Source organism: Pseudomonas sp. WP18 (genome assembly GCF_036689585.1).
Classification (GTDB): domain Bacteria; phylum Pseudomonadota; class Gammaproteobacteria; order Pseudomonadales; family Pseudomonadaceae; genus Aquipseudomonas; species Aquipseudomonas chlororaphis_E.
On sequence record NZ_CP144758.1, the window covers coordinates 3,303,862 to 3,360,550 of the forward strand.

General features: G+C 62.3%; 52 protein-coding genes (2 of these 52 running past the window's edge). 25 read left to right on the forward strand and 27 right to left on the reverse strand.

Annotated elements, in window-relative coordinates; translation table 11 throughout:
* Both V5F23_RS14590 and V5F23_RS14595 read left to right on the forward strand, forming a co-directional pair.
* A protein-coding gene (locus V5F23_RS14590; RefSeq protein WP_080922119.1) for an ABC-F family ATPase crosses the window boundary here: on the forward strand, window positions 1–1,318 show its 3' portion. It extends 269 nt beyond the left edge of the window; 1,318 of the gene's 1,587 nt are visible here — the last part of the coding sequence; its start codon lies beyond the left edge, outside the window; its stop codon occupies window positions 1,316–1,318.
* Between the two features lie 275 nt (window positions 1,319–1,593).
* Window positions 1,594–2,787, forward strand: a complete 1,194-nt coding sequence (locus V5F23_RS14595; protein ID WP_042731138.1) for an MFS transporter — start codon at window positions 1,594–1,596, stop codon at window positions 2,785–2,787.
* Here the strand turns inward: V5F23_RS14595 and V5F23_RS14600 are convergent.
* The gene (locus V5F23_RS14600; RefSeq protein ID WP_042731137.1) at window positions 2,781–3,818 is read right to left on the reverse strand and encodes a dienelactone hydrolase; all 1,038 of its coding nucleotides are present in this window, start codon (window positions 3,816–3,818) and stop codon (window positions 2,781–2,783) included. The two genes, V5F23_RS14595 and V5F23_RS14600, sit on opposite strands and share 7 nt — an antisense overlap.
* 178 nt (window positions 3,819–3,996) lie before the next feature.
* The gene (locus V5F23_RS14605) at window positions 3,997–4,605 is read right to left on the reverse strand and encodes an FMN-dependent NADH-azoreductase (RefSeq protein ID WP_053145097.1); all 609 of its coding nucleotides are present in this window, start codon (window positions 4,603–4,605) and stop codon (window positions 3,997–3,999) included.
* Between the two features lie 131 nt (window positions 4,606–4,736).
* On the opposite strand from V5F23_RS14605, the gene V5F23_RS14610 reads away from it, so the two are divergent.
* Both V5F23_RS14610 and V5F23_RS14615 read left to right on the forward strand, forming a co-directional pair.
* On the forward strand, window positions 4,737–5,645 hold the full coding sequence (locus tag V5F23_RS14610) for a LysR substrate-binding domain-containing protein (protein WP_042731135.1): 909 nt from the start codon (window positions 4,737–4,739) through the stop codon (window positions 5,643–5,645).
* A complete protein-coding gene (locus V5F23_RS14615; protein ID WP_053145102.1) occupies window positions 5,642–5,995 on the forward strand; it encodes an MmcQ/YjbR family DNA-binding protein in 354 nt (117 codons plus the stop codon). Before V5F23_RS14610 ends, V5F23_RS14615 begins: the two co-directional genes overlap by 4 nt.
* Before the next feature lie 3 nt (window positions 5,996–5,998).
* On the opposite strand, the gene V5F23_RS14620 is transcribed toward V5F23_RS14615, so the two are convergent.
* A complete protein-coding gene (locus V5F23_RS14620) occupies window positions 5,999–6,415 on the reverse strand; it encodes a DUF1294 domain-containing protein (protein WP_212802605.1) in 417 nt (138 codons plus the stop codon).
* Window positions 6,412–7,242 (reverse strand): undecaprenyl-diphosphate phosphatase, encoded by an 831-nt coding sequence (locus tag V5F23_RS14625; protein ID WP_042732651.1) that lies wholly within the window; start codon window positions 7,240–7,242, stop codon window positions 6,412–6,414. The genes V5F23_RS14620 and V5F23_RS14625 overlap by 4 nt, the downstream gene beginning before the upstream one ends.
* 274 nt (window positions 7,243–7,516) lie before the next feature.
* Here V5F23_RS14625 and V5F23_RS14630 point away from each other — a divergent pair, with 274 nt between their 5' ends.
* The 9 genes from V5F23_RS14630 (at window position 7,517) to V5F23_RS14670 (ending at window position 15,807) form a co-directional block, all read left to right on the forward strand.
* Window positions 7,517–9,151, forward strand: coding sequence for a methyl-accepting chemotaxis protein (locus V5F23_RS14630; RefSeq protein ID WP_047738740.1), 1,635 nt, complete (start codon window positions 7,517–7,519; stop codon window positions 9,149–9,151).
* 187 nt (window positions 9,152–9,338) lie between these two features.
* Window positions 9,339–9,902, forward strand: coding sequence for a nicotinamide riboside transporter PnuC (gene pnuC, locus V5F23_RS14635; RefSeq protein WP_042732649.1), 564 nt, complete (start codon window positions 9,339–9,341; stop codon window positions 9,900–9,902).
* A complete protein-coding gene (locus V5F23_RS14640; RefSeq protein WP_042732648.1) occupies window positions 9,899–10,438 on the forward strand; it encodes an AAA family ATPase in 540 nt (179 codons plus the stop codon). Before pnuC ends, V5F23_RS14640 begins: the two co-directional genes overlap by 4 nt.
* Before the next feature lie 295 nt (window positions 10,439–10,733).
* Window positions 10,734–11,180, forward strand: coding sequence for a hypothetical protein (locus tag V5F23_RS14645; RefSeq protein WP_047738741.1), 447 nt, complete (start codon window positions 10,734–10,736; stop codon window positions 11,178–11,180).
* Window position 11,181: 1 nt separating this feature from the next.
* On the forward strand, window positions 11,182–11,760 hold the full coding sequence (locus V5F23_RS14650) for a hypothetical protein (protein WP_047738743.1): 579 nt from the start codon (window positions 11,182–11,184) through the stop codon (window positions 11,758–11,760).
* A 62-nt stretch (window positions 11,761–11,822) separates the two neighbouring features.
* Window positions 11,823–12,821, forward strand: a complete 999-nt coding sequence (locus V5F23_RS14655) for a hypothetical protein (protein ID WP_047738745.1) — start codon at window positions 11,823–11,825, stop codon at window positions 12,819–12,821.
* A gap of 172 nt (window positions 12,822–12,993) precedes the next feature.
* Window positions 12,994–13,674, forward strand: a complete 681-nt coding sequence (locus V5F23_RS14660) for a C39 family peptidase (protein ID WP_338495445.1) — start codon at window positions 12,994–12,996, stop codon at window positions 13,672–13,674.
* A 57-nt stretch (window positions 13,675–13,731) separates the two neighbouring features.
* The gene (locus tag V5F23_RS14665) at window positions 13,732–14,478 is read left to right on the forward strand and encodes a hypothetical protein (RefSeq protein WP_212802606.1); all 747 of its coding nucleotides are present in this window, start codon (window positions 13,732–13,734) and stop codon (window positions 14,476–14,478) included.
* Between the two features lie 45 nt (window positions 14,479–14,523).
* Window positions 14,524–15,807 (forward strand): transporter, encoded by a 1,284-nt coding sequence (locus V5F23_RS14670; protein WP_042730466.1) that lies wholly within the window; start codon window positions 14,524–14,526, stop codon window positions 15,805–15,807.
* 67 nt (window positions 15,808–15,874) lie between these two features.
* Here the strand turns inward: V5F23_RS14670 and V5F23_RS14675 are convergent, their stop codons facing one another.
* Window positions 15,875–17,200, reverse strand: coding sequence for a sigma-54 dependent transcriptional regulator (locus V5F23_RS14675; protein ID WP_042730465.1), 1,326 nt, complete (start codon window positions 17,198–17,200; stop codon window positions 15,875–15,877).
* Window positions 17,201–17,542: 342 nt separating this feature from the next.
* Here V5F23_RS14675 and V5F23_RS14680 point away from each other — a divergent pair, with 342 nt between their 5' ends.
* The 3 genes from V5F23_RS14680 to nhaB all read left to right on the forward strand — a co-directional run bounded on the left by V5F23_RS14680 (window position 17,543) and on the right by nhaB (window position 20,877).
* The gene (locus V5F23_RS14680) at window positions 17,543–17,809 is read left to right on the forward strand and encodes a hypothetical protein (protein WP_003181216.1); all 267 of its coding nucleotides are present in this window, start codon (window positions 17,543–17,545) and stop codon (window positions 17,807–17,809) included.
* Window positions 17,810–17,992: 183 nt separating this feature from the next.
* On the forward strand, window positions 17,993–19,282 hold the full coding sequence (locus V5F23_RS14685; RefSeq protein ID WP_338495447.1) for a delta-60 repeat domain-containing protein: 1,290 nt from the start codon (window positions 17,993–17,995) through the stop codon (window positions 19,280–19,282).
* Between the two features lie 92 nt (window positions 19,283–19,374).
* On the forward strand, window positions 19,375–20,877 hold the full coding sequence (nhaB, locus tag V5F23_RS14690; protein ID WP_212802608.1) for a sodium/proton antiporter NhaB: 1,503 nt from the start codon (window positions 19,375–19,377) through the stop codon (window positions 20,875–20,877).
* A gap of 111 nt (window positions 20,878–20,988) precedes the next feature.
* Here the strand turns inward: nhaB and V5F23_RS14695 are convergent, their stop codons facing one another.
* From V5F23_RS14695 to gnd, 3 genes are read right to left on the reverse strand one after another with little or no spacing between them, the layout of a single operon-like run.
* Window positions 20,989–21,810 (reverse strand): Cof-type HAD-IIB family hydrolase, encoded by an 822-nt coding sequence (locus V5F23_RS14695; protein ID WP_123579098.1) that lies wholly within the window; start codon window positions 21,808–21,810, stop codon window positions 20,989–20,991.
* Window positions 21,807–23,327, reverse strand: coding sequence for a glucose-6-phosphate dehydrogenase (gene zwf, locus V5F23_RS14700; protein WP_042730461.1), 1,521 nt, complete (start codon window positions 23,325–23,327; stop codon window positions 21,807–21,809). Before zwf ends, V5F23_RS14695 begins: the two co-directional genes overlap by 4 nt.
* Window positions 23,324–24,304 (reverse strand): phosphogluconate dehydrogenase (NAD(+)-dependent, decarboxylating), encoded by a 981-nt coding sequence (gene gnd, locus V5F23_RS14705; RefSeq protein WP_042730460.1) that lies wholly within the window; start codon window positions 24,302–24,304, stop codon window positions 23,324–23,326. The genes zwf and gnd overlap by 4 nt, the downstream gene beginning before the upstream one ends.
* A 275-nt stretch (window positions 24,305–24,579) precedes the next feature.
* Between gnd and V5F23_RS14710 the strand changes: the two genes are divergently transcribed.
* Window positions 24,580–24,753 carry a DUF6026 family protein gene (locus tag V5F23_RS14710; RefSeq protein WP_172679699.1) on the forward strand — a complete coding sequence of 58 codons (174 nt, stop codon included), beginning with the start codon at window positions 24,580–24,582 and terminating at the stop codon, window positions 24,751–24,753.
* 413 nt (window positions 24,754–25,166) lie between these two features.
* Window positions 25,167–26,906, forward strand: a complete 1,740-nt coding sequence (locus V5F23_RS14715; RefSeq protein ID WP_042730459.1) for a phosphoethanolamine transferase CptA — start codon at window positions 25,167–25,169, stop codon at window positions 26,904–26,906.
* A gap of 93 nt (window positions 26,907–26,999) precedes the next feature.
* On the opposite strand, the gene zapE is transcribed toward V5F23_RS14715, so the two are convergent.
* The 3 genes from zapE to V5F23_RS14730 all read right to left on the reverse strand — a co-directional run bounded on the left by zapE (window position 27,000) and on the right by V5F23_RS14730 (window position 29,411).
* Window positions 27,000–28,118, reverse strand: coding sequence for a cell division protein ZapE (gene zapE, locus V5F23_RS14720; RefSeq protein WP_338495450.1), 1,119 nt, complete (start codon window positions 28,116–28,118; stop codon window positions 27,000–27,002).
* 183 nt (window positions 28,119–28,301) lie between these two features.
* Window positions 28,302–28,643 carry a nuclear transport factor 2 family protein gene (locus tag V5F23_RS14725; RefSeq protein WP_042732615.1) on the reverse strand — a complete coding sequence of 114 codons (342 nt, stop codon included), beginning with the start codon at window positions 28,641–28,643 and terminating at the stop codon, window positions 28,302–28,304.
* A 51-nt stretch (window positions 28,644–28,694) separates the two neighbouring features.
* Complete coding sequence (locus V5F23_RS14730) at window positions 28,695–29,411, reverse strand: YafY family protein (RefSeq protein ID WP_042732614.1); 717 nt, start codon at window positions 29,409–29,411, stop codon at window positions 28,695–28,697.
* Window positions 29,412–29,569: 158 nt separating this feature from the next.
* On the opposite strand from V5F23_RS14730, the gene V5F23_RS14735 reads away from it, so the two are divergent.
* Window positions 29,570–30,040, forward strand: a complete 471-nt coding sequence (locus V5F23_RS14735) for an LEA type 2 family protein (protein ID WP_042732613.1) — start codon at window positions 29,570–29,572, stop codon at window positions 30,038–30,040.
* Between the two features lies 1 nt (window position 30,041).
* Here V5F23_RS14735 and V5F23_RS14740 read toward each other — a convergent pair whose 3' ends face one another.
* A complete protein-coding gene (locus V5F23_RS14740) occupies window positions 30,042–30,965 on the reverse strand; it encodes a carbon-nitrogen hydrolase family protein (protein WP_042732616.1) in 924 nt (307 codons plus the stop codon).
* A gap of 85 nt (window positions 30,966–31,050) precedes the next feature.
* Here V5F23_RS14740 and V5F23_RS14745 point away from each other — a divergent pair, with 85 nt between their 5' ends.
* Window positions 31,051–31,959 (forward strand): LysR substrate-binding domain-containing protein, encoded by a 909-nt coding sequence (locus V5F23_RS14745; protein WP_338495452.1) that lies wholly within the window; start codon window positions 31,051–31,053, stop codon window positions 31,957–31,959.
* A gap of 3 nt (window positions 31,960–31,962) precedes the next feature.
* On the opposite strand, the gene V5F23_RS14750 is transcribed toward V5F23_RS14745, so the two are convergent.
* A complete protein-coding gene (locus V5F23_RS14750; RefSeq protein ID WP_003181187.1) occupies window positions 31,963–32,217 on the reverse strand; it encodes a hypothetical protein in 255 nt (84 codons plus the stop codon).
* A 158-nt stretch (window positions 32,218–32,375) separates the two neighbouring features.
* Here V5F23_RS14750 and V5F23_RS14755 point away from each other — a divergent pair, with 158 nt between their 5' ends.
* On the forward strand, window positions 32,376–32,693 hold the full coding sequence (locus tag V5F23_RS14755) for a DUF883 family protein (RefSeq protein WP_042732611.1): 318 nt from the start codon (window positions 32,376–32,378) through the stop codon (window positions 32,691–32,693).
* Between the two features lie 178 nt (window positions 32,694–32,871).
* Here the strand turns inward: V5F23_RS14755 and V5F23_RS14760 are convergent, their stop codons facing one another.
* The 3 genes from V5F23_RS14760 to V5F23_RS14770 all read right to left on the reverse strand — a co-directional run bounded on the left by V5F23_RS14760 (window position 32,872) and on the right by V5F23_RS14770 (window position 37,258).
* Window positions 32,872–34,740, reverse strand: a complete 1,869-nt coding sequence (locus V5F23_RS14760) for a feruloyl-CoA synthase (RefSeq protein WP_338495453.1) — start codon at window positions 34,738–34,740, stop codon at window positions 32,872–32,874.
* Window positions 34,741–34,871: 131 nt separating this feature from the next.
* Window positions 34,872–36,320: an aldehyde dehydrogenase gene (locus tag V5F23_RS14765; RefSeq protein WP_042732034.1), complete on the reverse strand. Its 1,449-nt coding sequence runs from the start codon at window positions 36,318–36,320 to the stop codon at window positions 34,872–34,874.
* A gap of 107 nt (window positions 36,321–36,427) precedes the next feature.
* Complete coding sequence (locus V5F23_RS14770) at window positions 36,428–37,258, reverse strand: p-hydroxycinnamoyl CoA hydratase/lyase (RefSeq protein ID WP_042732035.1); 831 nt, start codon at window positions 37,256–37,258, stop codon at window positions 36,428–36,430.
* A 214-nt stretch (window positions 37,259–37,472) separates the two neighbouring features.
* On the opposite strand from V5F23_RS14770, the gene V5F23_RS14775 reads away from it, so the two are divergent.
* A complete protein-coding gene (locus V5F23_RS14775; RefSeq protein ID WP_338495454.1) occupies window positions 37,473–37,955 on the forward strand; it encodes a MarR family transcriptional regulator in 483 nt (160 codons plus the stop codon).
* A gap of 57 nt (window positions 37,956–38,012) precedes the next feature.
* Here the strand turns inward: V5F23_RS14775 and V5F23_RS14780 are convergent, their stop codons facing one another.
* Entirely contained in the window at window positions 38,013–39,320 is a 1,308-nt protein-coding gene (locus V5F23_RS14780; protein WP_338495455.1) for an OprD family porin, read from the reverse strand.
* A 309-nt stretch (window positions 39,321–39,629) separates the two neighbouring features.
* Here V5F23_RS14780 and mhpT point away from each other — a divergent pair, with 309 nt between their 5' ends.
* On the forward strand, window positions 39,630–40,841 hold the full coding sequence (gene mhpT / locus V5F23_RS14785) for a 3-(3-hydroxy-phenyl)propionate transporter MhpT (RefSeq protein WP_338495456.1): 1,212 nt from the start codon (window positions 39,630–39,632) through the stop codon (window positions 40,839–40,841).
* On the opposite strand, the gene V5F23_RS14790 is transcribed toward mhpT, so the two are convergent.
* Window positions 40,820–41,731, reverse strand: a complete 912-nt coding sequence (locus V5F23_RS14790) for an AraC family transcriptional regulator (RefSeq protein WP_042732980.1) — start codon at window positions 41,729–41,731, stop codon at window positions 40,820–40,822. The two genes, mhpT and V5F23_RS14790, sit on opposite strands and share 22 nt — an antisense overlap.
* A gap of 230 nt (window positions 41,732–41,961) precedes the next feature.
* Between V5F23_RS14790 and V5F23_RS14795 the strand changes: the two genes are divergently transcribed.
* Together V5F23_RS14795 and V5F23_RS14800 are read left to right on the forward strand one after the other, a co-directional pair.
* Window positions 41,962–42,735 (forward strand): L-iditol 2-dehydrogenase, encoded by a 774-nt coding sequence (locus tag V5F23_RS14795; protein ID WP_123579106.1) that lies wholly within the window; start codon window positions 41,962–41,964, stop codon window positions 42,733–42,735.
* Window positions 42,736–42,927: 192 nt separating this feature from the next.
* On the forward strand, window positions 42,928–43,779 hold the full coding sequence (locus V5F23_RS14800; protein WP_047738768.1) for a CAP domain-containing protein: 852 nt from the start codon (window positions 42,928–42,930) through the stop codon (window positions 43,777–43,779).
* A gap of 701 nt (window positions 43,780–44,480) precedes the next feature.
* Here V5F23_RS14800 and mqo read toward each other — a convergent pair.
* The 9 genes from mqo to V5F23_RS14845 all read right to left on the reverse strand — a co-directional run.
* Entirely contained in the window at window positions 44,481–46,121 is a 1,641-nt protein-coding gene (mqo, locus tag V5F23_RS14805) for a malate dehydrogenase (quinone) (RefSeq protein WP_042729343.1), read from the reverse strand.
* Window positions 46,122–46,472: 351 nt separating this feature from the next.
* The gene (locus V5F23_RS14810; protein WP_338495458.1) at window positions 46,473–47,678 is read right to left on the reverse strand and encodes a heparan-alpha-glucosaminide N-acetyltransferase domain-containing protein; all 1,206 of its coding nucleotides are present in this window, start codon (window positions 47,676–47,678) and stop codon (window positions 46,473–46,475) included.
* Window positions 47,679–48,161: 483 nt separating this feature from the next.
* Window positions 48,162–49,532, reverse strand: a complete 1,371-nt coding sequence (locus tag V5F23_RS14815; RefSeq protein WP_042729341.1) for a hybrid sensor histidine kinase/response regulator — start codon at window positions 49,530–49,532, stop codon at window positions 48,162–48,164.
* On the reverse strand, window positions 49,516–50,673 hold the full coding sequence (gene ercA / locus V5F23_RS14820) for an alcohol dehydrogenase-like regulatory protein ErcA (protein ID WP_123579109.1): 1,158 nt from the start codon (window positions 50,671–50,673) through the stop codon (window positions 49,516–49,518). Before ercA ends, V5F23_RS14815 begins: the two co-directional genes overlap by 17 nt.
* Before the next feature lie 132 nt (window positions 50,674–50,805).
* On the reverse strand, window positions 50,806–50,877 hold the full coding sequence (pqqA, locus tag V5F23_RS14825) for a pyrroloquinoline quinone precursor peptide PqqA (protein ID WP_003243383.1): 72 nt from the start codon (window positions 50,875–50,877) through the stop codon (window positions 50,806–50,808).
* 231 nt (window positions 50,878–51,108) lie between these two features.
* Window positions 51,109–52,629 (reverse strand): aldehyde dehydrogenase family protein, encoded by a 1,521-nt coding sequence (locus tag V5F23_RS14830; protein ID WP_042729339.1) that lies wholly within the window; start codon window positions 52,627–52,629, stop codon window positions 51,109–51,111.
* Between the two features lie 284 nt (window positions 52,630–52,913).
* Window positions 52,914–54,689 carry a PQQ-dependent methanol/ethanol family dehydrogenase gene (locus tag V5F23_RS14835; RefSeq protein ID WP_212802617.1) on the reverse strand — a complete coding sequence of 592 codons (1,776 nt, stop codon included), beginning with the start codon at window positions 54,687–54,689 and terminating at the stop codon, window positions 52,914–52,916.
* Window positions 54,690–54,914: 225 nt separating this feature from the next.
* Entirely contained in the window at window positions 54,915–56,144 is a 1,230-nt protein-coding gene (locus tag V5F23_RS14840) for an RHS repeat-associated core domain-containing protein (protein ID WP_237614142.1), read from the reverse strand.
* Between the two features lie 15 nt (window positions 56,145–56,159).
* Window positions 56,160–56,689, reverse strand: the 3' portion of a protein-coding gene (locus tag V5F23_RS14845) for a quinoprotein relay system zinc metallohydrolase 1 (protein ID WP_338495460.1). It continues 406 nt past the right edge of the window; only the last 530 of its 936 coding nucleotides appear in the window; the start codon falls outside the window, past its right edge; the stop codon is at window positions 56,160–56,162.

Consider the following 56,689-nt stretch of genomic DNA (forward strand, 5'->3'; position numbering starts at 1 on the left):
AGAGCTGTGGAAGGTCAAGGCCGAGCGCGATCGCATCTATTCCCTGCCGGAAATGACCGAAGAAGACGGCATGGCCGTGGCCGAGCTGGAAACCGAGTTCGCCGAAATGGACGGCTACACCGCCGAATCCCGTGCCGGCGAACTGCTGCTGGGCCTGGGCATTCCATTGGAGCAACACTTCGGCCCGATGACCGAAGTCGCGCCGGGCTGGAAGCTGCGCGTGCTGCTCGCCCAGGCGCTGTTCTCCGATCCGGAAGTGCTGTTGCTCGACGAACCGACCAACCACCTGGACATCAACACCATTCGCTGGCTGGAAAACATTCTCACGGCGCGTAACAGCACCATGATCATCATTTCCCACGACCGGCACTTCCTCAACAGCGTCTGCACCCACATGGCCGACCTGGACTACGGCGAGCTGCGCCTGTTCCCGGGCAACTACGACGAGTACATGATCGCGGCCACCCAGTCCCGCGAGCAGCTGCTGTCGGACAACGCCAAGAAGAAAGCCCAGATCGCCGAGCTGCAGACCTTCGTCAGCCGCTTCTCGGCCAACGCCTCGAAAGCCAAGCAGGCCACCTCCCGCGCCAAGCAGATCGACAAGATCCAGCTCGCCGAGGTCAAGCCATCGAGCCGCGTGAGCCCGTTCATCCGCTTCGAACAGACCAAGAAACTGCACCGCCAGGCGGTGACCATCGAGCGCATGTCCAAGGGTTTCGACGGCAAGACCCTGTTCAAGAACTTCAGCTTCACCGTCGAAGCCGGCGAGCGCGTGGCGATCATCGGCCCCAACGGCATCGGCAAGACCACCCTGCTGCGCACCCTGATGGGCGAGCTGGCGCCGGATGCCGGCTCGGTGAAGTGGACTGAAAGCGCGGAACTGGGCTACTACGCCCAGGACCATGCCCATGACTTCGCCGACGATGTCAGCCTGTTCGACTGGATGGGCCAATGGACCCAGGGCGAGCAGATGATCCGTGGCACCCTGGGTCGCATGCTGTTTTCCAACGACGAGATCCTCAAGTCGGTCAAGGTCATCTCCGGTGGTGAACAGGGTCGCATGCTGTTCGGCAAGCTGATCCTGCAAAAGCCCAACGTGCTGGTGATGGACGAACCGACCAACCACCTGGACATGGAATCCATCGAGGCGTTGAACCTGGCGCTGGAGAACTACCCGGGCACGCTGATCTTCGTCAGCCACGACCGTGAGTTCGTCTCGTCCCTGGCCACCCGCATCATCGAGCTGAGCGCGGACGGCGTGGTCGACTTCAGCGGCACCTACGACGACTACCTGCGCAGCCAGGGTGTGATGTTCTAAGTCTGCCTCGAACTGCAAGCTACACGTGAAAAGCCCTGTCCGATGTGACAGGGCTTTTTCATTTCAGCCGCACATCCCCTGTGGGAGCGGGCTTGCTCGCGAAAGCGGCCTGCCTGCCAACACTCTTATCAATGACACACCGTCTTCGCGAGCAAGCCCGCTCCCACAAGGGATCTGTGGTGACCTTCAATGTGCACATTTAGTTAGCCTGCTTTCTTTTATCCGTTCCCCGACCCATGATGAAGCACTCTTACCGCCGCCCGCGAACGAGCCCCATGTCCACACCCTCTTCTTCGCCCAGTTCCCTGTCGATCACCCTGCAGATCGTCTCGATCGTTTTCTATACCTTCATTGCCTTCCTCTGCATCGGCCTGCCGATTGCCGTGTTGCCGGGGTATGTGCACGAACAGCTGGGCTTCAGCGCGGTGGTGGCGGGGTTGACCATCGGCTCCCAGTACCTGGCCACCCTGCTCAGCCGGCCCATGGCCGGGCGGGTGTCGGACAGCGTCGGCACCAAGCGTGCGATCGTCTACGGCTTGTCGGGGATTGTGCTCAGTGGCGTGCTGACCTTGCTCTCGACGCTGCTGCAAAGCCTGCCGCTGGTGAGCCTGGTGATCCTGATTGTTGCCCGCTTGCTGCTCGGCATCGCCCAGGGCCTGATTGGCGTGGGCACTATCAGTTGGTGCATGGGCCAGGTGGGCGTGGAGCATACCGCCCGCTCGATTTCCTGGAACGGCATCGCCTCGTACGGGGCCATCGCCATCGGTGCTCCGCTGGGGGTGGTGATGGTCGATGCGCTGGGGTTCACCAGCCTGGGGCTCGCGTTGTCGTTGCTGGCCGGCTTGGCGCTGCTGATGATTCGCCACAAACCTTCTGTGCCGGTCATCCGCGGCGAACGCCTGCCCTTCTGGGCGGTGTTCGGGCGCATTGCGCCATACGGCGCGAGCCTGAGCCTGGCCTCGATCGGCTATGGCACCCTCACCACGTTCATCACGCTGTTCTATGTCAGCCGCGGCTGGACCGGCGCTGCCTGGTGCCTGACGGTCTTCGGCATCTGCTTCATCCTGGCGCGGTTGCTGTTCATTTCCAGCATTGCCCGCTTCGGCGGCTTCAGCTCGGCCATCGCCTGCATGAGCATCGAAACCGTGGGGCTGGCGCTGCTTTGGCTGGCGCCGTCCACCGCATTCGCCTTGGTAGGTGCCGGGCTGGCGGGGTTCGGGCTGTCGTTGGTGTACCCGGCGCTGGGCGTGGAAGCGATCAAACAAGTGCCCAACACCAGTCGCGGCGCAGGGTTGAGCGCTTACGCGGTGTTCTTTGACCTGGCGCTGGCGATTGCCGGCCCGCTGATGGGGGCGGTGGCGCTGAACCTGGGCTATTCGTCGATCTTTTTCTGCGCGGCGCTGCTGTCCATCACCGGCCTCGGCCTGACTCTGCTCCTACGTCGGCGGGCCGAACAGAAAGGCTATTGATCGGCAGTATTCAAGCCCGCTCGGCTCGGCTTGCCCAAGGCGTCGCTGAAAAAGCGCCCGGCCTCGGAAATCATCGTCCGGTGGATGTCTTTACGGTCAACGCCATCGGCATCGGTGCACAGGGCCGGCATTGCGGCAATCTGCTCTTCGGTGCACGGCGCCAAAAAGACGAAATGCCCAGCGCCCGCCAGTGTCTTGAAGTCCGGTGCGATAGGCAGCTTGCGCGCCAGCGCGGCGGCATTCTTGTCGAAGGCCACGAGCTTGTCGCCGTCACCGCTGTAGAGCAGCACCGGCACATGGACGTCCGCCAGGGTGTGCCGGCCAAACTTCAGGCTCAACGGCGCCATGAGCAACAGCGCCCGAACCCTGGGGTCGGCCTCGGGTTGCAGGTCATCCCGGTCGGCGATCAACTCGCCCTGGGTGTTGCAGGCGTCACGGTCGTCAGGCCGCTCCTGGCAATAGCGGCGCAGGCGATTAAGGTCGGGCGTGGCACCGGACAGGATCAACGCGGTCTCGCCCCCGGCCGAATAACCGATGACCCCCACTTGCCCGGCATTGACGAACGGCGAGAGCATCGAATCGTTCAGCGTCGCGGTAATGGCGGCGGAAATCTGGATCGGCCGCCCGTACAGGTTGCTCAAGGTGCCGAGCCGGCTATGGTCCTGGGCGTTATCCCCGGGATGAATCACCGCCACCACCACGAAGCCCTTGCGCGCCAATGAGGTGGCCAGGTCGTGCAGGGCCAACGGCGTACCGGTATTGCCGTGGGACAGCATCAGCAGAGGGAAACGGCCAATGGCGATCTGGGCTTCCGGGGCGGCATCGATCTGGTAGCCACCCAGTTGGCTGGACTGGTCCCTGGCGGTAGACGGGTAGAAGGCAATGGCGTGCATCGGCTGGCGGTCCAGCGGATCGAGAAAGCTCAGCTCATGGAATCCGGCGCTCCAATGCGGATGCGGCGCCGGGGCGGCCTGCACTGAACCCAGGCTGCCGAGCAGGCAAAACAGTAATTGCGCACCAAGACGTATCATCGCATCTTCCACTTTCACCACCCGGCCAGATACCCGGTGGCTCGCAGCTTGGCGTGCATAACCTGCGCCAAAAGCCTTCGCCAGATGCAGGAAAACTCTGCACCCTGGCCGTCCATGACGATCAGAGTACAGAGTTTTACCGAAGTTGCCCGAAACGCTTGGCTTTTTTACCCAAGCTTTACGCAGCGGCGAACTGCTCGCCGATCTGGGCCTTGGCGGCAGTCATGGCCTTGGCGTGCATCTCCTCACCGTAGGCCAGGCCTTCGGCACGGATCACTTCGATGTCGGTGATGCCCAGGAAGCCGAACATGTGCTTGAGGTAGTCCTCATGGGCCAGGCCGCTGGGTTGACCGGCGTGCAAGCCGCCTGCGGTGGACACGATCACCAGCTTCTTGCCACCGCACAGGCCCACAGGACCGGCTTCGCTGTAGCTGAAGGTCTGGCCGGCCACGGCAATGCGGTCGATCCAGGCCTTGAGCTGGGTCGGAATGGTGAAGTTGTACATCGGTGCCGCGATGACGACCGCGTCAGCGGCCTGGAATTCGGCCAGCGTGGTGGCACTGAGCTCGGCTTCGTGCTGCAAGGCGGCGTCGCGCAGTTCAGCGCTGGTGCCGGCGGCAACCAAAGTCTGGGCCGAGAAATGGCTGATGGCGTCGGCGGCCAGGTCACGATAGGTCACCACAATGCCGGGCTCGGCGGCCTGCCAGGCCTGCACCACTTCGCGGCTCAATTGGCGGGAAGCGGAGTTGTCGCCCAGGATGCTCGAATCGATGTGCAGCAGTTTCATGTGAATGCTCTCCAAGTGAGGATCGCAACCAGGCGATCAATTGAGGACAATCCTATCGACGAAACCAATAGTCGATAAGACTGCATTGATGCGATAGTTCGTCCTACTGGCAGGACAATAGAGCGCCGAACATGCAAGACCTCAATGATTTGTACTATTTCGCCAAAGTTGTCGAAGCTGGCGGCTTTGCTGCCGCCGGCCGCACCCTGGGTATCCCCAAGTCACGCCTGTCGCGGCGCATTGCCGAGCTGGAAGAACGCCTCGACGCCCGCCTGCTGCAGCGCACCACCCGACAGCTAAAGCTGACGGCGGTCGGCGAACGCTACCTGCGCCATTGCCAGGCCATGTTGCTGGAAGCTGAAATGGCCGACGAGGCGGTGGCGAGCATGTCGAGCGAACCCCGTGGACGCTTGCGGGTGTCGAGCCCGGTCGGCCTGGCCCACCAGATCCTGCCGGGGGTGATCAGCGCCTTCCTGGCGAAATTCCCCCAGGTCCAGTTGGAAATGATCCTGGTCAACCGCCGGGTCGACCTGGTCAGCGAGGGCATCGATGTGGCGCTGCGGGTGCGCGACATCGGCGACGAAGACCCGCTGCTGATGACCCGCCGACTGCGCCAGGCGCGGCTGCTGATGGTCGCCAGCCCTGCGCTGATCGAAGGACGCCAGGTCAACACCCCGGAGGACCTCAAGCAGCTGCCGGTGCTTGGGGCACTGGAAGCCGATCGCCTGGTGCACATGCGCCTGCTCAAGGCCGATGGCCAAAGCGCCGAGCTGACCCTGGAGGCGCGCCTGGGCATCGACGATTTCATCGTGCGGCGCGCCTGCACCCTCGCCGGCCTGGGCTTCACTTTATTGCCCAGCATGTATTGCGAGCAGGAGTTGCTGGACGGCAGACTGGTCGAACTGTTGCCTGGCTGGTCGTCGCCGGACGGCTGGCTCCAGGCGGTCTACCCTCATCGGCGCGGCATGCTACCGGCAGTGCGCGCGTGGATCGATCATCTGGTGGAAGCCTTCGAGCTTTGTGGGGAACGAATGATATGAGTTTGAGCGAAGAGGATGTCGCGGCGTTCTGCCTGGGCTTGCCCGGTGCGCGAGAAGATTACAAATGGGGCGGCGTGCGGGTGTTTTCCATCGCCGGCAACAAGATGTTCGCCCTGCAAGGCCTGCGCAGCGATTCACTGGCGTTCAAGGTCGACAAGGATTTGTTCCTCGGCCATTGCGATCGGCCGGGCATCCACCCCGCTCCGTACCTGGCGCGGGCCCAGTGGATCATCATGGAGGTGCCTTACCCTCTGGGCGACGACGAACTGCGCAGTCTGATCCGGCGTTCCCATCAACTGGTGGTGAGTAAATTGCCCAAGCGCGTCCAGGTCGGCCTGCTGATGGACTGACACTCAGAACCGCCGCAACAGGCCGCCCAGGAACAACTGGTCGACCCAGAACACCTGGTGCAACAGCACGATGCACCAGAACACCAACTGGAACGAGACCTTACGGGTCTTGTGGCGGAACACCTGCTGGGCCAACAGGGCACCGGGCCAACCGCCCGCCAGTTCCACGGCGTGCAGCACGTTTTCCGGGGTACGCCAGGCATCGGCGCGAGCCTTGCGCTTGTCGCGCCAATACAGCACGAACGCCACCGCGCTGACGACGCCATAGGCCACCAGGGGCACCCACGACTCCGCCCGCAGCGCCAGCGTTAGCGAGCCGAACAGCGGCAAGGCACACAACAACGCGAACACCACCAGTTTGAGCCGCCAGTGCTGGACCGCGCCATTGGTGGTGCGCTTGCGGGTGCCTGAATCGTTCATGGCTGGGCGGCAGACCAGTCCACCCAACCGAACTGCCAGGTGGCCAGGATCAACAGGCCGAAGGCAATCCGGTACCAGGCGAACACCGCGTAGCTGTGGCTGGCGATGAAACGCAGCAAGGCCTTGACGGCGATCATGGCGAAGATGAACGCGGTGACGAAGCCGATGGCAAACACCGGGAAATCCGCCGGGACGAACAATTCACGGTACTTGTAGCCCGAATAGACGGCGGCGCCGACCATGGTGGGCATTGCCAGGAAGAACGAGAACTCGGTCGCGGTCTTGCGCGAGAGGCCGAACAGCAACCCGCCAATGATGGTGGCGCCGGAACGGGAGGTGCCGGGAATCATCGCGATGCACTGGGCCAGGCCAACCTTCAAGGCGTCCTTCCAGGTGATGTCGTCTACCGTTTCGGCGTGCACCCGATGCTGACGCTTCTCGGCCCAGAGCATCACCAGGCCGCCCACCACCAACGCCGCGGCGACCGTGATCGGGTTGAACAGGTAATGGTGAATCCAGTCGGCCAGCAACACGCCCAGCACCACCGCCGGCAAGAAGGCGATCAGCAGGTTGGCGGTAAACCGACGCGCACTCGGCTGGGTCGGCAAGCCCAGCACGACGTCAAAGATTTTTTGCCGGAATTCCCAGACCACCGCCAGGATCGCGCCGAGCTGGATGATGATGTTGAACGCCATGGAGCGCTCGCCACCAAAGTCCAGCAAGTCGGCGACCACGATCTGGTGCCCGGTGCTGGAAATCGGCAGGAACTCCGTCAAGCCTTCTACCACGCCAAGAATCAGTGCCGAAAAGGCGGTCCACAAATCCATTCATCCCCCAAAAAAGCCCTGTCTGCCAGGGTCTCATCAAAATTAAAGTGTCAGGCAGGTGCCCGCAGCGGGTGCACGATAACTGCGACCGCTCAAAAAAAACCAATGAAACATCAACTCAGGCTCAGGTTTTGCGCCGCGGGGCCGAAATCCTATCAGACAAGCCCGAATAACGCTGCCGCGTTATGGGGTTAGAAAAGTCAGGCGATACCGACGGATGCTCGAGCCCCGCCGGTCGTTGCTGACAAGAATAAGAAAACTGGAGTGACAGCGTATGAATAGCTTGCGCAATGTGTCGATCAGCCGACGCTTATGGCTCATCCTGGTCGTGGCCATCGTGATGCTGTTCACGTTGGGCGCCTTGATGCTCAAACAGATCCATTACGATCTGTACCAGGCCAAGGTACAGAAGACCCAGCACGTGGTGCAGACCGCCAGTGGCGTGCTGAGCTATTACCATGGCCTGGAAACCGCCGGCACGCTGACCCGCGAAGCGGCACAGAAACAGGCGCTCAGCGCCGTGCGCGGCCTGCGCTACAACGACACCGATTATTTCTGGATCAATGACCTGACGCCGGTCATGGTCATGCACCCGACCAACCCGAAACTCGAAGGCCAGAACCTCTCGGCGATCCGCGACCCGAACGGTTTTGCCCTGTTCAACGAAATGGTCGCCATCGCCAAGTCCAAGGGCGCGGGCATGGTGGATTACCTCTGGCCGAAGCCGGGCGCCGATGCCCCGGTGGGCAAGACTTCCTACGTCAAACTGTTCGAGCCTTGGGGCTGGGTGATCGGCTCGGGGGTATACGTGGACGACGTGGCCGCGGAATTCCGCGCCCAGTTGATCAAGGCGTCGCTGGTCGGCCTGGGGATCACCCTGATCATGGCCGTGCTGTTGACGCTGATCGTGCGCAGCATCGTGCGGCCCTTGCAGGAGACGGTGAACGCCATGGCGAACATCGCCAGCGGCGAAAGCGACCTGACCCGCACCCTCGACACCCACGGCCAGGACGAAGTCACGCAACTGGCCCGGCACTTCAACGCCTTTACCGCCAAGCTGCGCCAGGTGGTGAGCCAGTTGCAGGCCTCGGCCAGTGCCCTGGGGCAATCCTCCAACGAGTTGGGCAGCGACGCCGCACAGGCCCAGGAACGCAGCCAGCAGCAGTCGCAGCAAATGGAACTGGTGGCCACGGCGATCAACCAGGTCACCTATGGCGTGCAGGACGTGGCGAAGAACGCCGAACATGCCGCCAGCGAAATGCGCGACGCCGAATCCCAGGCGCAGCAGGGCCAGGTGAACATCGACGGCAGCTTGCAGCAGATCGATCGACTGTCCCAGACCATCGACCAGGCGGTGGAGGTGATCCGCACCCTGGCCAGCGAAAGCACCCAGATTGGCAGCGTCCTGGAGGTGATCCGTTCGATTGCCGAGCAAACCAACCTGCTGGCCCTCAACGCCGCGATCGAGGCCGCCCGCGCCGGCGAACAGGGCCGCGGTTTTGCGGTGGTGGCCGATGAAGTGCGGCTGCTGGCGCAACGCACGCAGAAATCCACGGCCGAGATCCAGGCGATGATCGAGCGCTTGCAGAACCATTCCGAAGCCGCGGTCAAGGTCATCAGCGACAGCAGCCGGGCCTCGCAACTGACCATCGAACAGGCCGGCCTGGCGGGCGCCAGCCTCAACGCGATCGGCCAGGCCCTGCGCAACCTCAACAGCCTGAACGCCTCCATCGCCAGCGCGACCTTGCAACAGGCCCATGTGGTGGAAGACATCAACCAGAACGTCACCCAGGCTGCCGGCCTGTCCCACAGCACCGCCGTGGCCGCCGAACAGTCGAGCCTGGCGAGCACCCGGCTCAAGGCGTTGAGTGAGCAATTGAACGGATTGCTCACGCAGTTCCGCGTTTAACCGGTAGACCGTCTTCGCGAGCAAGCTCGCTCCCACAAGGGATCTACGGTGAGCACAAATCCTGTGTCCGCCAAGGATCAACCTGTGGGAGCGGGCTTGCTCGCGAACGCTCCAGCATTGAAGTTGGAGCTGCCCCCGCCATACCGTTTACAATCGCCGCCCTCTTCCACTTCCCCAAGGAACCACCATGTCCGGGCTCGAACTGTTTGCCGCGGCCCTCGGTGTGATCGCTGTCTGGTTGACCGTCAAGCAGAACCCCTGGTGCTGGCCGATCGGCCTGGTCATGGTGTTGCTGTACAGCTGGATTTTCTACGACGTGAAGTTGTATTCCGACATGTTGCTGCAGGTGATCTACGCCGTGCTGCAGCTCTACGGCTGGTGGCAATGGACCCGCGCCGGGCAGGCCCATGAAGGCCGTCAGGTCACGCGCCTGCAAGCGCCGTCGGTGTGGCTAGGCCTGGGCATCGGTGCGGCGGGAAGCCTGGTATTGGGCGCGGCCATGGCCCACTGGACCGACGCCGCGCAGCCCTGGCTCGACGCCGCATTGACCGGTTTCAGCCTGGTGGCCCAGTGGTGGATGGCGCAGAAACGCGTGCAATGCTGGCCGCTGTGGATCGCCCTGGACTGCATTTTCGTCGCCCTGTTCATCTACAAGGGCCTGTACCTGACCGCCGCCTTGTACGCGCTGTTCACCCTCCTGGCCGTGCAAGGCTGGCGGGAATGGCGTGCCGACCCGGCGCTGCGCGCATGAAAGTGGTCGTGCTGACGGGCCCGGAATCCAGCGGCAAGAGCTGGCTGGCCGAGCAGTTGCAGACGCACTTCGGCGGCCTGCGGGTGGACGAGTATGTCCGCCATTTCATGGAGCAGAACCCACGCGACACCTGCCTGGCCGACATCCCCGAGATCGCCACCGGGCAACTGGCCTGGGAGGACGCCGCCCGAGCCCGCCAGCCGGCGCTGCTGATCCTCGACACGCACCTGCTGAGCAACATCCTCTGGAGCCAGACCCTGTTCGGAGATTGCCCGACCTGGCTCGAACCGGCGTTGCTGAGCCGCCATTACGACCTGCACCTGCTGCTGAGCCCCGAGCAGGTCGAATGGACCGGCGACGGCTTGCGCTGCCAGCCGGAACTCGCCGAACGCATGGCCTTTTTCGAGGCGATCGAGCATTGGCTGGTTCGCCATGGGCAGCCCTACCAGTTGATCGAAGGCAACTGGGCGCAACGCCAGGAACGGGTTTTCGCCGTCGTAACCCAGTTGCTCCACCCGGATGTGTTGCATCCCTGAAACACCTCCCCCACGCCAACCCCGCCTGCAAAGCCGCTTCATCCAACGGTCATCAGGGTTGTAAAGCCGCTGAAACACCCCGCTGAAAGGCTGGATCCAGAGCCCTGGGACAGCGGGACGCAGCCTGATGGACACGGGCATTGTCTCAGCGCTGAAACAGCTGCCCTCCGCCGTGCCGCTTCGCTGACGACAACCCATTGAATCCAAAGCCGTTTCAAAACACGGCACAACACCTGCTCTGCACCACTTCGCAACGCTGGACCAGGGCCAGCCCACCGAAGAAGGAATCGCCGTCGTGGGGACTTTCGAAAGAAGTTTGACCTGTCTGCTGTTGATCGGCTGCGCCACCAGCGCAACCCTCAGCCCGCCGGTGCAGGCCGAAGGCAACGGCGTCATTGTGCTCAGCCGTGACGTGCAACCCATTCCCATCGGTCGCAATGGCGGCAAAGACCCCTACCCGACCACCGTCAATGCCAACCCATCCGAACGAATCCATCAGGTGACCACCAGCACCGAGCTGAGCGATGGCGAGTTCGCCAGCGTCGCCAGCGGCTCGTCGATCCGCGGCACCGTCACCCCGAACACCGGCATGCAGGGCCTGAACGTGGTGACCAACCCCAACGGCATGCCCGGCATGAGTGCCGGTCACGGCGGCGGCAGCGGCGGCGCGATCTCCGGCACCATCAACCGCTCGCTCAGCTCCGGCCTGGCCCCATTGGGTCGGCTGGCGGGAGGCCAATGAGATGAAGCCCGTCCTTTGCCTGCTGGCCTTGCTCGGCTCCTCCATCGCCCTTGCCGACCCAGGCGTGGCGGTGGTCAACAGCGCCAATCTGCAGGACTCCGGCAGTCGCTACACCGGCAACCTCAACATCAACCAGGCGGCCGGCGACCAGACCCAGCAGACCAATACCCGGGCCATTGCCATTGGCACCGACGCCCAGGCCACCACCACCGTACGCCAGCGTCTCGACACGCCGGCCAACCCGAACATGAACGCCACCGCCCGTATCGGCGGCAACGCATTCACCCATGGCGACGGCGTGCTGGGCGTCAACCAGTCCGCCGGGGCCAACAACCAGATGGCCAATGTCATGCGAGTGGGCATCAGTGCCCACCCGCAGAGCATTGATGACAGCGCCCTTTCCCAACAGAACGTGGCGTTGCTACCGAACTCAGGAGCAACTGGCGCCCCAACCGGCAGTCGCCAGGTCGTAACCAGCGACCAGGCCTTCACCGGCAGCCGAGGGGTGATTCAGGTGAACCAGAGTGCCGGGGTGGGGAACCACATGGCCAACACCCTGAGCATCCGGGTCGCTGACTGACCCGGCGCAGTGTGCATAAGAAAGTACCGACACTTAACCAACGACACGCAAGGAGAAACACTATGAAACCTACAATGGCACTCAAACCATTGGTTTTCGCTCTCGCCGCTGTCATGGCCATGGCCGCGCAGGCTGGCGGTAACGATAACAATCACGGCAATGGACATGGCAATGGGCACGGCCATGGCAACCATGGCCAACAAGGTCCGACGCTGGATCAAATGCTCTCCATCAGTGCCGGCGCTGGGGCTACGGTGCTGGACGAGCAGAACAGCGACGGCAACGTGGTGACCAACCAGGCCACCCGCAACACCGCTGACGCCAAGGACTCGCTCAATGGCAGCAACGGCAACATGGGCGCCAACGTCGCAGGTGGCGACGGTAACCAGCAGGACAATGCCGCCGCCCTGGCCACCGCTGACGAAAGCTTCATCTTTGGCTCGGCCGTCGCCATGTCCAGTGCTACCCAGGTCAATAACAACAACTACGTCAAGAACAACTCCACCCAAAACAATGCCTCGCTCACCAACGCGGGCAACAACGGCTCCGGCAACATCGGCATCAACGTAACCGCCGGCAACTTCAACCAACAGAAAAACAACCTGGCCATCGCCGTTTCCGGCGGTCGCGTCGCCCAAGCCTCGGCGTCGGCCGACCAGACCTCCACCGGCCTGGAAGTGGACAACAAAGGCGTGCGGACCTACAAGACCGACACCCTCACCAGCACCTACAGCGCCTCCGGTACGTTCAAGGCAAAAGGCAGCGGCACCGCCGAAGACGACAATCATGGCGGCTGGGACAACAAGGGCGGCGGTTATGGCGGCGGCCACGACGACGACAAGTTCAAGTTCAGCGCCGTGGGCACCTTCGACCTGGCCGGCAGCAACACCCAGCAGGTGTTGACCCGCGATGGCTGGAAAAACCCTGTGATCAACAACGCCACCATGAGCAACTCCATGAACGGCTTCTCCGGTAACGGTGGCGCCAACGTGTCGGCCGGCGTGGGTAACCAGCAGAGCAACTCGCTGTCCATTGCCGCCGGCTGCAAGGCTTGCATGTAGATGCGCATGAAATGAAGCCCCCGGAACCGGTCGTGCTAGCCATTCACGGGATTTGAAATGGGCCCGTGGCGAGGGAGCTTGCTCCCTGGCCACAGGGTTCACAAAGACCTTGAGCCAATAGCGTTGTCCACGAACGGGGCTTTTTTTCCACGACTCCCCAGGCGTATCGATCATGCGTGCAATGGCCCTTTCCCTGCTGCTTTGCATGGCTTGCGTGGCTGAGGCCGCGCTGATGCCGGTGGCCGCCCTGCCTGGCGGCATGTTGGTCTTCAAGCCGGTGCAAAGCGTGCGCGAGCGCAAATTCAGCGACATCGTCGAGCAGAAAACCGATTTCAGCTGCGGTGCCGCCGCGCTGGCCACGGTACTGCGCCAGGCCTATTGGCTGGATGTCGATGAAGAACACGTCATCAAGGGCATGCTGGTCAATGCCGACCAGAACCTGGTCCGCACCCAGGGGTTTTCCATGCTCGACATGAAACGCTACGTGGAAACCATCGGGATGCGCGCCCGAGGCTACCGGATACCGCCCGAAAAACTCGAAGCGGTGACCATTCCGGTGGTGGTGCTGATGGAAATACGCGGCTACAAGCACTTCGTGGTATTGCAGCGCGCCGACAAGCAATGGGTCTATATCGCCGACCCGGTGCTGGGCCATAAACGCTACGCCCAGGAAGATTTCGTCAAGGGCTGGAACGGCATCGTCTTTGCCATCGTCGGGCCAGGCTACGACAAGACCAATGCGTTGCGCAGCCCTCCGCAACCGCTGACGGCACGTAACAAGCTGGACGGGTTCAACCCGGTCAGGGATGCAGAACTGATGGATTTCGGCTTCATACAGAGCGACTTCTTTTAATCGCCGACCAACGCCAACATAACGACAATAAGGAGCAGGACGCTCCGGGAGCAGTACATGAAAACGTCACATTGGCTGACGCTGGCCTGCCTGGCCGCGTCAGTCCCGGCCCATGCCTATGCCGGATTCAAACCCATCGAAGTCAAGGATCAGGAGCTTGCCGAACTGCGCGGCCGGTATGTCATGCCCGGCCGGATCATCAGCTTTGGCATCGTCATGAGCAGCACCTGGCGCAACGCCAGTGGTGACCTGATCGGCGCCAGCAGTTCGATGCAGATCCAGGCCGCCACCATCAAGCCCGAATTCTACGTCTCCACCATCAAGCAGACCGGCAACGGCAGCGTCCCGGACCAGGGCGGCGGCAACATCACCGGTGGCGCAGGCCTTGGCACGGGCCAGGGCGTGACCCAGAGCGTACGCGCTGCCGGCGACGGCAACACCGCGTACAACAACGTCGACATCAATGTGAAGGAGAGCAGCCAGGCACCTGCCCTGGCACCCGCCCAGGGCCAGTTGCTGACGCGCGGCCAGACCATCAGCGGCAGCAACGCCGCCGGCAGCGTCGCGGTCACGGCCACCAGCAGTGGCGTGCAGATGGCGATCCAGGCCAGTCACAACCAGGGCAGCAGCCTGCAACAAGTCGCCCAGGGCGGGCTGTTGCAGAACACCCGCCTGCTGGGCAACAGCAACCTGGTCAGCAACATGACCCAGCTCAACGTGGTGCTGAACAACAACGGCCCCAGCGCCGGAGCGCTGGACTGCAACCTGACCCAATTGCGTGGCCTGCGTAACCTCGGTTATTGAACTACGCTGCCTTTCAACCACTGGGCAAATAGGGACGACATTTTCATGTATCGATCCGTATCGTTGCGCGCTGTGATGTGTTTGAGCACGTTGTTCCCGGCAACCTTGCTACACGCGGCGCCGGATGCGGACATCGAGGCCCTGAAACAGGAACTTCTCGAGCTCAAGCAACGGTACGAGGTCCAGCAAAAGGCCCTGGCGGTGCTCGAACAGCGGGTGCGCCAGGTGGAGGACCAGCCCGCCGCCCCACAACCCAAGCGCCTGGCCAAGTCGCCGGCCGACATGAAGGGCAACCAGAGCGTGGCCGGCAACGGTGCGACGACCGCCGGCGGCAGTGGCTACGGTCAATCCCTGGCCGATGACTCGCAACCGGCGCAAAGCGTGTCCAACCTCTATGACGAGGCCAGCGGCTTCTTCGGCGGCGGCAAGTTCAGTTTCGAGACCGGCGTGACTTACTCGCGCTACGACACCCGGCAATTGATCCTCAATGGTTTCCTGGCACTGGACTCGATATTCCTGGGCAACATCAACCTCGACCGGATCAAGGCCGACACCTGGACGCTGGACCTCACCGGACGCTACAACTTCGACAATCGCTGGCAGTTCGACCTCAACGTACCGGTGATCTACCGCGAGTCCACCTACCAGTCGGGTGGGGCCAATCAAGGCGCGGCCGGTGTAACCAGCGAAGAAACCGTGACCCGCGACCCCACTATCGGTGACGTCAACTTCGGCATCGCCTACAAGTTCATGGACGAGTCGGTCAACAGCCCCGACGCCGTGGTCACCCTGCGGGTCAAGGCGCCCACCGGCAAGGATCCGTTCGGCATCAAGCTGCGCCAGTCCCAGGCCAATACCAACCTGTTCGTGCCTGAAGACCTGCCCACCGGCAACGGCGTCTGGTCGATCACCCCGGGCCTCTCGCTGGTCAAGACCTACGACCCGGCGGTGCTGTTCGGCAGCCTGTCCTATACGCACAACCTTGAAGAATCGTTCGACGACATCAGCTCCACCGTCAACCAGAAGACCCCGGGCAAGGTGCGCATCGGCGACAGCTTCCAGATCGGCGCCGGCATCGCCTTTGCCCTGAACGAGAAGATGAGCATGTCGTTCTCGGTCTCGGACCTGATCCAGAAGAAAAGCAAGCTCAAGGAGGACGGCGGGGACTGGCAATCGGTGGTCTCCAGTGACGCCAACGCCGGCTACTTCAACATCGGCATGACCGTCGCCGCCACCGACAACCTGACCATCGTGCCGAACCTGTCCATCGGGCTCACCGACGACGCGCCGGACTTCACCTTCAGCCTGAAATTTCCGTATTACTTCTAGGTAGTGTCCCCAGTGGAAGCGAGCAGGCGCGCTCCCACTGCCTATCGCCTATAGGTTCCGGGAGGGTTCAGCGGATCTGATGCTTGTGCAGCAACCGATAGAACGTTGGCCGGGACACGCCCAGTACCCTGGCCGCGACGCTGAGGTTGTCGCTGTGGCGATTGAGCACGTCACTCAATGCCTGGCGCTCGGCACGGGTCTTGTAGTCTTCGAGGGTGCCCATGGGGGCGACCACCCCCTGGGGGCTGGCCAGGCCGAGGTCATGGGCCTCGATCTGTCGCCCTTCGGCCAGCACCAGCCCGCGCCGGACCCGGTTGGCCAACTCCCGCACGTTGCCGGGCCAGTCATGCATGCCCATCGCCACCAACGCATCCTCGCTGAAGCTGCGGGGCCGGCGCCCGGTTTCCTGGCTATAGAAATGGGAAAAATGACTGGCCAGCATCGCCAGGTCGCCATGGCGCTCGCGTAGCGGTGCCATGACCACCTGCAACACGTTCAAGCGATAGTACAAGTCCTCGCGAAACCGCTTGAGCCCGATGGCCGCTTCAAGGTCCACATGGGTGGCCGCCAGGATCCGCACGTCCACCGCGATGGGCTGGCTGCCACCGACCCGCTCGATGTGCCGCTCCTGCAAGAAGCGCAGCAAGTTGGCCTGCAACTCCAGCGGCAGGTCGCCAATTTCATCGAGAAACAAGGTGCCGCCATGGGCCGCCTCGATTCGCCCAATCTTGCGCTGGTGCGCACCGGTGAAAGCGCCCTTCTCATGGCCGAACAACTCGGACTGGATCAGGTGTTCCGCAATGGCCCCGCAGTTGATCGCAATGAAGGGCTTGTTGCGTCGGTGGGATTGGAAATGCAGGGTGCGCGCGACCAACTCCTTGCCGGTGCCGCTCTCGCCGCGAATCAGCACTGGAGACTCAGTGGGCGCCAGCTTGCCCAACAACTTGCGCAGTTCCCGGATCGGTTTGCTATCACCCAGCAATTCATGTTCAGGCTGGTCGATGTGTATCGAACCTTGCCCACGCAACCGCGCCATGCCGAACGCCCGCCCCAGGGTGACCTGCACGCGGGAGACGTCGAAGGGCAAGGTGTGGAAGTCAAAAAACCATTCGCAGACAAAGTCACCGACGTTCTGCAGGCGCAACACTTCCTGGTTGAGCACGGCGATCCATTCGGCGCCGCTGCGGCTGATCAATTCCTTGACCGCTTCCGGGCGCTCCAAGTGAAACGGCTGCAACCGCAACAGGCCGACATCACAGGTGCGATCGCCGGCGTGTTCGAGGGCACAGCTGTCCACGTCCCAGCCGATGGACCGAAGGCCGGGCAATAGACGATGACAATCGTCGCAGGGATCAACCACGAGCAGACGACGCGACGTACTGGCTTCGAGCATGACTGATCCTTGGCGCCAAAATAAGGAAATGTGATTAGAAACAGTCGTTTGGCAAACCTGCATGTAACAGTAGCAAGAAGTTGACACACCCTTGTATCAATTGATTATCGAGACCGCACAAAACTGGTTATAAGCGCGATTCTAATTAACGAATCCGTCATTAATTCTTTCACCACGCTTTCAAACAAAAGCCATAACGCCGGGTCTGAAAGAAAATCGAAATTTATTCAACAATTGTGTGACCCGCCCCCGGGTTCGGAACATCAGTACAAGTATCCAGCCGCACGGTACGCCCAACCGCCGGCACATCATTTGATTGGGCACCTTTTAAGAGAAGACGCCATGAACGCCCCGCTCCGTATCAACGAAGCTCTTTTGATTGCCGACCGCGCATTCCGTCCCTTCCAGTGCGTGGCCTGGGCCCCACAAGACGGTAACGGCGAACTCAGCCTGACCGTCATCGACCGCACCAATACCCACATCGGTCGCACCCAGATTCCAAGCAGTGCCTATACCGACCCGGCCCAACTGGCCAACTTGTTGAAACAAGCCCGCGCCGAATTGAGCCAGGAAGGCTATAAGTTGCAGTCCTGGTCCATGCCGGAATAACTCGCAGCCAGCGTTATTTATGGTGGCAGGCTTGGCACTGGATCAGAAAGCCATCGTTATGGCACGAAACGCCCCTGCATCTGCTGGACCTGACAGTTGTGCACTTTCACATTCAGGGTTTGAATGTTGCCTTCATGCCGTCGTCGCCCTTTCGGGGCGTTCGACGCACAAGGAGAGGCATGCATGCCCGATCAATCCGCATTGGCGTTTCCCAAGGCTGCGGCTCACGCAGGGCAACTTGACCCAGGCTTTGCCGACAACGGCAAAGCCTGGGTTCATTTCGTGGACAGTACGTCGAGCCTGCTCACCGGGCTGACCCTGGACCGTGCCGGTCGGGCCTTGGTAGCCGCCCGGGTCGAGACCGCCCAGGGCACCCGGTTCGGGCTCGCCCGCCTCAACCAGGACGGCTCCACCGATCCGGGCTTCGGGACGGGCGGCAGCGTGATCGGCTCGTTCGAGAACGGCTTCGACGCCACCGCAGGCAAAGTGATCGAGTTGCCCGACGGACAGATCCTGCTCTGCGGCCTGCACTACGAAAGTAACGACCACACCCTCCCCGCCCTGGCGTTGTTCGATCGGCAAGGCCACGCTGTGCCTGGATTCGGCAACGCCGGCCGACAGATCGTCCGGCTGTGCGGCAACCTTTCCCAAGGCCTGCGCGACCCTTGGCTTCCGCCGGGTGTGCCCGGCCTTGAAGCCTGTGACATGCAAGTGCAGGCCGATGGCCGGATACTCCTGCTGGCCAATCATCACTTCCAACTGTCCGACCATGTCGGCGTGCTGATCCGACTCCTACCGGATGGCGAACTGGACAATACCTTCAACGGACGCGGCTTTGTGATGGTCCGCCGCCTGCTGAAAAACACCTGGCTGGGCTGCCTGACGCTCCAGGCCGATGGCCACATCCTCGTCGGCGGGGCCATCGACCTGCCCCAGCATGGCCTGATCGCGCGCTACGACCCCCACGGCAACCTCGACAGCGGCTTTGGCGACGCAGGCTTCCTGTCCATCCTGGCCCAGGACCACAGCGTGATGGTCAGCCAGATCGTCGAACATGCAAACGGCGACCTGCAGGCGTTTGGCAGCAGTCGCGACCCGATGCACAGCCTGTCCCTGAAAGTGTGCCGCGATGGCGTACCGGATCACCACAGCAACCAGGGCCAATGCCGACTGTTGGAAATCGGTCGCGGCGCCAGCCAATGGACGGCCGCCCAGGTCCAGGCGGATGGAAAACTGTTGACCGCCGGCGCCACCCTCGGCGGTATCGAAGCCGACTTCGTACTGGCCCGGCATTTGCCGGACGCCAGCCTCGACCCGGATTTCGGCGAAGGCAACGGCTGGGTTCGCACGCGCTTGGGCTACAGCCTGGACACCGCGACCGGGTTGGCGGTGCAACCCGACGGAAAAATCCTGGTGGGCGGCTATTCACTCAACGGCAGCTACCGTGCGGTGGTGGCCCGGTATTGGGCCTGAGCCCCGTCGCATTTGAAGGACATTTGCTTCTGCGCTTGATATTGCGCATGTGTTACGGCAAGTTGCGCGCTTCTAATTAAAAGGAGCAGCCGATGTCCGGTCCAATGGCTCAGGCTTTCGCGCACAATTTTCTGGGGCATTCCCCACGCTGGTACAAGGCGTGCATCATCACCTTCCTGATTCTCAACGCCGTGGTGCTGTGGACGCTGGGCCCGGTCGTTGCCGGCTGGATGTTGGTGGTGGAATTCATCTTCACCCTCGCCATGGCCCTCAAGTGCTACCCGCTGATGCCCGGTGGCCTGCTGCTGGTCGAGGCCCTGCTGCTGGGCATGACCACGCCCAAGGCGCTGTACGACGAACTGCTGCACAACTTTCCGGTCATCCTGCTGCTGATGTTCATGGTGGCCGGCATCTATTTCATGAAAGACCTGCTGCTGTTCCTGTTCTCACGCCTGCTCCTGGGCGTGCGTTCCAAGGCGCTGCTGGCGCTGATGTTCTGCTTTCTCTCGGCGTTCCTGTCGGCCTTTCTCGATGCCCTGACCGTCACCGCTGTGATCATCAGCGCCGCGGTGGGCTTTTATTCGGTGTATCACCGCGTGGCCTCGGGCAACGATCCGCGCCAGGACAGCAGCGTCGATGAAGACCACGCCCTGCCTACCTTGCACCACGAAGACCTCGAGCAGTTCCGGGCCTTCTTGCGCAGCCTGCTGATGCATGGCGCCGTCGGCACCGCGCTGGGCGGCGTCTGCACCCTGGTGGGCGAGCCGCAGAACCTGTTGATCGGCCATGAGATGGGTTGGCATTTTGTCGAGTTTTTCGTGAAGGTCGCGCCGGTCTCGCTGCCGGTGCTGGTTGCCGGGCTGGTGACCTGCGTGGCGCTGGAAAAGCTGCGCCGGTTCGGCTACGGCACATTGCTGCCGGATAACGTGCGGGCGGTGCTGGCCGACTACGCCGAGCAGGACAACCGCGAGCGCACCTCACGCCAAAGGGCGGCGCTGATCGTCCAGGGCATCGCCGCGCTGATCCTGATCGTAGGACTGGCGCTGCACATCGCTGAAGTCGGCCTGATCGGCCTGATGGTGATCGTGCTGATCACTGCGTTCACCGGCATCACCGACGAGCACCGCCTTGGCAATGCATTCAAGGACGCCATGCCGTTCACTGCACTGCTGGTGGTGTTTTTTGCGGTGGTGGCGGTCATTCATGACCAGCAACTGTTCACGCCCTTGATCCAATGGGTGCTGGCCCTGCCCGCCGACCAGCAACCGGGCATGCTGTTCATCGCCAACGGCCTGCTATCGGCCATCAGCGACAACGTGTTCGTCGCAACCATCTACATCACCGAAGTGAAGCAGGCCTTCATATCTGGCCACATGAGCCGCGAACAGTTCGAAACCCTGGCGGTGGCCATCAACACCGGCACCAACCTGCCCAGCGTCGCCACCCCCAACGGCCAGGCCGCGTTCCTGTTCCTGCTGACCTCGGCGATTGCCCCGCTGATTCGCCTGTCCTATGGCCGCATGGTCTGGATGGCACTGCCCTATACCGTGGTAATGGGCGGGCTGGGTTGGTATGCAGTGACCTACTGGCTGTAACTGAAGAAAGACTGTGGGAGCGGGCTTGCCCGCGAAGGCGGTGGGCCAGTCGACACCTTCATCGACTGCCCCACCCTTTTCGCGAGCAAGCTCGCACAAGTGTGCTTGGGGTTATCGGGGCAGGATGTAGCGTTCGATTGCCAAGGCCGCACCGTCTTCGGTGTTGGCGGCGGTGACGACATCGGCCTGGCGCCGGATCGCTTCTTCCGCTTGCCCCATGGCAATCGACAAGCCTGCACGATGGAACATCGCCGGGTCGTTGCCTCCATCGCCCATGGCGGCGGTCTGCTCCAGCGGCACGCCGAGGAAATCGGCCAGTGTCGCCAACGCTTCACCCTTGTTGGCCTTGAGCGCCGTGACGTCCAGGTAGATCGGCTGCGAACGCGACACCTGGGCCTGGCCGTTGAGCAGCGGGTGCAGGCGCGCCTCCAGCTCCACCAGCAAATCAGTGTTGGCGCTGGTGGCGACGATCTTGTCGATGCGTTCCAGGTAAGGCTCGAAGCTCTCGACCTGCACCGGCGGATAGCCCAGGCCGCGGGTTTCCACCGGGACCATCGGCCCGTGGGCATCGCGCACCAGCCAATCGCCGTCGGCAAATACCCAGGCCTCAATGCCAGGCTGATCGGCGTACAACGCCAGGGTGGTCCGCGCTACCTCGGGCGGCAGGTAGTGCACCGCGAGGAAACTGCCGTCCGGATGCACCAGCGTGCCGCCATTGAACGCCGCGGTGGGCAGGTCGACACCCAGGGCCTCGATGTATTGCAGCATCGCCCGGGGCGGCCGACCGGTGGCGAGGCTGAACAACACGCCGGCCTCGCGCAAAGAACGCACGGCTTCGATGGTACGTTGGTTGAGGCTGTGGTCGGGCAGCAACAGAGTGCCGTCCATGTCACTGAGCAGGAAGCGGATGGGGCGTTTCAACGGCTCGCTCATCCGAGGCCGTGCCAGACGCGACCATCGCGTGTCAGCAGGTCATCGGCCGCGGCCGGCCCGTCTTCCCCGGCCTTGTACGGCTGGAACGTCGCGTCCTGCTGCCAGGCGTCGAGGAACGGCTGCACCGCGCGCCAACCATTTTCAATATTGTCGGCACGCTGGAACAGCGTTTGATCGCCCGTCAGGCAATCGTAGATCAGGGTTTCGTAACCCGTGGACGGCTGCATTTCGAAGAAGTCCTTGTAGGCAAAGCCCAATTCTATGTTTGCCATGTCGAGGGCCGGGCCGGGCCGCTTGGCCAACAGGTCGAACCACATGCCTTCGTTGGGCTGAATCTGGATTCTCAGGTACGTAGGTTGCAATTCGTCGACGTCGGTGTCGCGAAACTGCGCATAAGGCGCCGGCTTGAAGCAAATGACGATTTCCGTGTCACGCACGCTCATGCGCTTGCCGGTGCGCAGGTAGAACGGCACGCCCACCCAACGCCAGTTATCGATCATCACCTTGAGGGCGACGTAGGTTTCGGTGGTGCTGTCGGCCGCCACGTTGGCTTCTTCGCGATAGCCGTTGACCGCCTTACCGCCCAGTTCACCGGCGGTGTACTGGCCGCGCACCGAGTTGGCGCGGGCCTGCTCCACCGACCACGGCCGGATCGCACCCACGACCTTGGCCTTCTCGCCCCGCACCGCATCCGCGCCGAAGGCCGCCGGCGGCTCCATGGCCACCATCGCCAGCAGTTGGAACAGGTGGTTGGGCACCATGTCCCGCAGGGCGCCGGTGCGTTCATAGAAACTGCCACGGGTTTCCACGCCGACGGTTTCGGCCGCGGTGATCTGGACGTGGTCGATGTAGTGGTTGTTCCAGAACGCCTCGAACAGGCTGTTGGAGAAACGGCTGACCAGAATGTTCTGCACCGTTTCCTTGCCCAGGTAATGGTCGATCCGGTAGATCTGTTTTTCGCTCATGACCTTGAGCAGGCAGGCATTCAGCGATTCAGCGGTGCGCAGGTCGGAGCCGAACGGCTTTTCGATCACCACGCGCCGGAACGCATCCGGCTGCTCCTGAAGCAGCCCGGCCGCACCGAGGCGGCTGACCACCTCGCTGAAGAAGCGCGGCGCGGTCGCCAGGTAGAAGACCGCGTTGCCGGTGCCGCTGGCGGCGATTTTCGCCGCCAGCGCGTCATAGGTGCTGTCATCGAGAAAGTCACCCTGCACGTAGCTGATGCCTTGCGCCAGGCTGGCCCAGCGCTGCGGGTCGAGCGCGTGTTCGGCGTCGCCGCCTTTGCTCGCCGCTTCGCTGCGAATGAACGCCTCCAGCTTGCTGGCGAAGTCCGCATCGCTGATGGCGTTATGGTCAACTCCAACGATCCGCAGCCCATCTCCCAGCAGGCCGTCACGACTCAAGTGGTACAGCGCCGGCATCAGCAGGCGCTTGACCAGATCGCCATGGGCGCCGAACAGGAACAACGTGGTCGGCGGTGCAGGTTCTGCCTTGGATTTGCTGCCGATCGCGGTCATTTTTTCGGTGTCTCCACGTGGCCGCCAAAGCCGAAGCGCATGGCCGAGAGCATCTTGTCGCCATAGGTGCTCTGCTGGCGCGAGCGGAAACGGGCGAACAACGAGCTGGAGAGCACCGGCACCGGCACCGCCTGCTCGATGGCGGCCTCGATGGTCCAGCGCCCTTCGCCGCTGTCGGCGACCTCGCCGGAGAAGCCATCGAGTTTCGGATCGCTGGCCAGGGCGTCGGCGGTCAGGTCCAGCAACCAGGACGACACCACGCTGCCGCGACGCCAGACCTCGGCGATATCGGCGACGTTCAAGTCGAAACGCTGCTCTGGTGGCAGGCTTTCGCTGGATTTGGTCTTGAGGATGTCAAACCCTTCGGCGAAGGCCTGCATCATGCCGTACTCGATGCCGTTGTGGATCATCTTGACGAAATGCCCGGCGCCCGCGGGGCCCGCGTGGATGTAGCCGCGTTCGGCACGGTCGTCGTCGGACTTGCGGTCGCGAGTCCGTGGGATATTGCCCATGCCCGGCGCCAGGCTGTCGAACAGCGGGTCCAGGCGCTTCACCACTTCGGCGTCACCGCCGATCATCATGCAGTAGCCGCGCTCCAGGCCCCACACGCCGCCGGAGGTGCCGACGTCGATGTAGTTCAGGCCCTTCTCCAGCAGGGCGTGGGCCCGGCGGATGTCGTCCTTGTAGTACGTGTTACCGCCGTCGATGATCACGTCGCCCGGCTCCAGCAGGCCGCTGAGCACGGTGATGGTGTCTTCGGTCGGCGCACCGGCCGGCAGCATGACCCAGACCGCCCTTGGCGCCTCAAGGGCGGCCACCAGCGCTGGCAGGTCCGCGACGCCAGTGGCGCCTTCCTGGCTGAGATTTTCGACGAACGCAGCGTTGCGGTCGTAGACCACGGTGGTGTGCCCATTGAGCATCAGGCGCCGCGCAATATTGCCGCCCATGCGGCCCAGTCCAATAATCCCGAGTTGCATGTGCTGATGCTCCCTACTACAAATAAAGGTAAGTCAAAGGTTTAGCTCAAAAGACAGTTGGGGGTTAGTCCAGAGCATTGCTGCATAGTTTCCGGGTAATTTGAGCGATCACAAGGGATAACGCTCCAATCCCGGCCAAAGACACAGCGACCATGAAAAATAAAAAAGTTCCAATCACAAGCAAAAGAAATCAGAATCGGCGCCGATAGTAGAGGTGTCGACCAAAATGCTGGCGACGTCTCTATAGTTGATGTACGCCATTTGCGAGGTGAGCAATGGGCCCAGTCGTTACCGCACGTCCTCCCCAAACCCTTTATGTGACCATTCGTCGCGATGAATTGCGCCTTCTCAAGGAAGAGCGTGATCTGCTGCTAGATGAAGTGACGCAGTTGCGCATGCAGTTGCAGCACGCACAGCTGTCCCACCAGAACCAGGCTGTGGCGCGGTAAGCGTCCCAGAGGCACGGCATCAGGAAGGGACATTGGGCAACCCGGTGTCCTTCCCATGAAAAACAGCCCTCCCTCGTGTGGCAGGGCTTTGTGAAGCCACCTTGTGGGAGCCTGCTCCCACAAGCCTGATCCTCATCCCCTTTCCCGATACCCGCCACCGTGGGAGCGAGCCGGCCCGCGGAAACCGCGTTTGCGTGAAACTCAATGGCGGCTGAACCAACACCTTCGCGAGCAGGCCCGTCTTCACAGGAAGGCGTCCCCTTGCGCACCTAAGTCAGCATTTTGTAACCAAAAAACTCACGAAGTTTTCACAAGCGGCTCGCGATACTGCCGACCTTTAGGGTTGCTCGGCGTGTGCCTGCGGTCACCAATCCGGTACCGCCAGGCGCGTCGATAACAGGCTGGAGCGCTTGATGAGTTTGTTCAAACGCAGCACAACGACTGCGAAAGGTTTTGACTGGGCCGGGCTTGGCTGGCTGTTCCTGTTCTTCTGGTATTTTTCGGGCATAACCCAACTGCTCATTCTGCTCAGCGACACGTCCGGCTTCACCGGGTTTCGCCAGGCATTCGTGATGAGTGCCCTGTGGCTGGCGCCCATGCTGCTTTTCCCCGCCCGCACCCGCCTGCTCGCGGCCCTGATCGGGATCGTGCTGTGGGCCTGTTCCATGGCGAGCCTGGGGTATTTCTTCATTTACCAGCAGGAATTTTCCCAGAGCGTCATCTTCATCATGTTCGAGTCGAACGTGGCGGAAGCCGGCGAATACATGACGCAGTATTTTGCCTGGTGGATGGTGCCGGCGTTCCTCGCCCACACCGTCGTGGGCTATCTGCTCTGGACCCGCCTGCGCCCGGTCTACCTGCCGCGTGGGCAGGCCATTGTCGCGGCGGCGGCCATCGTGGTCGCCGTGGTCGGCTATCCATTGATCAAGCAGACCCAGCGCACCGGCAGCTTCGCCGGTGGCCTGGAAAAATTCGAAGACCGCATCGAGCCCGCCGTGCCTTGGCAGATGGTCGTGGCCTACCGACGCTACGGCGAACAACTGGAAAACATGCAAGGCATGTTGCACAGCGCCAGCAAGATCGCGCCGCTGAATCACCTCAAGGACGCCATGGCCGACCAGCCGGCGACCCTGGTGCTGGTGATCGGTGAGTCGACCAACCGTCAACGCATGAGCCTCTATGGCTACCCGCGCGAAACCACGCCGGAACTGGACAAGCTCAAGGACCAGCTCGCGGTGTTCGACAACGTGATCACCCCGCGCCCCTACACCATCGAAGCGCTGCAGCAGGTGCTGACCTTCGCCGACGAGGAAAATCCGGAGCTGTACCTGAGCACGCCTTCGCTGGTGAGCATGATGAAGCAGGCCGGCTACAAGACCTTCTGGATCACCAACCAGCAGACCATGACCAAGCGCAACACCATGCTCACGACCTTCTCACAGCAGGCCGATGAGCAGGTGTACCTCAACAACAACCGCAACCAGAACGCCGCCCAGTACGACGGCGACGTGATCGAGCCCTTCAACAAGGCCCTGGCCGACAGTGCCCCGCGCAAGTTGATCGTGGTGCATCTGCTGGGCACCCACATGAGCTACCAGTACCGCTATCCGCCGACGTTCGATAAGTTCACCGACCGCCAGGGCGTGCCGGCAGGTGTGCGTGACGACCAACTGCCCACCTACAACAGCTACGACAACGCGGTGCTGTACAACGACTTCGTGGTTTCCAGCCTGATAAAGGACTACGCCAAGAGCGATCCCAACGGCTTCCTGCTGTACCTCTCGGACCACGGTGAAGACGTCTTCGACTCCCAGGGCCATGACACCCTGGGCCGCAACGAAGCCAAGCCGACCGCGCCGATGTACACCATCCCGTTCATGGCCTGGGCTTCGCCCAAGTGGCGCGAAAGCCATGACTGGAGCTTTGCCGGCGACCTGTCGCGGCCCTACAGCAGCTCGCACCTGATCCACACCTGGGCAGACCTGGCGGGCCTGAGCTTCGACGAGCTGGATCACAGCAAGAGCCTGGTCAGCGACCAGTTCAAAGCGCGACCACTGATGATCGGCAACCCGTATGAAAGCCAGCACAAGGGCCTGATCGATTTCAGCCTGATCAAACCCAAGGCGCCTGTGGCTGAAATCGTCCAGAAATGATCGAAAACGGCAGAATGCCCCTGGCTTCTGCCATGACCATTTCCATTTCACATCGGTAGTACCGACGGCGTGGGGCCGACGGCGAGGGCCCGGTCAGGCGGGTTGACCAAAACGTTGCATCTGCATTTCCTGGAGCCGACTGAGCGTGCGGCGAAACGGGAATTGCAGATAACCTTCGGTGTACAAGTCTTCCATCGGCACCTCGGCGCACAGGTACAGCGGCACCTTGCGGTCGTAGCACTCGTCGACCAGGGCAATGAAACGCCGCACGCCATCGTCATGGACTGACAATTGCGGCAGTTCACGGTCGCCGGCCTCCACCCGCTCGACCCCATCCTCGGTACCACGGGCAATGCGCCCTTCGCGCTGTTCGGCGCTCAGGCAAGGCACATCGCCGAGCAGGATGACGCTGAAACGGTCACACAAGGCCATGAAATCCAGCGCCGAGAACGGTTGCTCACAAAGATCGGCGTAGCGGCTCCAGAGCACCGTATCGCCAGCCCGGACAGGCTCGAGCTGGCGATGGCCGACCTCAATCGGCCTGCTGGCGAGCGTTTGCCCACCCGCCAACTGGTCAAAGACCGCGGCAAACGGGTCGGGTTGCCCGCAGTCGCGTACCCAGTAGCGTTGCTGCACCGTGCCCGGGTGTTGGCGATGGTCCTGCCACCCGTTCACCGGCACCACTTGCATGTATTGCTTGATCGCGCTGATGGTCGGCAGGAAGCGTTCACGGTTGTGGCCGTTGGCATAGAGTTCTTCGGGCGGCAGGTTGGACGTACTGACGATCACCATGCCTTGTTCGAACATCACCTGGAACAGCCGTCCGAGGATGATGGCGTCGCCGATGTCGGTGACGAACAATTCGTCGAAGCACAGCACCCGCACCTCGGCACTCAGCTCCCGGGCCAAGGCCTGCAAAGGGTCCGGAGTGCCGGTCAGTTGGAAGGAGCGCTGGTGCACCCAGGCCATGAAGTGATGGAAGTGCTGGCGGCGCGCCGGCACCTTGAGGCTCTCGTAGAAGCGGTCCATCAGCCAGGTCTTGCCACGGCCCACCGGCCCCCACAGGTAAACGCCCTTGATCGACTTGCGGCCTTCGCCCAATGCCTTGTGGCATTGTTCCAGGGCCATGATCGCCAGTTCCTGGGCCTCGTCCTGGACGAAGCCGTGGTGTTCGATGGCGTGCTGCCAGGCACTCAGGGGGGAGTCAGTCATGCGGCCCAGGTCCGGGGGAAGAAGGACCGGGAGTATGCCATGTGAAGGCATCGAAAAACCTGTGGCGAGGGGATTTATCCCCGTTGGGGCGCGTAGCGGCCCTGTCTTTTTGCGGTTGCTGCGCAACCGATCGGGGATAAATCCCCTCGCCACAACAGCGTTCACTTCAGAGCGACAGAAACACTAGACCGAGATATCCAGCCGGCTGATCTTGCCCTGTTCGTCGAGCCGGAAGGTGTAGCGCAACTCCAGCGGGCTGCCGGGAAAGGTGCCGGAGATCAGGTTCTGCACCAGCACCTTGCCGGTACGTTGCTGCACATTGAGCACTTGCACCCGTGGCTGGTAGCGCTGGGCGGTGTCTTCCATCCATTGGGCGATGGCCTGGGCACCGAGGCGGTGGTGGCCTTCATCGAACACGCTGGCGTTTTCGGCGAAGAAACGCGTCACCGCCGAGCTGTCACGGGCGTTGGCGGCGGCAATATAACCGGCGATGGCCGGGGCCAGGGAAGAGACGGGGTTGGACATGGCAGGGCTCCTTGTTTTATCGATCTGGCGCCATGCTAGAACACTGCTGTGTCAGTTTTTGTCAGGAGTGAAGCGCCCGTTTTCGTCCAGTTGCATCAGTGCGAACCAGGCGCGCAACAGGTCGCTGCGCCGCCCGGGGTAGCGCTCGCCCTGCTCGGCGGCCGAGGCAATCCGGTCGGTGCGGAAGGTACGGTAGGCCCCTCGCAATTCGCACCAGGCCACCACTACCCGCGCCTCGTTGAAAAAGCCCAGGGCCAGCGGCCAGATCAACCGCTGGCTGGGGGTCTTGTTCACGTCGGCGTAATCGATGTGCAGCTTGGCCTGGGTGCGAATGGCCTGGCGATAGACATTCAACTGCACGGTGTTCTGCGGGTAGCCATAACCCGGCGGCCCGGGCAGCACCGTGGGATTGCGCAAGGCGTCACGAACGTCCGGGGCAAGCACCGCCTCCACCTTCGCCAACGCGTCGGCGGCAGCCTTGCCCAGCACGTCGTCGCCACGCTGGTCCACGTAGCGCAAGCCCAGCACGATGGCTTCGATCTCATCGGCGGTGAACATCAGTGGCGGCAGGAACAGCCCACTGCGCAAGACATAGCCAATGCCCGCCTCACCCTGGATCGGCGCACCGAGGGCCGTCAGCTCAGCGATGTCACGGTACAAGGTACGCTCGGACACGTTCAGCTCGACAGCCAATGTCGCGGCGGTAACCGGGCAACGCTTGCCCCGCAAGACTTGCAGCAAAGTGAGCAGCCGGGTAGTACGCGACACGATGGGCGATCCACAGGGAAATAATTGCCGCAGATTAGCAGAGACGGGTGTCAGAAAATGTCAGGAGCCAGCCTTTTCATGGCCAGGCGCCGGTTGCCGATAATTGCGGTAGCCTGATGACTGCCAGCCCCCCCTGATGTCCATTGCGAGAGTTGACCATGCGCAGATTGTTCGGCCTGTCCCTGCTACTGATGTTGCTCAGCCTGAGCGCCTGCGCCCTGTTCCCGCAGCGCGACCCACTGACGATCAACGTGGTCGGCATTGAGCCGCTGCCCAGCCAGGATCTGGAAATGCGTTTTGCCGTGAAGCTGCGCGTGCAGAACCCCAACGACACCACCCTGGACTACAACGGCGTGGCGCTGGACCTGGAAGTCAACGGTCGTCCCCTGGCCTCGGGGGTCAGCGACCAGACCGGCTCCCTCCCCCGGTTTTCCGAAACGATACTGAGCATCCCGGTGAGCATCTCGGCGTTTTCCGTACTGCGCCAGACCCTCGGCCTGAGCCAGACCCAAAGCCTGGATAACCTGCCTTACGTGCTCAGGGGCAAACTCGCCGGCGGAGTGTTCGGCACCCGGCGCTTCGTCGACCGTGGCACCCTCGACTTACGCGGTTCCACGGCCACCTGGTGAATCATTGGATGAAACGCACACCCGGCTTGGCCCGTTCATCCACCACCAGTTCGAAGATGTCGGGCCGGGCGTAATGGCCGACCACGTCGTAGTCGTACCGCGCGCGCACCAGCTCATCGGTATCGATTTCAGCGGTGAGCAACCCGGCGCAGTCCTTCAAAGGCCCGGCCAGCACATCGCCCATGGGCCCAACGATCATGCTACCGCCCGCGATCAACGGGCGTTCGGCAGGCCAGTTCGCAACCTCGATGCCCAACGCTTGCGGCGAGGCCTGAACCTGGCAGGCACTGACCACGAAACAGCGCCCCTCGTGGGCAATGTGGCGCAAGGTCACTTGCCACATCTCGCGCTCATCCACCGTTGGCGCACACCAGACGTCCACGCCTTTGGCATACATCGCGGTGCGCAGCAGCGGCATCATGTTTTCCCAGCACACCGCCGCGCCCACGCGACCGACCTGGCTGTCGATCACCGGCAGGGTCGAGCCGTCGCCCTTGCCCCAGATCAACCGTTCGGTTCCCGTCGGCATCAGCTTGCGATGCCGGGCCACCAGGCCCGCCTCGGGTTCGAAGTACAGCGCGGTGCAGTACAAGGTACTGGCGCAGCGCTCGATCACGCCCAGCACCAGGCTGGCGCCCGTGCGTGCCGACAATCCGGCCAGGGCTTCGGTTTCGACCCCGGGCACGTCGATGGCATTGGCGAAATAGCGGGCAAACGCTTCGCGTCCTTCCGGCAGGCGATACCCCAGTTGAGTGCCGAAACCTTCGCCCTTGGGGTAGCCACCCAGCAGGGCTTCGGGCATCACCACCAGGCGCGCCCCCGCCTCGCGGATGGCGTCTTCATAAGAAAGGATCTGGGCCAGGGTGTCGCCCTTGCCGCCAGGCAATGAACCGATTTGCAGGGCCGCCACAATGGATTTGGGCATGGTGTTCAACTCCGTCATCAACAAGTGTTGCTGATTTTCCGGCGTCGACCGATCATGAATAAAGCCCCAACCGCTGCTAAATGATATGAGCCTTATGAATATCGCCGACATCGACCTCAATCTGCTCAAGACCTTCGAAGCGCTGCATGACGAGTCCAGCGCCAGCCGTGCCGCCCTGCGCCTGGGGGTGACCCAGTCGGCCATCAGCGCCGCATTGCGCAGGCTGCGTAGCCTGTATGACGATCAACTGTTCGTGCGCACCGGTCGGGGCCTGGCACCGACGTTGCGAGCCAACCAGTTGAAGCCGGTGATCAGCGAAGCCTTGAACAAATGCCGCCAAAGCCTGGCGATGGTGGACCCGCACGCCAACCATTATCAGGGGCGCTCGGTCATCGTCGGGCTGTCCGACGACTTCGAGATCGCCTACGGACGGCGCCTGGTAGAAGAAGTGGCGCAGCGTGCACCGGGCCTGCGCCTGATTTTTCGCCAGACCCACAGCCAGATCGTTGGCCTGGCGCTGATGGAGCGTCACCTCGACCTGGCGATCACGGCCGGCGGTTTCGCCCTGCGGCTGCTCAGCCGCCAGGTGCTGGGGGAAGGCGACTACGCTTGCCTGGTCGACCCGGCCAGCCTGGCGCAAGCCTCGCCGACCCTCAGCCTGGAGGCGTTCGTGGCCCGCGAGCATTTGTTGGTGTCTTCCGGTGGTTTTATCGGCATCACCGATGAAGGGTTGGCCGGGCTCGGCTTGAGTCGACGGGTGTCTGCCTCGACCACCCATTTCGCCGCGCTGCCTTTCCTGCTCAAGGGCAGCCAGGCCGTGGCGACCATTCCGACCCATGCCGCCCAGGCCATCGCGGCCCTCGGCGGCCTTGCGTTGCTGCCCTGCCCCCTGGCGCTGCCTCGCTACCCCATCGAACTCGGCTGGCGAACCCAATTGCAGATGGACCCGGCCGTGATCAAGGTTCGCGAGGCGATTGTCGCCGCCTTCGCGTAGGACTTACTTGTTGGCCGCCATCAGCCGGTTGACTTCACTGCGCACCATGTTGGCGTATTCCGGCGGCGACATGCCGTCCAGTTCGGCGCGCACCCACTCGGCCCACTTGCCCTTGCGCTTGGAACGCTCGCCGAACAGCCGCGCCGCATCACCCTTGGCCTTGCCCAGGTTGTTTTGCCACAGTTCAAAGAGTCGGGATTTTTCGTCTTCCAGGGCGGCGCGCTCGGCCAGGGGCTTGTCAGCCAGATTGAAGCTCATGGGAATTACCTGTTGCGTAAATAGGCGACATCTTACACCTTGCGGCGAACAGCCTTAACCCGCTTTTGGGAATGACCGGTTGCGAGCAGCCCCGTCGCAACTTTTAAGCCCGCGCAGCACTCCATAGTTCACTGCCATCATTTACAAGGAGATACACCATGGCGCGTAGAAGCACCGTGCAAGCAAACGGGGAGCAAATCAAGGACCAGGCCTTCAGCGAGCTGAAGGCGTTGATCGAAGAGTCGGAGAAGTTGCTCAAGAACAGCGCCGCACTGGTCGGCGAAGACGCGGAGAACCTGCGCGGCCAGATCTCCCAGAAACTGCAACAAGCCCTGGATTCCCTCGCCAGCGCGCGGGAGCGAACCCGCCCGATGGTCGACGCCACTGAAACCTACATCGGCGGCCACCCGTGGCAGACCGTGGCGATCTCCGCCGGGTTCGGGCTGGTGGTGGGCTTGCTGCTGGGACGGCGGTAAGCCACCCCTTGTGGGAGCGGGCTTGCCCGCGAAGGCGGTAGCACGGTCAAGTTCATCGCTGACTGACGCGCCGCTTTCGCGAGCAAGCTCGCTCCCACAATGAGGATGGCGGGCTGCTTGGGATTGAGACTCGACGCTAAACTTTGTGGGAGCGGGCTCCCGGTACAACTTGCACCCGCTAGCCCGCCCGCAGGATCGACGCATCCTCGCCCCGATACAACGCCTCGACTTTCTCCGCCCGCCACTGCAACACCGCACGCTGGTTGAGCGAACCCTTGTCGGTGACTTCACCACGGTCGATGGAAGCCGGCTCATCGAGCAGGGCAATCCATTCCACACGGCTGGCGTTACCGCTGGCCTGATGATTCAGGCGCTGCAACCATTCAGTGAACCATTGGCGCACCGCCGAGCTGGCCAGCACCTGGGCATCAGTGGCATCGGCGCCCAGCCCCGACAGGCGACGGCACTCGGGGAGTCGTGGAAACACCAACGCGCCCAGGCATTCGCGATCAGGCGCGGTGACCACCAGGTCCAGGACATAAGGCGTGCCTTCCAGCACGGCGCGATTGCGCAGTGGCCCGACGCTGACGAACACCCCGGACGACAACTTGAAGTCCTCGGCGATCCGCCCGTCGAACATCAGCCCCAATTGCGGATTGCTCGGGTCGGCCAGCTTGATCGCGTCACCGGAGCAATAGAACCCTTGCTCGTCGAAGACTTCCGCGGTCTGCTGCGGTGAGCGCCAGTAGCCCGGCATGATGTGCGGTCCGCGAAACCGGCCTTCGAACTTGCCGTCCACCGGTACCAGCCGCACCTCGCAGCCCGGGGCCGGCAGGCCGATGTAGCCGGCCATCGACAGCGGCCCGGTAGTGAAGGTGCAGGACGGCGCCGCCTCGGTCATGCCCAGCCCTGCCATCATGCGGATGCGTTCGCCGCAATGGGCCTCGGCGACCTTGTCGAGGCGGTCCCAGGTGCCTTGGGACAGGCCGGCGGCGGCAAAGAAAAACAAGCTGATGCGCTTGAAGAAACGCTCGCGCAGTTCGCCGTCCTGCTCCAGAGCGCTGACCAATTCTTCCCAGCCCTTGGGGACCGTCAGGTAGGCCGTGGGCGAAATCTCCTTGAGGTTGCGCAAGGTCTCGGCGAAGCCCTGGGCCGTGGGTTTGCCGTCATCCAGGTAAAACGTGCCACCGTTGTAGAGCACGATGCCGACGTTGTGGCTGCCACCGAACGTGTGGTTCCACGGCAACCAGTCCACCAGCACCGGCGGCGCCTCGCCAAACACCGGGAAGGTCTGTAGCAGCATCTGCTGGTTGGCACAGAGCATGCGCTGGGTGGTGATCACGGCTTTGGGCAACTTGGTCGAGCCTGACGTGAACAGGAACTTGGCGATGCTGTCCGGCCCCGTGGCGGCGAACGCCCGCTCCGCCGCCTCGCCGCCAGGCTGGGCCAGCAGGCTGGAGAAGCGCGTCATAGCGCGGCCCGGCAGCTCGCCACGCACGCTGATCAAGGGTACGTTGGCCGGCAGCACGGCATTGATCGCTCGCTCGAAAGGCGCCGTGTCGCTGACAAACACCAGCCCGGGCTGCAGCAAGTCGCAGACGTGACGCAGCTTGGCGAAGTCCTGGGACAGCAGCGAATAGGCCGGCGACACCGGGCAATACGGGATCCCGGCGTACATCGCGCCCAGGGCCATTTGCAGGTGTTCGATGTCGTTGCCCGACAGCAGCGCCAAGGGTTTTTCCGCCGACAAACCAAAGCCCAGCAGGCTTTCGGCGATGGCGCGGACACTGTCGAGCATCTGCGCGTAGCTGACCCGGCGCCAGTCACCTCCCCCGTCGCGGGCGGCGATGAAGGTGTGCTGCGGGCGGACTTCGGCCCAGTGCACCAGGCGATCGAGCAAACGCGCCGGCAAAGGCGCCAAGGGTTCCAGGGAACGCATGTGCAAGATGCCGTGCTCTTCCCTGACTTCTACGGCGGGATGACCGATCGACACCTGGCGATAACGCCCGGCCGGCGTCCGGGAGGACGATCTGAACTCGGAACTCACGTACATTTCCTCCACCAAGGCACGGTCGGCTCGCATGAAACGAGCGGAGCGTGGCAGCGTCTGGCTGCGGCCTTGTCATTATTATTGGCCTGCATCGCGGCGGCGCTGGGCCGCCGACGATGCGACGGGTTTCAGATCGGGTAATGCCGGGCGCCATTCTGCAAGGTCACCCAGCGCAACTGGGTGAAATGCTCGATGGATGCCTTGCCGCCAAAGCTGCCATAGCCACTGGACTTGACCCCGCCGAAAGGCATCTGCGCTTCGTCGTGCACGGTCGGGCCGTTGATGTGGCAGATGCCCGATTCGACACGCTGGGCCAAGGCCAGGGCACGGGTGGTATCACGGCTGAAGATTGCCGCCGACAAGCCGAACTCGGAGTCATTGGCCAGGCGCAGCAGGGCTTCGTCGCCGTCACCGCGCAGCAGCACGGCCACTGGCCCGAAAGACTCCTCGCGGTACAAGCGCATGTCGGCGGTGACGTTGTCGAGCAAGGTCGGCTGCAGGATGCTGCCGTCCAACTGCCCGCCCGCCACCAGCTTCGCGCCCTTGCCCAAGGCATCGTCGATCAACCCCTTGATGCGCTGGCCGGCACTGGCATCCACCAGCGAGCCCAGCACCGAATCACCGTTTGCCGGGTCACCGGCGCGCAACGTGGCGATCTTCGCGCTCAAGCGCTCGACAAAGGCATCGGCGACACTGGTGTCGACAATCAGCCGCTCGGTGGACATGCAGATCTGTCCCTGGTTGAAGTACGCCCCGAAGGCGGCCGCCTCTACCGCCGCATCCAGGTCGGCGTCGTCCAGCACCAGCAACGGTGCCTTGCCGCCCAGTTCGAGCAAGGCCGGCTTGAGGTGCCGCGCCGACAGTTCACCGACAATTCGCCCGACGTGGGTCGATCCGGTGAAATTGACGCGGCGCACGGCCGGATTGGCGATCAGCCGCTCGACAATCGCCGGCGCATCGGCTGGCGCGTTGCAGATCACGTTGACCACCCCGTCGCCCAGGCCGGCGTCCTGAAGGACCTGGCCGATCAGCCGGTGCACCGCCGGGCTGATCTCGGACGCCTTGAGCACTACGGTGTTGCCACAGGCCAGGGGCATGGCGATGGCGCGAGTGGCGAGAATCACCGGGGCGTTCCACGGCGCAATGCCGAGCACCACGCCGCAGGGCTGGCGCAGGGCCATGGCAAAACTGCCGGGCACGTCCGAAGGGATGATTTCGCCGTTGATCTGGGTGGTCATCGACGCCGCTTCGCGCAGCATGTTGGCCGCCAGGTGTACGTTGAATCCGTACCAGTTGGCCATGGCGCCGGTTTCGCCGGCGGCGGCGATGAACTCGCCGCTGCGGGCTTGCAACTGTTCGGCGGCGCGCAGCAAACGCGTGCGGCGCTCGTTGGGCGCCAGCGCGGCCCAGGCGGGGAACGCGGCTTGGGCCGCAGCCACGGCGGCGTCGGCATCTTCCAGGGTGGCGGCGGCGACGCGCGAGACCACGTCACCGGTCACCGGGTTGCAGCGCTCGAAGGTCCGACCGTCACGGGCCGGGCACGACTGGCCGCCGATCAACAGGGGCACGTCCAGCATGGTGATTCCTCTTTATTGTCTTTATCGGGAATGCAGCGCAGCGGTGTAACAGTAGCGCCGGGGCGACGCGGCGAACAGCGGGATGCGGCCCGCTATCGCCTGTCGCCTCAGCGCTTATAGGTTTGCAAGCCAGGCTTGATGGTCTTGTCGTCCAGGAACTGCTTCATGCCCTGTTCGCGACCGCCTTCGGTGTCCAGCAGGCGCGACTGGTCGAGCTTGGCGTACAGGTAATCCTCGTTCTGCTCCCAGGTCAGCTCGCGGCAGCGTTTGAAGCCATGCTTGGCCGCCCGCAGCACCACCGGGTTTTTCTCCAGCAGGTTGCGCGCCAGCTCCACGGTGACTTCGCGCAGTTGCGCCAGGGGCACGCTTTCGTTGACCAGGCCCATTTCAGCGGCTTTCTGCCCGCCGAATGTCTTGCCGGTCATGATGTAGTACAGCGACTGGCGATGACCCACGGTGTCGGCCATGGCCTTGCTGACCAGGTTGCCGGGCGGGATGCCCCAGTTGATTTCCGAAAGCCCGAAGGTCGCTTCGTTGGCACAGATCGCCAGGTCGCACGCCACCAGCGGGCTGAAACCGCCGCCGAAGCACCAGCCGTTGACCATGGCGATGGTCGGCTTGGCGTACATGCGCAGCAGTTTCCACTGCCATTGGGAGGCCTCGCGGCGGATTTTTTCCTGGAGGATTTCCGGCCCGGCATCCACTTCGCGGAAATATTCCTTGAGGTCCATCCCGGCGGTCCAGGCATCCCCTGCCCCGGTCAACACCAGGACGCCGGCGGCCGGGTCCTGCTCCAGGGTCTCGAGCACGTCGATCATCTCGCGATTGAGGGTCGGGCTCATGGCGTTGCGTTTTTCCGGGCGGTTGAGCGTGACCCAGGCGATGCCCTCTTCGATCTCGACCTTGACCGTTTTCCAGCGACCTTCGTAGTTGCTCATGATGCGGGCTCTCTTGTTCTTTGGCTGAAGATGAGCAAAAACTAAACCTGAAATTTAGTTATGTCAATTAACTATTAATCGATTTACCTGTGTTTTTCCAGCGATGCGAAGGCAGCTGCAAATCAGGAATTCGCGCTCGCCCATAGCCAGGGCGTCGCAACCTCGGCAAAATGCATAGCCTTATTAATTACTCATCCCAAGGATGCTCATTTCGATGGCCAAGTCTTCCAAGCGTGCCGAAACCGCCGAGCCCGTGGCCGCCGGTGCCGAGGCGCCGCTGGACACTGCGCTGGACGACCTGATCGGTTACGCCCTGCGTCGCGCCCAGTTGAAACTGTTCCAGAACCTGATCGGTCGGCTGGCCGTCCACGACCTGCGGCCCGCCCAGTTCTCGGCCCTGGCGATCATCGACCAGAACCCCGGCCTGATGCAGGCTGACCTGGCCAGGGCCCTGGCCATCGAACCGCCGCAAGTGGTGCCGCTGCTGAACAAACTGGAAAGCCGGGCCCTGGCCGTACGCGTGCGCTGCAAGCCGGACAAGCGTTCCTATGGGATTTTCCTGAGCAAGAGCGGGGAAACCCTGCTCAAGGAACTCCAGCAGATCGCCGCCCAGAGCGACCTGGACTCCACGACAGCGCTGTCGGACGATGAGCGGGAGCAATTGCTGCGGTTGCTGAAGAAGGTGTACCAGCAGTAAGGCCCGCACCCAGCCCTGTGGCGAGAGGATCATCCTCGCCACGGGTCTGGCGACGCTTCACCAGATCGGCACGTTGTAGGTCACCAGGAAGCGGGTCTGGTTCTCATCGCGAAACGCCGCGGTGCCCGGAAAGTCATTGCGGTAGATCGATTTGCGCGCCAGCAGCCCGACGTTCTTCAGCGGACCACTCTGGATCACGTAGCCCAACTCCATCTGGAACTCTCGCTCCTTGCGATCCTCGGCACCGAGGGCCGCCAGCTCGATGTGGTCTCCCCGGACATAACGTAGCCTTGTCCTCAGGCCCGGCACACCGACCGCGGCGAAGTCATAGTCATGGATCGCCTGCCAGGTGCGTTCCTTGGCATTGAGGAAATCCGAACTCATGGTCATCTCGCTCAAGCCCATCAACTCGGTGCCCGACACGTAGGGTGTGGCCGTGTCGCCGCTGGCGTGCATGTAGCCCAGGCTCAACCGATGCCCGCCCAGGCGATAGCCGACCAGCGCCGACACATTGATGTTATCGACCTTGCCGGCCTTGGCAGCCCCGTCCTCGCCGCTGAAGAAGCTGCGCAGATCGGTGGTCAACACCCCGTCGCCCAACGGCAGGTCATGCAGCAGCGCCAGGGTGTCCTGACGGTATAGGTCGGCCACTTCGGCGTGATAGGCGCGCAGGCTCAGGCTCTTGCCGACTTGATAGTCGCCGCCGACATAGGCCATGTGGGACGTCGTCGCCGCGCCATTGAAGCGCCGGTTGGGCGCGGCAATGCTCATGGGTTGGTAATCGGTGGAATCGCGTCGGTTGAGGCGGTCGATGTAGCCGGTGTTCAAGGTCAGGCCGTCGATGTCCTTGCTGCTGAGGGTCGTGCCACGAAACGTCTGCGGCAACAGGCGTGACGGACTGGCAAAGGCGAACGGCAGGAAGATCGAGACATCGCCGGTCTTCACCGTCGTCTGGCCAACGCGCAACTTGCCGGTGATGGCCAGGCGCGAATATTCATCGGCGGCACGCTTGTCACTGCTGGACACCGGCAATAACTCGGTGCCGCTGCGGTCCGGCGACGAATCCAGCTTGATCCCGAGCAAGCCGCGGGCATCCAGGCCGAACCCTACCGTGCCGGGCGTAAATCCCGACTCCATGTTTACGATCGCCGCCTGGGCCCATTCCCGGGCCGCGGTCTTGGCGCCGTCGTCCTTGTAGTCGCGGTCCATGTAGTAATTGCGCAGGGTCAGGGTGCCGTGGCTGTCATCGATGAATCCTTCTGCCAGCGCCGCGCTGGAACCCAGGCTCAATCCCAGGCAGGCCAGCAGTTGAACGAAGGGTGAAACAGGGGCCGCCGCCAGGGCGGCCCGCGCAAGATTCGGCATGTCCTATGTCCACTTATTGTTGTTGTTTTTGATCACCCTCGACACCTTCGGGTCGGGGCTCTGGGCAAGGAGAATGGAAAGGCCGTGAAGGTTTCGTCAACTCAACCGTCCGATAATCGAACGTTAATATCATTAATCAATTCAGCAAAATCTCTAAAAATTCCTTTCAACCTCATGATTTCACTGTTTATTTTTACCGCTCCAGCGATTTCCTCTCATCCATTCATTTTTTAGTTAGCTTTGTTAATCTAAATTGCGCTGACCGCTCTCGGTCAGTGCCCCAGGACAAAAACAATAAGAGGATTTGCCATGAACCAGCCGACACGTCGTGCGACGCTGACCATTGCCTTGTGTTTCATCGTTGCGCTGATCGAGGGGTTTGACTTGCAGTCGGCCGGCACCGCCGCCGCGGGCTTGCGGCAGACGTTCACCCTCGACCCGAAAATGATGGGCTGGGTCTTCAGTGCCGGCATTATCGGCTTGCTGCCCGGGGCGTTCTTCGGTGGCTGGATCGCCGACCGCATTGGCCGCAAGAAAATCCTCATCGCCGCCGTCCTGCTGTTCGGCGTGTTCTCCCTCAGCACGGCCTACGTCGAGCAGTTCTCCAGCCTGCTGCTGGTGCGTTTCATGACGGGCCTGGGCCTGGGTGCCGCCCTGCCTAACCTCATTGCCCTGTGCGCCGAAGCCGTGGGTGAGCAGCGTCGCGGCACGGCAATCAGCGTGATGTACGCCGGGGTTCCGCTGGGCGGCGCGCTGGCGGCGGTGGTCGCCATGTTGTTTGGCGAGCACTGGCAGATGACGTTTTTCATCGGCGGGCTGGCACCGCTGCTGGTGGTGCCGTTGATGCTGTTGTGGCTTCCCGAGTCCAGCGCCTTTCGCCAGGTCCGGGAGGTCGGTGGCGACGCGCGTGCTTCAACCGGCCAGGCACTGTTCGGCGAAAGTCGAGGCCGGACCACCCTGGCCCTCTGGCTGAGCTATTTCTTCACGCTGACGGTCATGTACATGCTGCTCAACTGGCTGCCGTCGCTGCTGCTGGAACAAGGCTTCAGCAAGCCCCAGGCGGGCCTGGTCCAGATGCTGTTCAACATCGGTGGCACCCTGGGTTCGTTGATTGGCGGCCTGTTGCTGGACCGCTGCAATGGTTTGAAGGTGGTGCTGTTCGTCTACGCCGGGCTTCTCAGTGCCCTGGCCGGGGTCGGGCTATCGGTGGGCATCGTGCCGATGGTCATCGCCGGATTCGCCGCCGGGCTGTTTGTCATGGCCGCGCAATTGGTGCTCTACGCACTGGCGCCGCCCGCCTACCCCACGGCCGTGCGCGCCACGGGCGTCGGTGCAGCGGTAGCCATCGGGCGCCTGGGCTCGGTCGCGGGCCCCCTGGCCGCCGGGCAGATCCTGGCGGCCGGCGCGGGAACCACCGGTGTGCTGCTGGCGACATCACCCGGCCTGCTGATTGCCGCCGTGGCCGCGATCAGTGTGATGGCCCGTGTCGTGCCGGTGGGTCAGGCGCACGTGGCCCGTTGAGCCAACAGCCGGCGATATTCGCTGGGTGTCTGGTTCATCTCGATGCGAAAGTGCCGGTTGAAATTGGACAGGTTGTTATACCCCACCTCGAAACAGATCTCGGTCACCGGCAATTCGCTGTGCAACAGCAAGCGGCAGGCACGCTGGACCCGCAGCTTGCGCATCAGGTCGACAAAACCATGCCCGGTGATGCGCTTGAAGAAGCGCGAGAAACCGGGCTCGCTCATGTTCAGCCGCCGGGCGATCTCTGACAGGCGCAGGTCACCGGTGAGTTCGGCGTGCAGGTATTCGAAAGCCTGATGGATGCGCTCGCTGCTGCGGGCATCGAGGGTCGGCGCATAGCAAGGGCTTGCCAGGCTCAGCACGTCGGTGTCAGGGGCCTGGCCCAGGGCTTCGAGCAACTCGAGGAACAGCGCCAGGCGCTTGAGCCCCCGGGCCGGGCCGATGGCTTCGAGCAACTGCGCGGCACGCCGTGCGGTGTCGCCGCTGAAGGCCAGGCCACGACGGGCGCGCTCGAACAGCCCCTGCACCTGCGCCAGCTCGGGCAAGGTCGGACGCAAGGCCAGCCACGCCGCACCGTCGAACTGCAGGACCACATCGCGCCCCGCCAGGTATTCGTCGGGGGCCAGGTCCGCCATCCAGTCGTGGGGCAAGCCGGGACCGATCATCGCCACATGGCCGGGACCGAAAGGCCCGATGTAGTCGCCCGCCAACAACTTCCCGCTGCCCTGGCGAATCAGGTGGATTTCGAACTCGGGGTGGTGGTTCCAGCGCGCCAGGGGGTACGGGTAATCGTGCTCGTACCAACGAAAACTGTGCTCGGGCTCGGGCAGGATGACCTCCAGCTCGGCCGGGCGCTGCTCGAACAGGGGGGCTCGGTGATCAGGCATGTCGCATCTCGTCTGGCCTCATGACGGCACCTTACGCCGGATGACCGGCGCCCTGCCAGCCGCGGCTTGACCGTTCACCGATACTTTTTTAACCCGCAGTGCCCTGCGTTAAAAAAGTATCGGTTGGCGATGCTGCCCGCGTTTGTCCGCCTTCGGGCTCGCTGCTGTAATCGGCCTGCCGCCGCCATGGCGACACCCCACCCTTTTGCCATAGAACACAGGACCATCCCATGAAACGACTGGAAGGAAAAAGTGCCCTGGTCACCGGCGCCGCCCGAGGCATCGGCAAGGCGTTTGCCCAGGCCTACATCAACGAAGGTGCCACCGTGGCAGTTGCCGATATCGACCTGGATCGGGCCCGGGCCACCGCCGCCGAGCTGGGCGAAGACGCCTACGCGGTCAGGCTCGACGTGACCGACCAGGCTTCGATCGACGCAGCCATTGCAGCGGTGGTGGCACGTGCAGGCAAACTGGACATCCTGGTCAATAACGCGGCGCTGTTCGACCTGGCGCCCATCGTGCAGATCACACGGCAAAGCTATGAACGGCTGTTCTCGATCAACGTCGCCGGCACGCTGTTCACGCTCCAGGCCGCGGCCCGGCAGATGATCGGCCAGGGCCACGGCGGCCGGATCATCAACATGGCAAGCCAGGCCGGACGCCGTGGCGAAGCCCTCGTGGGTGTCTATTGCGCCACCAAGGCAGCGGTGATCAGCCTGACCCAGTCCGCCGGGCTGGATCTGATCAAGCACCGGATCAACGTCAACGCCATCGCGCCCGGCGTGGTGGAGGGCGAGCATTGGGACGGCGTGGACGCGCTGTTCGCCCGCCATGAAAACCTGCCCCTGGGGGAAAAGAAACGCCAGGTCGGCCAGCAGGTGCCTTACGGCCGCATGGGCACCGCGCAAGACCTGACAGGCATGGCGGTTTTTCTCGCCTCGGCGGACAGCGAATACGTGGTGGCGCAGACGTACAACGTCGACGGCGGCAACTGGATGAGCTGAAGTTCGACGGATTTGCACCTTCAAACGCCGGTGATGGACTTATTTGCCTGAAAATTGATCCCAGTACTTGAGGATTGTCCCGAACGGTGCCCAGCGGTGCCGCTCAGGGAATTTCAAGAGAGCGTGAATACCGTTGCCCCAGCGGGGCAAAAATTGCGCATCATAGGCGCCGTCCGCTCAAGGGAGATTTACATGCGTGCCATTTCATCCGTCATGCGTCTTGTCGTGCTGTCGCTGGGGCTGGTGTTCGCCGCCAGCGCCGCAGCCACCGAAGAGACGCAACTGGTCGAGTCCATCAACCTTTACCGCAGCCAATCCCAAAGCTGCTCCGGGCAGGCTTCGCTGGAGTTGCCACCGCTGGCGATGGATTCCCGGCTGATCCTGTCGGCCAATGGCATCGGCGATCTGCAGCAGGCGCTCGCGCGCACGGCCTACCCGATGGTCAACGTCCAGGCCATCAGCCTGTCCGGACCGCGGGATGCGCAAAGTGCGATGAAGGCCATCCAGGAAAGCTTCTGCCAGGTGGTCCTCGACCCGCAGTTCGTCGACATCGGCGTCAGTCGCATGGACCGTGAATGGCGCATCGTGGTGGCGCGCCCGCTGCTGTCGGCTCGCCTCGGCGACTGGCAGGCCGAAGGCCAGAAACTGCTCAAGCTGATCAACAGCGCTCGGGCCCAACCGCGCCGCTGCGGCACCGAGACCTTTGCCGCCACCACCCCGCTGACCTGGAACGCGACCCTGGCCCTGGCCGCCGTGACCCACACCCGTGCCATGGCCAACAACAATTTCTTCGACCACAAGGACCGTGACAACCGCATGCCCGGCGACCGTGCCGAACTTGCCGGTTACCTGGGCCAGTTGATCGGCGAGAACATTGCCGCCGGGCAAGACACCGCCCTCAAGGTGGTGGACGGTTGGCTGGCCAGCCCCGGGCACTGCGCCAACCTGATGAACCCGCAGTTCCACGAGCTGGGCGCCGGTTACGCCACCGACCCGAAAAGCGATGCGGGGATCTATTGGACGGCGATGTTCGGCACCCAGTAGATGAAAAAAATGAGTGGCGAGCGGACTCATCCCCTCGCCACAAATTTGCCAACTTTCTTAAGTGAACAGCGTTACGCCAGACTGTCTGCCTCTAAAACTCCAGAGCAATAGTCCAATCGCTATAAAGTCCAAAAACATTATTCCGATCAGACATCAACAACTGTAATCCTTGACAGTAGAAACAATCCTCCGGGCACACCATGATCACCCTGGTCACAAACTGCTCTTGAGGAAAATAAAATGAGCACTGAATATCGATACTCAGCGTATGCGGATCGCGGTACCCATAACACTCAATACGGAACGATTACCGCAGACTCACCGGAGGCGGCTGTCCAGGCTGTAAAGGATAAATACAGCAGTTCCCACGTGGTCACCGTTTCCTTGTCGGTAAAAAAGACGTCGGAGGATCCAACACAGCCGACACAATATATCGAGATAGTGACCAAAGCATGAAGGACAGCCCTCTGCATAATTACAGCGCGACTTTCAACAGGGTCGCTTGATCTGGAAAGATATAATCAGCACCACCCAGGAAAACCAGGAACAGCACTTGATCTGGATACTGAACAGCGCATAAAAAAAATCCGGACCCCTCTCGGACTCCGGATTTTCCCTGACGAGTTAAGGTCAACAATCCCTAACTCAACCGCATAACACTCGACAAGCCGCGTTTTGCATTACACCAGACAACGTCAGGCTTACAGCGCCATGTCAGCCGCTGGATTGGCTTCGCGGGCAGCCGCTGGCTGGGCCGGGGCCGGGGTGCCTGGCTTGGTGATCACCGGCGGGGTGTCCAGTTGCAGGACTTCGCTGGTGTAGGCCCATTCCTGGGCAACGCGCTCAGGGCTGTCGTTGAGCTTGGTGCCATAGCTTGGCACGATCTGGTGCAGTTTTTCCTGCCAGGCCGGGCTGGCGACCTTGTCCTTGAAGACCTTCTCCAGCACGGTCAGCATGATCGGCGCAGCCGTCGAAGCACCTGGCGAAGCACCCAGCAGGCCGGCGATGCTGCCGTCCTGGGACGCGACCACTTCGGTGCCCAGTTTCAGCACGCCGCCCTTCTCTTCGTCACGCTTGATGATCTGCACGCGCTGGCCGGCCTGCCACAGGCGCCAGTCTTCCTGTTTGGCCTCTGGGAAGTATTCCTTCAGCGCATTGAAACGATCTTCGTCCGACAGCATCAGTTGACCGGCCAGGTACTCGACCAGTGGGTACTGTTCGATACCGACCTTGGTCATCGGCCACACGTTGTGGGTGGTGGTGCTGGTCAGCAGGTCAAAGTACGAACCGTTCTTCAGGAACTTGGTCGAGAAGGTGGCGAACGGGCCAAACAGGATCACACGCTTGCCATCCAGCACGCGGGTGTCCAGGTGCGGCACCGACATCGGTGGCGCGCCGACCGAAGCCTTGCCGTAGGCTTTGGCCAGGTGCAGTTGGGCAACGGTCGGGTTTTCGGTGACCAGGAACGAACCGCCCACCGGGAAACCGGCGTACTCGCGCGCTTCCGGAATGTCGGACTTCTGCAGCAGGTGCAGGGCACCACCGCCAGCGCCGATGAACACGAACTTGGCGTCGGTCTCGGTTTCGGTACCGTCCTTCAGGTTCTTGTACGAAACGCGCCAGGTGCCGTCTTCGTTGCGGGTGATGTCTTCCACTTCGCTGGACAGTTTCAGCGAGAAGTTCGGTTTACTCTGCAGGTAGGCAGCGAACTGGCGAGTGATTTCGCCGAAGTTCACGTCAGTGCCCAGGGGACTCCAGGTCGCCGCGACTTTCTGGCTCGGGTCACGCCCTTGCATCATCAGCGGCACCCACTTGCCGATCTGCGCTGGGTCTTCGGAATACTGCATGCCGGCGAACAACGGGCTGGCCTGGAGGGCTTCGTAGCGCTTCTTCAGGAACGCGATGTTGTCGTCGCCCCACAGGAAGCTCATGTGCGGCGTGGAGTTGATGAACGAACGTGGGTTCTTCAGCACGCCGTTCTTGACCTGCCAGGACCAGAACTGACGGGAGATCTGGAAGGCTTCGTTGATTTCGATGGCCTTGGAGATATCGACCTTGCCGTTCTTGTCTTCCGGCGTGTAGTTCAGTTCGGCCAGTGCCGAGTGACCGGTACCGGCGTTGTTCCAACCGTTGGAACTTTCTTCGGCAACACCGTCCAGGCGCTCGACCATTTCCATGGTCCAGCCCGGCTCCAGCTCATTGAGCCAGACGCCGAGTGTCGAGCTCATGATGCCCCCACCAATGAGCAGGACGTCCACTTTTTTTGCCTCGGCGGCGTGCGTGGTCGCAAGACCCATCGCCATCGCCAGGCCCAGTAGCGCCGTGTGTGTTTTCTTCAACATGTGTGTATCCCTAGGATGGAACGCCATTCCGCCCTCCTGTCCTGATCAAGGATAGATCACGCCCGTAGCCGGCAGCGCCAGCGTGACAGGTTCGATAGGACTGGAGGATGGACCTACAGGACCGAGCAAATAGGTCGGCCTCAGATTTATGTCTCTCCGGCGCTGACTTCTTGTAGGTCTTGGCTTCAGCTGAGTGAGGGACACTGCAAAACGGTTGTGTTCGGGTCTGGTTTGACCGTGCCCGATTGTCGCAGCGGGGGGAGTTTACATAATGAAATAACCAGACCGAAGCATCTTTTTACATTACGGACGAAAAACGCCGGCCAGATGACGGCGTTTTATTGGCTCTGATCAGAAATACTTGAGAAGCGCGATGTCCCGTCGCCGTTGCTTCAGCTCGGCGAACCAGCGGGTCGGGAAGAACAGCGCCACCCCCAGCAGCACGCTGCACACCCACACCAGGGGCAAATGATCGAAACCGAAATACGCCCCCTGGTTGGTGCCCCAGAAGGCAACCGCCAGCAGGTAAAGGGCCTTGAGCACGTAGAGATGCAACAGATAGAAAAACATCGGCGCGCCGCCGTAGACCGCCAGCAAGGCGATGGTGCCCCGCGCCTGAGCCTTCTCGAACAATGCCAACAGGATCAGGCCAACCCCCAGTGTCGATAGCAGGAACATCAACGATGGCGGGTACTTCGTCGCACTCAGGAAACTCATGGCGGTGCGCAGCGCATCGCCGGTCTGCACCCAGGGCTTGTCGCCATAGACGTTCAGGTAGCGGATGACGACGAATGCCACCAGCAAGCCGATGCCCACCTGCAACAGCCGTCGCACTCGCACGGCGGGGTCCACCTGCCGGGCAAACCACGGTCCGATGGCCCAGCCCAGCAGGATCACGCCGATCCACGGCAGCACCGGGTAAGTGGTGCGGGCGCGGGTGAATTCGGTGAGATCGATGAATGCCCGCTGGTGCAGGATCGACCAGGGCACGAAGAACGGCGAGTCAGGCCCCAGCACGATGCCGTCCAGCAGGTTGTGGCCGGCGACAATGGCGACGCCGATGACGATCAGCCAACTGCGCTTGAGGTGCAACAGCACGGCCAGGGTGATCATGCAAATGCCGATGCACCAGATCACCTGCAGCCACAAAGTCTTGGGGGGAAACTCGGCGGTCCAGGCGAAACACACGAACGTGAGTTCCAGCACGACCAGGAACAACCCGCGCTTGAGCAGGAACACCGAGGTTTCGCCGGCGGTGTGCTTCTGGCTGTAGAGCCAGGCCGACAAACCGGTGAGGAAGATGAACACCGGGGCACAGAGCGTGCTGAGCAACCGGGTGAAGAACAGGTCCGGGGGGACACTCAACGCATCGATCGGGTCGCTGACCTGCCGGTGCAGCAGGAATGTTTCGCGAACATGGTCGACCAGCATCAGCAACATCACGAACCCTCGCAGGGCATCGATGGCCAGCATGCGCACATGGGTTTTGGCGAGGCTCGTGGCGAGGGCGGGCGCGGCGACGCCGGACAGGCTCGTCACAGGGGAAGAGAGGCTCATGGCAATACTCGTCGGGGACCCGTACAAGACAGGGAATGAGAATCCCTGTCAAAAGAAAGCGGATAACATAACACAAAACATCGCGACGAATAGACCCTTCACGGTGGGCACGGGCCTGCTTGCGAAAACGGCGGTTCACTCAGGCTTGTGCCGGCTGATCCTCCGCTTTAGCGAGCCGCTCCCACCGATTCTTCGGCCGGTCCGGATGGCGTGCCCAACGCATATTCATTGTGGGAGCGGGCTTGCCCGCGAAGATGGCTGCAAATCCGACACTTCCGTTGACTGACACAACGCTTTCGCGGGCAAGCCCGCTCCCACAGGTTCTTCGGCCAACCCGGATGGCGTGTCCGACGCCTATTCATTGTGGGAGCGGGCTTGCCCGCGAAGACGGCTGCACATCCGACATCTTGGTTGACTGACCCTCCGCTTTCGCGAGCAAGCTCGCGCCTACAGGGATCCGTCGCAGGGGATGAGTACACCGCGCTAGCCGAGCAACTGGCTCAACACCGCCCGTAACTTGCCCGGCTTGACCGGTTTGTTGAGCAACGGCGCTTCCAGTTTGCGCAGGGCGCGGCGGCACTGGTCGCTGCGGTCGGCGGTGATGATCACGGCCGGGATCGCCCGGCTGAAGTGCTCGCGCAAGCGCCTGACCACATCACAGCCCACCACCCCATGATCGAGGTGAAAATCCGCCAGGATCAGCTCCGGCGCACGCCCTTGCAACACGTCGATGGCGCCCGCTTCGTCGGTGGCGGTCAACACTTCGCACCCCCACTGCCCCAGCAACGCGGCCATGCTCTGCAGGATGCTCAGTTCGTTGTCGATCACCAGCAGCCGACGGCCCGGTAGCGGATTGCCGGTCACCGCCTGGACGGGCACCTGCGACACAGGCAACGGTTTCTCAGTGGAGAGCGGCACCTCGATGCTGAACACCGAACCCCGTCCCGGACGCGAGCGAACCTGGACACGGTAGCCAAGGATGTGGGCGATGCGCTCGACAATCGCCAGCCCCAGGCCTACCCCCTTGCGATCGGCCGCTCGGCCGACATCCAATTGGTTGAATTCGAGAAAGATCGATTCCAGGCAATCGGCGGCGATGCCGCGCCCGGTGTCCCACACCTCCAGGCTCAAGCGCCCTGCCCGGCGCCGCGCCGCCAGGAGAATGCCGCCCTGGTCGGTGTAGCGGCAGGCGTTGCTGAGCAGGTTACGCAGGATCCGGGTCAGCAGCCGCAGGTCGGTCATCACCGCCTCGTCGGCGAATCGCACCCGCAGCTCCAGCCCCGCCGCCCCGGCCACCGATTGAAACTCCGAGGCCAGGGGCGCCAGCAGCTCGTCCAGCCGATACGGCGCCAGGTCGGGCCGGACGGCGGCCTGGTCCAGGCGGGAAATGTCCAGCAGGTCGGTGAGCAGGTCTTCTGCACCTTCCAGGGCCTGGTGAGTGCGCTCCACCAGCACCCGCTCGGTGGCGGGCAGTTGCCGCTCGCGCAGCGTGGCGATCAACAGGCGCGCGGCGTTGAGCGGTTGCAGCAGGTCATGGCTGGCGGCGGCCAGGTATTTGTCCTTGCTGCGGTTGGCGGCCTGGGCCGCGTCCCGGGCGTCGCGCAATTGCCGCTCGACCCGCTCGCGCTGGGCGATCTGCTGTTGCAGGTTGTGGTTGGCTTCCAACAGCGCATCGGTGCGTTCAGCCACCCGTTGCTCCAGTTGGTCATTGAGTTGCTGCAAGCGCTGGCGGGCCAACTCCAGCTCATCGAGACGCGCCGCCAGCTCGGGGTAATGGCTCTTGCGCGTGGAGTGATTGCCCAGCCCGAGCAAACCGGCCAGGGCCTTTTGCTGCTCGTCAGAGGGCTTCGCCATAGACGACCTCGACATCCCGTTGGCTCGACTCCCGAGGGTTGGTGAGGATGCAGGGATCGTGCATCGCATGCTGCGACAGGAACGGGATGTCCGACGTGCTCACGCCGTGCAGGCCCAGGGTTTCGTGAAAACCGATGGTGCGCTTGAGCGCGATCAGGTGTTCCACCAGCCGGCTGCGGATCTGCCGGTGATTGAGCCCACGGCAATCGATGCCCAGCGTCTCGGCGATCACCTTGAAGCGCTCCGGCGCCGAGTTGTAGTTGAACGCCACGACGTGTTCCACCAGCACTGCGTTGCACAACCCGTGGGGCAAGTCGAGGAAGCCGCCCAGGCTGTGGGACATCGCGTGCACCGCGCCCAGGATCGCATTAGAGAACGCCAGCCCGGCCTGCATGCTGCCGAGCATGATCTTTTCCCGCAGGGCGACGTCCGCCGGGTTGGCGATCATCTGCACCAGGTTGCTGTTGATCAGGCGCATCGCCTCCAGCGCATGGGGGTCGGTCAATGGCCCGTGGCCGGTGGACACGAACGCCTCGATGGCATGCACCAGCGCGTCGATGCCGGTACAGGCCGACAGGAACGGGTCCATGCTCAGGGTGGTTTCCGGGTCGATCAGCGACACATCCGGCACCGCCGCCTTACTGACGATGGAAAACTTCATGCGTTCCTGCTGGTTGGAGATGATCACGAACTGCGACACGTCGGCCGAAGTGCCGGCGGTGGTGGGAATCAGGATCAACGGCGGGCTGGGCACATGCAGGGTGTCGACGCCTTCGAATTCGAGAATGCTGCGGCCATGGGCAACGACGATGCCGATGGCCTTGCCGCAATCCATCGGGCTGCCGCCGCCGACCGCGACGATGACGTCGCAGTGGTTCTCCCGGTACAGCTCGGCACCGAGCATCACTTCCTCGACCCGGGGGTTGGGCGAGACCGCACTGTAGAGGGCATAGTCGATGGACTGGGCCTGGAGGCTGGCCTCGACATCGGCCACCCAGCCGGCGGCGATCACGCCGGGATCGGTCACGATCAGGACCTTGCGCGCACCAAAGGTCTTGGCGTAGTTGCCAACATTGTGTCGGCATCCGGCGCCGAACATGATTTCAGGAGAAACGAACTTGCGCAGCGGGCTGAGACTCATCTTTGCAGGGGCGTGGCTCATTGGTAAGCCTGTTGTTATTGTCCGGGGATACTCTGAGCCTAAAGCATCCCGCCGTGAATGCAATCAGACCAATGGGTAGCCCGGCCTGGACGCGCCAGACCGGGCCGGCACTCATCGGTTGGCGAAGTACATCGTCACTTCAAAGCCAATACGCAGGTCGGTGTACGCGGGTTTAGTCCACATGGGTCTTTCCTCTTCTTGTACCGGACGATTCCGGTGACTCATTAATGCACGGTGCGCCCTGGGTTCGAATGCTACTTTCGCAGCGGTGGGCGGGGTGCGTTGGTAGCGATTTCAGGCATCACACAACACTCAATTGTAGGAGCGGGCTTGCTCGCGAAGGCGGTGGTTCAGCTTGCAGAAGTGCTGAATCTACTGACGCCTTCGCGGGCAAGCCCGCTCCCACAGGGTTTACTAGAAGAACCCCAACGGATTGACGTCGTAGCTCACCAGCAGGTTCTTGGTCTGCTGGTAGTGATCGAGCATCATCTTGTGGGTTTCACGGCCCACGCCGGACTTCTTGTAGCCACCGAACGCGGCATGCGCCGGGTACAGGTGGTAGCAGTTGGTCCAGACGCGGCCGGCCTTGATCGCCCGGCCCATGCGGTAGGCGCGGTTGATGTCGCGGGTCCACAGGCCAGCGCCGAGGCCGAATTCGGTGTCGTTGGCGATCGCCAGGGCTTCGGCTTCGTCCTTGAAGGTGGTCACGCCCACCACCGGGCCGAAGATTTCCTCCTGGAACACGCGCATCTTGTTGTGGCCCTTGAGCAGGGTCGGCTGGATGTAATAGCCGCTCGACAAGTCACCTTCCAGGCGCTCGGCCGCGCCACCGGTGAGCAGTTCGGCGCCCTCTTCCCGGGCAATGTCCAGATACGACAGGATCTTGTCGTATTGCTGCTGCGAGGCCTGGGCGCCGACCATCGTTTCGGTGTCCAGGGGATTGCCACGCTTGATCTTGGCGATCTTCTTCATCACCTCGGCCATGAACGGAGCGTAGATCGATTCCTGCACCAGCGCCCGTGACGGGCAGGTGCAGACCTCGCCCTGGTTGAAGAACGCCAGCACCAGGCCTTCGGCGGCCTTTTCGATGAAGGCCGGCTCGGCCTGCATGATGTCCTCGAAGAAGATGTTCGGCGACTTGCCGCCCAGCTCCACGGTGGACGGGATGATGTTCTCGGCGGCGCATTTCATGATGTGCGAGCCGACCGGGGTGGAACCGGTGAAGGCGATCTTGGCGATACGCTTGCTGGTGGCCAGGGCTTCACCGGCTTCGCGGCCGAAACCATGGACAATGTTCAGCACGCCGGGCGGCAGCAGGTCGGCGATCAGCTCGACGAACACCGTGATCGACAGCGGCGTCTGTTCCGCCGGCTTGAGCACGATGCAGTTGCCGGCCGCCAGGGCCGGGGCGAGTTTCCAGGCGGCCATCAGCAGTGGGAAGTTCCACGGGATGATCTGCCCGACCACGCCCAGCGGTTCGTGGAAATGGTAGGCGGTGGTCAGCTCGTTGATCTCGGCGGCGCCGCCCTCCTGGGCCCGGATGCAGCCGGCGAAATAACGGAAATGGTCGGCTGAAAGCGGCACGTCGGCGTTGAGGGTTTCGCGCACGGCCTTGCCGTTGTCCCAGGTCTCGCTGACCGCCAGCAGTTCCAGGTGTTGTTCGATACGGTCAGCGATTTTCAACAGCACCCGCGAGCGGTCCTGGACCGAGGTCTTGCCCCAGGCGTCGGCGGCGGCATGGGCGGCGTCCAGGGCCTTGTCGATGTCGGCGGCGCTGGAGCGTGGAAATTCGGCGATCACTTCGCCATTGACCGGCGAGGTGTTGGTGAAATATTCGCCGTGGACGGGCGCGACGAACTCGCCGCCGATGAAGTTGCCGTAGCGCGGCTTGAAGGAAACGACGGCGCCTGGGGTTCCGGGTTGTGCGTAGATCATGATGGGCCTCTGCCTGGTCGATGCCTGTCACGGGACAGGCGATAGGCCGATGGTAGAGAGCCCCGTGCGGCGGACGAATGCGTCGTTGGCAGGGAAGCTCTCGTTATTTGGTCGTAGGTTTTGCCGCGATCTGAGGATGACCCGGGCTTTTTTGTGGGAGCGAGCTTGCTCGCGATGGCGGCGGATCAGTCAACATCAATGCAGGATGTTCTGGCCCCATCGCGAGCAAGCTCGCTCCCACAGGTTCTACATTTTCCACAGGTTCTGCACTTGCCAGAGTTGGCTCAGTGCTTGGCCACCAAGTCCTTCGGCAACTTGAAGGTCCAGAGCATGCCGCCCTGGTTGAAGTCCTTCACCCGCTTGGCGACTTCGCCCCCCCACAGCGGCACCGCGCCGCCCCAGCCCGAGACCACGGAGACGTATTGCTCACCGTCCATTTCCCAGGTGATCGGTGAGCCCAGCACGCCGGAACCGGTCTGGAATTCCCAGACCTTCTCGCCGGTCTTGGCATTGAAGGCCTGGAGGAAGCCTTCAGGCGTGCCGGTGAACACCAGGTTGCCCTTGGTGGTGAGCACCCCGCCCCACAGTGGCGCGAAGTTCTTGTGGCGCCAGACTTCCTTGCCGGTCTTGGGGTCAATGGCCCGCAGCACGCCGATGTAGTCTTCGTTCAGCGGCTTGATGGTGAACCCGGCCCCCAGGAACGCCGCGCCCTTCTTGTAGGCGATGCCTTCGTTCCAGATGTCCATGCCCCACTCGTTGGAAGGCACATAGAACAGCCCGGTGTCCTGGTTGTACGCCATCGGCATCCAGTTCTTCGCCCCCAGGAACGCCGGCGCGACGAACACCGAGCTGCCCTTGGCCTCGCTGCCCGGCGCGCCCGGTCGGCTGGCCTCGTTGTAGATCGGCCGCCCCTCCTTGTCCAGGCCGCTGGCCCAGGTGATCTTGTCGACAAACGGGAAGCCACGGATGAACTTGCCGTTGGTGCGATCGAGCACGTAGAAGAAACCGTTGCGGTCGGCCGTGGCCGCCGCCTTGATGTCCTTGCCGCCTTCCTTGTAGTTGAACGAGATCAGCTCGTTGACGCCGTCGTAGTCCCAGCCATCGTGCGGCGTGCTCTGGAAGTGCCACTTGATGCTGCCATCGTCCGGGTTCAGCGCCAGGCGCGACGAGGAATAGAGGTTGTCGCCAGGACGCAGGTGGGAGTTCCACGGCGCCGGGTTGCCGGTACCGAACAACAGCAGGTTGGTTTCCGGGTCGTAGTAACCGCCCAGCCACGGCGCGGCACCGCCCGTTTTCCAGAGATCGCCCGGCCAGGTCTTGCCGGCCTCACCGCCGGAGATCCCGTTCTCGATGGCCTTGCCATCCTTGTAGACATAACCCATGTGGCCTTCCACGGTCGGACGGGTCCACAGCAGCTCGCCGTTCTTCGGGTCGAAGGCGCTGATCTGGCCCACCACGCCAAACTCGCCACCGGCCACGCCGGTGATCAGCTTGCCGTTGATCACCAGCGGCGCGGCACTGATGGAGTAACCTTCCTTGTGGTCGGCGACCTTCTTGCTCCACACCACTTTACCGGTGTCCTTGTTCAAGGCCACCAGCTTGGCGTCGAGGGTGCCGAAGAACACCAGGTCGCCATACAACGCCACGCCACGGTTGATCACGTCGCAGCAAGGGCGGATGTCATCGGGCAGACGCGCGTCGTACTGCCAGAGTTTCTTGCCGGTGCGCGCATCCACGGCAAACACCCGCGAATAGGACCCGGTGAGGTACATCACCCCGTCCTTGATCATGGGCTGCGCCTGCTGGCCACGCTGCTTTTCACCGCCAAAGGAAAAGGCCCAGACCGGGCGCAGGTCCTTGACGTTGTCGGTGTTGAGGGTCGCCAGCGGGCTGTAGCGCTGACCCTGGACGCCCAGGCCGTTGGTCACGACCTGCTGCGGGTTCTTCGGGTCCTGGAGAATTTCCTGATCGGTCACGGCAGCCAAGGCCGAACCGGACAGCAGCATGGCACTGAGCAGCAAGCTCACGGCGAAGGGTTGGCGACGTGCGGGATGAGTCATGACGGCTACCTCTGCGATTATTGTTATACCCGGGAAATTTTCCCGGTCTGGCGCAGATTCTTGGGCCCGCAGCCCCTGCCAACAATTGCCCGCTGTGTTGAGTTTTCTAGTTCCTTGGTACATGTGAGGCGCCAATTCGCCACCGACCTCCCGCTTCCCGACCAGCCCTCAATCTGTGGGAGGTAGCGATCGACTTTTTCAATGAAACATGACTATTCCCGATTTTTATTTACGTATATACCTCGTAAAAATTGTATTGTACTCACGAGTCAATTTATCCGTCTGTTCAGTTTTCACCCTTGCCATTCTAAGGTAGTACAAATTAACCATTTCCGGATCAAGACTTTTATCAAGTCCCGCCAAAGTTAACGTATCTAAAATACGCTTATTGGGTCGATCAGCCACATATTTGAGCACTCCCCTATATCGTTCTCGATCAAGATATGTTTGCCTGTCAGCCGCCGCCACATTTCTTACGACTTCATCAAAAGGACTTTCTAAACCCTGTTCTATACCAAATGGATAAGACCGCTTAGGCAACACATCATAAGCAAGCTTTTCAAGCCGCAACGAAGTCACGACGGGGGGTTCTTTGGAAGCGCTTAACTCCTGATAATCCGCGTTGAACATCTTTCTCCTCAATGACTCCTCTAAAAATTCCAGCTTGTTATCTATTTCCTTTGCGCGGGAGTAGAAATGCTTTCCCACACCAGCAGGAATGCCTTTTCTAGTCCATACCCCGCCACCTAAATGAATTTTCTTCAAACCCACCTGCCGGGCCAACCAAGTAAATGGACTCGTTCCTTCCGGGTCTTTTTTATTAATCGGATCACCAGAACAATAAACATAGGCATTCAGTCCACCCTTTCCAAACGGACTGAACCTGTCCGGACTGTTAAATCGCATCAACACGGGATTGAATGTCCGATAGCCGTTACCCAACGGGTAATGCCCGGTCACCGGGTCCGGCTGTTCACCGTTGAAACCCGGAACGCGACTCGGACCGTTTTCAGTCGAAGGATGACCGTAAGGTGAATAGGCGATGGATTGCCTGCGATTGCTTTCGGCAATCGTGAATAACACTGACTGCTGACCATCGGTGGCCAGTAGCGTGGCGTCGAATAGAGTGTCGTGGTGCTGTTGTTGTGCGAACAGCCAGCCCCCCTGCTGGATAATTGAACGCCGTACCACGCCTTGAATCTCCGTGGCCAGGCGATTTTCGCAATGGAAGCGTTGAAGCCTGGGTTTACCCGGCAGCGTCTGGGCGTTTAGATGATCGAGCGCATCGTAATGGTATCGGCAGAGCACGGTTTTCCATGGGGTTTGCATCGGGTGTGCTCCAGAAAGCCAAGCACAAGTATTCAATGGATTGGGATGGGCGGCTACTAACAGAACTGCTAGGACTGAAGCATCTCCATGACCACGTGCGTTTCCTTGAGAGGTAGCGCCTTCCATGGCCTCGCCACAGGATTATCGAGGTTTGCTGTCCACCCGCTTCATCCCCGCCCGCTCATACCGCGGATACAGGTGGCTGACACTGCGGATCAACTCATACCGGCTCAGGCTGATTGCGGCGAAGCGCTCGGGGATGGGGCTGCGGATCATCTCGGCCATGTCGTCGCCCCGTGCGGCGCCTTCGCGCATCAGTTGATCAAGCCAACCGAGGTAATCGCGCATCTGCACAAAGGGGTCGCTGTCGCTTGCCACCGGGCCGTGGCCGGGCACGATCAGTTTCCAGGGCAAGGCCTGCAAGGTGTCCAGGTCGTGGAGCCAGACATCGAGTCCGGGGCTGTTGGGAGTGGTCAGGGCGCGCTCGTAGAACACCAGGTCACCGGCGAACAATACGCCCGTGGTTTCATCGAGGATCGCCAGGTCCGCGCCGGTGTGCCCGGCCATCTGCAACAGCCGCAACGAATGATTGCCCACCTGCAGCGGGCCAGGCTCCAGCACCTGGGTCGGCAGCAGCACTTCGGTGCCGCGCATCCAGTCGCCCACCAATC

Bases quoted from the DNA above. Each gene is read 5' to 3' on its own strand.
- V5F23_RS14595 (WP_042731138.1), top strand. From the start codon at position 1,594: ATGTCCACACCCTCTTCTTCGCCCAGTTCCCTGTCGATCACCCTGCAG.
- V5F23_RS14600 (WP_042731137.1), bottom strand. From the start codon at position 3,818: ATGATACGTCTTGGTGCGCAATTACTGTTTTGCCTGCTCGGCAGCCTG.
- V5F23_RS14605 (WP_053145097.1), bottom strand. From the start codon at position 4,605: ATGAAACTGCTGCACATCGATTCGAGCATCCTGGGCGACAACTCCGCT.
- V5F23_RS14610 (WP_042731135.1), top strand. From the start codon at position 4,737: ATGCAAGACCTCAATGATTTGTACTATTTCGCCAAAGTTGTCGAAGCT.
- V5F23_RS14615 (WP_053145102.1), top strand. From the start codon at position 5,642: ATGAGTTTGAGCGAAGAGGATGTCGCGGCGTTCTGCCTGGGCTTGCCC.
- V5F23_RS14620 (WP_212802605.1), bottom strand. From the start codon at position 6,415: ATGAACGATTCAGGCACCCGCAAGCGCACCACCAATGGCGCGGTCCAG.
- V5F23_RS14625 (WP_042732651.1), bottom strand. From the start codon at position 7,242: ATGGATTTGTGGACCGCCTTTTCGGCACTGATTCTTGGCGTGGTAGAA.
- V5F23_RS14630 (WP_047738740.1), top strand. From the start codon at position 7,517: ATGAATAGCTTGCGCAATGTGTCGATCAGCCGACGCTTATGGCTCATC.
- pnuC (WP_042732649.1), top strand. From the start codon at position 9,339: ATGTCCGGGCTCGAACTGTTTGCCGCGGCCCTCGGTGTGATCGCTGTC.
- V5F23_RS14640 (WP_042732648.1), top strand. From the start codon at position 9,899: ATGAAAGTGGTCGTGCTGACGGGCCCGGAATCCAGCGGCAAGAGCTGG.
- V5F23_RS14650 (WP_047738743.1), top strand. From the start codon at position 11,182: ATGAAGCCCGTCCTTTGCCTGCTGGCCTTGCTCGGCTCCTCCATCGCC.
- V5F23_RS14655 (WP_047738745.1), top strand. From the start codon at position 11,823: ATGAAACCTACAATGGCACTCAAACCATTGGTTTTCGCTCTCGCCGCT.
- V5F23_RS14660 (WP_338495445.1), top strand. From the start codon at position 12,994: ATGCGTGCAATGGCCCTTTCCCTGCTGCTTTGCATGGCTTGCGTGGCT.
- V5F23_RS14665 (WP_212802606.1), top strand. From the start codon at position 13,732: ATGAAAACGTCACATTGGCTGACGCTGGCCTGCCTGGCCGCGTCAGTC.
- V5F23_RS14670 (WP_042730466.1), top strand. From the start codon at position 14,524: ATGTATCGATCCGTATCGTTGCGCGCTGTGATGTGTTTGAGCACGTTG.
- V5F23_RS14675 (WP_042730465.1), bottom strand. From the start codon at position 17,200: ATGCTCGAAGCCAGTACGTCGCGTCGTCTGCTCGTGGTTGATCCCTGC.
- V5F23_RS14680 (WP_003181216.1), top strand. From the start codon at position 17,543: ATGAACGCCCCGCTCCGTATCAACGAAGCTCTTTTGATTGCCGACCGC.
- V5F23_RS14685 (WP_338495447.1), top strand. From the start codon at position 17,993: ATGCCCGATCAATCCGCATTGGCGTTTCCCAAGGCTGCGGCTCACGCA.
- nhaB (WP_212802608.1), top strand. From the start codon at position 19,375: ATGTCCGGTCCAATGGCTCAGGCTTTCGCGCACAATTTTCTGGGGCAT.
- V5F23_RS14695 (WP_123579098.1), bottom strand. From the start codon at position 21,810: ATGAGCGAGCCGTTGAAACGCCCCATCCGCTTCCTGCTCAGTGACATG.
- zwf (WP_042730461.1), bottom strand. From the start codon at position 23,327: ATGACCGCGATCGGCAGCAAATCCAAGGCAGAACCTGCACCGCCGACC.
- gnd (WP_042730460.1), bottom strand. From the start codon at position 24,304: ATGCAACTCGGGATTATTGGACTGGGCCGCATGGGCGGCAATATTGCG.
- V5F23_RS14710 (WP_172679699.1), top strand. From the start codon at position 24,580: ATGGGCCCAGTCGTTACCGCACGTCCTCCCCAAACCCTTTATGTGACC.
- V5F23_RS14715 (WP_042730459.1), top strand. From the start codon at position 25,167: ATGAGTTTGTTCAAACGCAGCACAACGACTGCGAAAGGTTTTGACTGG.
- zapE (WP_338495450.1), bottom strand. From the start codon at position 28,118: ATGACTGACTCCCCCCTGAGTGCCTGGCAGCACGCCATCGAACACCAC.
- V5F23_RS14725 (WP_042732615.1), bottom strand. From the start codon at position 28,643: ATGTCCAACCCCGTCTCTTCCCTGGCCCCGGCCATCGCCGGTTATATT.
- V5F23_RS14735 (WP_042732613.1), top strand. From the start codon at position 29,570: ATGCGCAGATTGTTCGGCCTGTCCCTGCTACTGATGTTGCTCAGCCTG.
- V5F23_RS14740 (WP_042732616.1), bottom strand. From the start codon at position 30,965: ATGCCCAAATCCATTGTGGCGGCCCTGCAAATCGGTTCATTGCCTGGC.
- V5F23_RS14745 (WP_338495452.1), top strand. From the start codon at position 31,051: ATGAGCCTTATGAATATCGCCGACATCGACCTCAATCTGCTCAAGACC.
- V5F23_RS14750 (WP_003181187.1), bottom strand. From the start codon at position 32,217: ATGAGCTTCAATCTGGCTGACAAGCCCCTGGCCGAGCGCGCCGCCCTG.
- V5F23_RS14755 (WP_042732611.1), top strand. From the start codon at position 32,376: ATGGCGCGTAGAAGCACCGTGCAAGCAAACGGGGAGCAAATCAAGGAC.
- V5F23_RS14765 (WP_042732034.1), bottom strand. From the start codon at position 36,320: ATGCTGGACGTGCCCCTGTTGATCGGCGGCCAGTCGTGCCCGGCCCGT.
- V5F23_RS14770 (WP_042732035.1), bottom strand. From the start codon at position 37,258: ATGAGCAACTACGAAGGTCGCTGGAAAACGGTCAAGGTCGAGATCGAA.
- V5F23_RS14775 (WP_338495454.1), top strand. From the start codon at position 37,473: ATGGCCAAGTCTTCCAAGCGTGCCGAAACCGCCGAGCCCGTGGCCGCC.
- V5F23_RS14780 (WP_338495455.1), bottom strand. From the start codon at position 39,320: ATGCCGAATCTTGCGCGGGCCGCCCTGGCGGCGGCCCCTGTTTCACCC.
- mhpT (WP_338495456.1), top strand. From the start codon at position 39,630: ATGAACCAGCCGACACGTCGTGCGACGCTGACCATTGCCTTGTGTTTC.
- V5F23_RS14790 (WP_042732980.1), bottom strand. From the start codon at position 41,731: ATGCCTGATCACCGAGCCCCCCTGTTCGAGCAGCGCCCGGCCGAGCTG.
- V5F23_RS14795 (WP_123579106.1), top strand. From the start codon at position 41,962: ATGAAACGACTGGAAGGAAAAAGTGCCCTGGTCACCGGCGCCGCCCGA.
- V5F23_RS14800 (WP_047738768.1), top strand. From the start codon at position 42,928: ATGCGTGCCATTTCATCCGTCATGCGTCTTGTCGTGCTGTCGCTGGGG.
- mqo (WP_042729343.1), bottom strand. From the start codon at position 46,121: ATGTTGAAGAAAACACACACGGCGCTACTGGGCCTGGCGATGGCGATG.
- V5F23_RS14810 (WP_338495458.1), bottom strand. From the start codon at position 47,678: ATGAGCCTCTCTTCCCCTGTGACGAGCCTGTCCGGCGTCGCCGCGCCC.
- V5F23_RS14815 (WP_042729341.1), bottom strand. From the start codon at position 49,532: ATGGCGAAGCCCTCTGACGAGCAGCAAAAGGCCCTGGCCGGTTTGCTC.
- ercA (WP_123579109.1), bottom strand. From the start codon at position 50,673: ATGAGTCTCAGCCCGCTGCGCAAGTTCGTTTCTCCTGAAATCATGTTC.
- V5F23_RS14830 (WP_042729339.1), bottom strand. From the start codon at position 52,629: ATGATCTACGCACAACCCGGAACCCCAGGCGCCGTCGTTTCCTTCAAG.
- V5F23_RS14835 (WP_212802617.1), bottom strand. From the start codon at position 54,689: ATGACTCATCCCGCACGTCGCCAACCCTTCGCCGTGAGCTTGCTGCTC.
- V5F23_RS14840 (WP_237614142.1), bottom strand. From the start codon at position 56,144: ATGGAAGGCGCTACCTCTCAAGGAAACGCACGTGGTCATGGAGATGCT.